59 protein-coding genes (1 of these 59 only partly in view) are annotated in these 54,132 nt (G+C 68.9%); 39 read left to right on the forward strand and 20 right to left on the reverse strand.

All coding sequences use genetic code 11. The features are described 5' to 3' along the window. From AB4Z48_RS20810 to AB4Z48_RS20915, 22 genes are all read left to right on the forward strand, one after another. On the forward strand, positions 1–154 hold a 154-nt coding region (locus AB4Z48_RS20810), incomplete at its 5' end, for an acyl-CoA dehydrogenase family protein (protein WP_441617652.1). A gap of 131 nt (positions 155–285) precedes the next feature. Next, positions 286–2,139, forward strand: a complete 1,854-nt coding sequence (aceK, locus tag AB4Z48_RS20815; protein WP_441617390.1) for a bifunctional isocitrate dehydrogenase kinase/phosphatase — start codon at positions 286–288, stop codon at positions 2,137–2,139. Next, positions 2,136–2,807, forward strand: a complete 672-nt coding sequence (gene can, locus AB4Z48_RS20820) for a carbonate dehydratase (protein WP_441617392.1) — start codon at positions 2,136–2,138, stop codon at positions 2,805–2,807. Before aceK ends, can begins: the two co-directional genes overlap by 4 nt. A gap of 84 nt (positions 2,808–2,891) precedes the next feature. Beyond that, entirely contained in the window at positions 2,892–4,088 is a 1,197-nt protein-coding gene (locus AB4Z48_RS20825) for an acetyl-CoA C-acetyltransferase (RefSeq protein WP_441617394.1), read from the forward strand. 83 nt (positions 4,089–4,171) lie between these two features. After that, positions 4,172–4,852: an SDR family oxidoreductase gene (locus AB4Z48_RS20830; protein WP_441617396.1), complete on the forward strand. Its 681-nt coding sequence runs from the start codon at positions 4,172–4,174 to the stop codon at positions 4,850–4,852. Between the two features lie 75 nt (positions 4,853–4,927). After that, positions 4,928–6,058, forward strand: coding sequence for an acyl-CoA dehydrogenase family protein (locus AB4Z48_RS20835; RefSeq protein ID WP_441617398.1), 1,131 nt, complete (start codon positions 4,928–4,930; stop codon positions 6,056–6,058). A gap of 124 nt (positions 6,059–6,182) precedes the next feature. Then, positions 6,183–6,866 carry a 2-hydroxychromene-2-carboxylate isomerase gene (locus AB4Z48_RS20840; protein WP_441617399.1) on the forward strand — a complete coding sequence of 228 codons (684 nt, stop codon included), beginning with the start codon at positions 6,183–6,185 and terminating at the stop codon, positions 6,864–6,866. After that, positions 6,863–7,552 carry an HAD family hydrolase gene (locus tag AB4Z48_RS20845; RefSeq protein WP_441617401.1) on the forward strand — a complete coding sequence of 230 codons (690 nt, stop codon included), beginning with the start codon at positions 6,863–6,865 and terminating at the stop codon, positions 7,550–7,552. Before AB4Z48_RS20840 ends, AB4Z48_RS20845 begins: the two co-directional genes overlap by 4 nt. Then, positions 7,549–7,968 carry a YchJ family metal-binding protein gene (locus tag AB4Z48_RS20850; RefSeq protein WP_441617403.1) on the forward strand — a complete coding sequence of 140 codons (420 nt, stop codon included), beginning with the start codon at positions 7,549–7,551 and terminating at the stop codon, positions 7,966–7,968. The genes AB4Z48_RS20845 and AB4Z48_RS20850 overlap by 4 nt, the downstream gene beginning before the upstream one ends. After that, positions 7,965–8,687, forward strand: coding sequence for a glutathione S-transferase family protein (locus tag AB4Z48_RS20855; protein WP_441617405.1), 723 nt, complete (start codon positions 7,965–7,967; stop codon positions 8,685–8,687). Before AB4Z48_RS20850 ends, AB4Z48_RS20855 begins: the two co-directional genes overlap by 4 nt. A gap of 310 nt (positions 8,688–8,997) precedes the next feature. Then, complete coding sequence (gene bioA, locus AB4Z48_RS20860; protein WP_441617407.1) at positions 8,998–10,476, forward strand: adenosylmethionine--8-amino-7-oxononanoate transaminase; 1,479 nt, start codon at positions 8,998–9,000, stop codon at positions 10,474–10,476. Then, entirely contained in the window at positions 10,466–11,683 is a 1,218-nt protein-coding gene (gene bioF, locus AB4Z48_RS20865; RefSeq protein ID WP_441617409.1) for an 8-amino-7-oxononanoate synthase, read from the forward strand. The genes bioA and bioF overlap by 11 nt, the downstream gene beginning before the upstream one ends. Further along, positions 11,680–12,381 (forward strand): dethiobiotin synthase, encoded by a 702-nt coding sequence (gene bioD / locus AB4Z48_RS20870; protein WP_441617411.1) that lies wholly within the window; start codon positions 11,680–11,682, stop codon positions 12,379–12,381. Before bioF ends, bioD begins: the two co-directional genes overlap by 4 nt. A gap of 52 nt (positions 12,382–12,433) precedes the next feature. Further along, a complete protein-coding gene (gene bioB, locus AB4Z48_RS20875; protein ID WP_441617412.1) occupies positions 12,434–13,477 on the forward strand; it encodes a biotin synthase BioB in 1,044 nt (347 codons plus the stop codon). A gap of 177 nt (positions 13,478–13,654) precedes the next feature. Further along, on the forward strand, positions 13,655–14,596 hold the full coding sequence (locus tag AB4Z48_RS20880) for a 2-hydroxyacid dehydrogenase (protein WP_441617414.1): 942 nt from the start codon (positions 13,655–13,657) through the stop codon (positions 14,594–14,596). Positions 14,597–14,657: 61 nt separating this feature from the next. Further along, positions 14,658–15,602, forward strand: a complete 945-nt coding sequence (locus AB4Z48_RS20885) for a hydroxymethylglutaryl-CoA lyase (protein ID WP_441617416.1) — start codon at positions 14,658–14,660, stop codon at positions 15,600–15,602. Between the two features lie 21 nt (positions 15,603–15,623). Beyond that, positions 15,624–16,157, forward strand: coding sequence for a YbaK/EbsC family protein (locus AB4Z48_RS20890; RefSeq protein ID WP_441617418.1), 534 nt, complete (start codon positions 15,624–15,626; stop codon positions 16,155–16,157). 36 nt (positions 16,158–16,193) lie between these two features. Continuing rightward, positions 16,194–16,466: a DUF1289 domain-containing protein gene (locus AB4Z48_RS20895; RefSeq protein WP_441617419.1), complete on the forward strand. Its 273-nt coding sequence runs from the start codon at positions 16,194–16,196 to the stop codon at positions 16,464–16,466. Between the two features lie 50 nt (positions 16,467–16,516). Then, positions 16,517–17,209, forward strand: a complete 693-nt coding sequence (locus AB4Z48_RS20900) for a 2-hydroxychromene-2-carboxylate isomerase (RefSeq protein WP_441617421.1) — start codon at positions 16,517–16,519, stop codon at positions 17,207–17,209. A gap of 82 nt (positions 17,210–17,291) precedes the next feature. Beyond that, on the forward strand, positions 17,292–18,224 hold the full coding sequence (locus tag AB4Z48_RS20905) for an MBL fold metallo-hydrolase (RefSeq protein WP_441617423.1): 933 nt from the start codon (positions 17,292–17,294) through the stop codon (positions 18,222–18,224). 93 nt (positions 18,225–18,317) lie between these two features. Next, positions 18,318–18,929 (forward strand): hypothetical protein, encoded by a 612-nt coding sequence (locus AB4Z48_RS20910; protein ID WP_441617424.1) that lies wholly within the window; start codon positions 18,318–18,320, stop codon positions 18,927–18,929. Between the two features lie 27 nt (positions 18,930–18,956). Continuing rightward, positions 18,957–19,541: a GNAT family N-acetyltransferase gene (locus AB4Z48_RS20915; protein ID WP_441617425.1), complete on the forward strand. Its 585-nt coding sequence runs from the start codon at positions 18,957–18,959 to the stop codon at positions 19,539–19,541. Positions 19,542–19,545: 4 nt separating this feature from the next. Here the strand turns inward: AB4Z48_RS20915 and AB4Z48_RS20920 are convergent, their stop codons facing one another. Then, positions 19,546–21,126 (reverse strand): ABC transporter substrate-binding protein, encoded by a 1,581-nt coding sequence (locus tag AB4Z48_RS20920; protein WP_441617426.1) that lies wholly within the window; start codon positions 21,124–21,126, stop codon positions 19,546–19,548. Positions 21,127–21,423: 297 nt separating this feature from the next. On the opposite strand from AB4Z48_RS20920, the gene AB4Z48_RS20925 reads away from it, so the two are divergent. Continuing rightward, positions 21,424–22,047: a glutathione S-transferase family protein gene (locus AB4Z48_RS20925; protein WP_441617428.1), complete on the forward strand. Its 624-nt coding sequence runs from the start codon at positions 21,424–21,426 to the stop codon at positions 22,045–22,047. A 22-nt stretch (positions 22,048–22,069) separates the two neighbouring features. Here the strand turns inward: AB4Z48_RS20925 and AB4Z48_RS20930 are convergent, their stop codons facing one another. From AB4Z48_RS20930 to AB4Z48_RS20955, 6 genes are all read right to left on the reverse strand, one after another. Continuing rightward, positions 22,070–24,247: a TonB-dependent receptor gene (locus AB4Z48_RS20930; RefSeq protein WP_441617429.1), complete on the reverse strand. Its 2,178-nt coding sequence runs from the start codon at positions 24,245–24,247 to the stop codon at positions 22,070–22,072. Between the two features lie 168 nt (positions 24,248–24,415). Then, positions 24,416–24,886, reverse strand: a complete 471-nt coding sequence (locus AB4Z48_RS20935; RefSeq protein WP_441617431.1) for a hypothetical protein — start codon at positions 24,884–24,886, stop codon at positions 24,416–24,418. Further along, positions 24,876–26,204, reverse strand: coding sequence for a zinc metallochaperone GTPase ZigA (zigA, locus tag AB4Z48_RS20940; RefSeq protein ID WP_441617433.1), 1,329 nt, complete (start codon positions 26,202–26,204; stop codon positions 24,876–24,878). The genes AB4Z48_RS20935 and zigA overlap by 11 nt, the downstream gene beginning before the upstream one ends. A 294-nt stretch (positions 26,205–26,498) precedes the next feature. Further along, positions 26,499–27,185: an RNA polymerase-binding protein DksA gene (gene dksA / locus AB4Z48_RS20945; protein ID WP_441617435.1), complete on the reverse strand. Its 687-nt coding sequence runs from the start codon at positions 27,183–27,185 to the stop codon at positions 26,499–26,501. A gap of 304 nt (positions 27,186–27,489) precedes the next feature. Then, entirely contained in the window at positions 27,490–28,569 is a 1,080-nt protein-coding gene (locus AB4Z48_RS20950; RefSeq protein WP_441617437.1) for a CobW family GTP-binding protein, read from the reverse strand. A 100-nt stretch (positions 28,570–28,669) separates the two neighbouring features. Then, positions 28,670–29,191 (reverse strand): Fur family transcriptional regulator, encoded by a 522-nt coding sequence (locus tag AB4Z48_RS20955; protein ID WP_441617439.1) that lies wholly within the window; start codon positions 29,189–29,191, stop codon positions 28,670–28,672. 237 nt (positions 29,192–29,428) lie between these two features. On the opposite strand from AB4Z48_RS20955, the gene AB4Z48_RS20960 reads away from it, so the two are divergent. The 4 genes from AB4Z48_RS20960 (at position 29,429) to hslU (ending at position 33,813) form a co-directional block, all read left to right on the forward strand. Then, positions 29,429–30,328 (forward strand): alpha/beta fold hydrolase, encoded by a 900-nt coding sequence (locus AB4Z48_RS20960; RefSeq protein WP_441617441.1) that lies wholly within the window; start codon positions 29,429–29,431, stop codon positions 30,326–30,328. A gap of 309 nt (positions 30,329–30,637) precedes the next feature. Beyond that, positions 30,638–31,624, forward strand: a complete 987-nt coding sequence (locus AB4Z48_RS20965) for a tripartite tricarboxylate transporter substrate-binding protein (protein ID WP_441617443.1) — start codon at positions 30,638–30,640, stop codon at positions 31,622–31,624. 259 nt (positions 31,625–31,883) lie between these two features. Beyond that, positions 31,884–32,420 (forward strand): ATP-dependent protease subunit HslV, encoded by a 537-nt coding sequence (gene hslV, locus AB4Z48_RS20970; RefSeq protein WP_441617445.1) that lies wholly within the window; start codon positions 31,884–31,886, stop codon positions 32,418–32,420. Positions 32,421–32,481: 61 nt separating this feature from the next. Then, on the forward strand, positions 32,482–33,813 hold the full coding sequence (gene hslU, locus AB4Z48_RS20975; RefSeq protein WP_441617447.1) for an ATP-dependent protease ATPase subunit HslU: 1,332 nt from the start codon (positions 32,482–32,484) through the stop codon (positions 33,811–33,813). Positions 33,814–33,890: 77 nt separating this feature from the next. Here the strand turns inward: hslU and AB4Z48_RS20980 are convergent, their stop codons facing one another. Beyond that, positions 33,891–34,445: a YcnI family copper-binding membrane protein gene (locus AB4Z48_RS20980; RefSeq protein WP_441617449.1), complete on the reverse strand. Its 555-nt coding sequence runs from the start codon at positions 34,443–34,445 to the stop codon at positions 33,891–33,893. Positions 34,446–34,703: 258 nt separating this feature from the next. Here AB4Z48_RS20980 and AB4Z48_RS20985 point away from each other — a divergent pair, with 258 nt between their 5' ends. The 3 genes from AB4Z48_RS20985 to AB4Z48_RS20995 all read left to right on the forward strand — a co-directional run bounded on the left by AB4Z48_RS20985 (position 34,704) and on the right by AB4Z48_RS20995 (position 36,211). Further along, positions 34,704–35,282: a hypothetical protein gene (locus AB4Z48_RS20985; protein WP_441617451.1), complete on the forward strand. Its 579-nt coding sequence runs from the start codon at positions 34,704–34,706 to the stop codon at positions 35,280–35,282. A 165-nt stretch (positions 35,283–35,447) separates the two neighbouring features. Next, positions 35,448–35,651, forward strand: a complete 204-nt coding sequence (locus AB4Z48_RS20990) for a CsbD family protein (protein ID WP_441617453.1) — start codon at positions 35,448–35,450, stop codon at positions 35,649–35,651. A 263-nt stretch (positions 35,652–35,914) separates the two neighbouring features. Continuing rightward, complete coding sequence (locus AB4Z48_RS20995; protein WP_441617455.1) at positions 35,915–36,211, forward strand: hypothetical protein; 297 nt, start codon at positions 35,915–35,917, stop codon at positions 36,209–36,211. Between the two features lie 49 nt (positions 36,212–36,260). Here AB4Z48_RS20995 and AB4Z48_RS21000 read toward each other — a convergent pair whose 3' ends face one another. Together AB4Z48_RS21000 and AB4Z48_RS21005 are read right to left on the reverse strand one after the other, a co-directional pair. After that, positions 36,261–36,881, reverse strand: a complete 621-nt coding sequence (locus AB4Z48_RS21000; protein ID WP_441617457.1) for a response regulator transcription factor — start codon at positions 36,879–36,881, stop codon at positions 36,261–36,263. Further along, positions 36,878–38,263, reverse strand: coding sequence for an ATP-binding protein (locus tag AB4Z48_RS21005; protein WP_441617459.1), 1,386 nt, complete (start codon positions 38,261–38,263; stop codon positions 36,878–36,880). Before AB4Z48_RS21005 ends, AB4Z48_RS21000 begins: the two co-directional genes overlap by 4 nt. A 201-nt stretch (positions 38,264–38,464) precedes the next feature. Between AB4Z48_RS21005 and AB4Z48_RS21010 the strand changes: the two genes are divergently transcribed. Next, positions 38,465–38,944 carry a copper chaperone PCu(A)C gene (locus AB4Z48_RS21010; protein WP_441617461.1) on the forward strand — a complete coding sequence of 160 codons (480 nt, stop codon included), beginning with the start codon at positions 38,465–38,467 and terminating at the stop codon, positions 38,942–38,944. 33 nt (positions 38,945–38,977) lie between these two features. Here AB4Z48_RS21010 and AB4Z48_RS21015 read toward each other — a convergent pair whose 3' ends face one another. Further along, complete coding sequence (locus tag AB4Z48_RS21015; protein WP_441617463.1) at positions 38,978–39,913, reverse strand: LysR family transcriptional regulator; 936 nt, start codon at positions 39,911–39,913, stop codon at positions 38,978–38,980. A gap of 93 nt (positions 39,914–40,006) precedes the next feature. Here AB4Z48_RS21015 and AB4Z48_RS21020 point away from each other — a divergent pair, with 93 nt between their 5' ends. Continuing rightward, positions 40,007–40,522, forward strand: coding sequence for a DMT family transporter (locus tag AB4Z48_RS21020; protein WP_441617465.1), 516 nt, complete (start codon positions 40,007–40,009; stop codon positions 40,520–40,522). Here AB4Z48_RS21020 and AB4Z48_RS21025 read toward each other — a convergent pair whose 3' ends face one another. The 3 genes from AB4Z48_RS21025 to AB4Z48_RS21035 are packed head-to-tail and all read right to left on the reverse strand — an operon-like array spanning position 40,523 to position 41,559. After that, on the reverse strand, positions 40,523–40,738 hold the full coding sequence (locus AB4Z48_RS21025; RefSeq protein WP_441617467.1) for a cysteine-rich CWC family protein: 216 nt from the start codon (positions 40,736–40,738) through the stop codon (positions 40,523–40,525). Continuing rightward, entirely contained in the window at positions 40,735–40,968 is a 234-nt protein-coding gene (locus tag AB4Z48_RS21030) for a zf-HC2 domain-containing protein (RefSeq protein ID WP_441617469.1), read from the reverse strand. The genes AB4Z48_RS21025 and AB4Z48_RS21030 overlap by 4 nt, the downstream gene beginning before the upstream one ends. 15 nt (positions 40,969–40,983) lie before the next feature. Beyond that, positions 40,984–41,559, reverse strand: coding sequence for a sigma-70 family RNA polymerase sigma factor (locus AB4Z48_RS21035; RefSeq protein ID WP_441617471.1), 576 nt, complete (start codon positions 41,557–41,559; stop codon positions 40,984–40,986). Between the two features lie 271 nt (positions 41,560–41,830). Between AB4Z48_RS21035 and argB the strand changes: the two genes are divergently transcribed. The 3 genes from argB to slmA all read left to right on the forward strand — a co-directional run bounded on the left by argB (position 41,831) and on the right by slmA (position 44,473). Next, the gene (gene argB, locus AB4Z48_RS21040) at positions 41,831–42,748 is read left to right on the forward strand and encodes an acetylglutamate kinase (protein WP_441617473.1); all 918 of its coding nucleotides are present in this window, start codon (positions 41,831–41,833) and stop codon (positions 42,746–42,748) included. 61 nt (positions 42,749–42,809) lie between these two features. Next, entirely contained in the window at positions 42,810–43,793 is a 984-nt protein-coding gene (locus AB4Z48_RS21045; protein WP_441617475.1) for a pyrimidine 5'-nucleotidase, read from the forward strand. Beyond that, the gene (gene slmA, locus AB4Z48_RS21050; RefSeq protein ID WP_441617477.1) at positions 43,790–44,473 is read left to right on the forward strand and encodes a nucleoid occlusion factor SlmA; all 684 of its coding nucleotides are present in this window, start codon (positions 43,790–43,792) and stop codon (positions 44,471–44,473) included. The genes AB4Z48_RS21045 and slmA overlap by 4 nt, the downstream gene beginning before the upstream one ends. Positions 44,474–44,549: 76 nt before the next feature. Here the strand turns inward: slmA and AB4Z48_RS21055 are convergent, their stop codons facing one another. The 4 genes from AB4Z48_RS21055 to creB form a co-directional block, all read right to left on the reverse strand. Continuing rightward, entirely contained in the window at positions 44,550–45,101 is a 552-nt protein-coding gene (locus AB4Z48_RS21055; protein ID WP_441617479.1) for a metal-dependent hydrolase, read from the reverse strand. 16 nt (positions 45,102–45,117) lie between these two features. Then, positions 45,118–46,557, reverse strand: a complete 1,440-nt coding sequence (creD, locus tag AB4Z48_RS21060; protein ID WP_441617481.1) for a cell envelope integrity protein CreD — start codon at positions 46,555–46,557, stop codon at positions 45,118–45,120. 120 nt (positions 46,558–46,677) lie between these two features. Beyond that, positions 46,678–48,108 (reverse strand): two-component system sensor histidine kinase CreC, encoded by a 1,431-nt coding sequence (creC, locus tag AB4Z48_RS21065; RefSeq protein ID WP_441617483.1) that lies wholly within the window; start codon positions 48,106–48,108, stop codon positions 46,678–46,680. A gap of 38 nt (positions 48,109–48,146) precedes the next feature. Continuing rightward, positions 48,147–48,854 carry a two-component system response regulator CreB gene (gene creB / locus AB4Z48_RS21070; protein ID WP_441617485.1) on the reverse strand — a complete coding sequence of 236 codons (708 nt, stop codon included), beginning with the start codon at positions 48,852–48,854 and terminating at the stop codon, positions 48,147–48,149. Positions 48,855–49,190: 336 nt separating this feature from the next. Between creB and metX the strand changes: the two genes are divergently transcribed. Both metX and metW read left to right on the forward strand, forming a co-directional pair. Beyond that, entirely contained in the window at positions 49,191–50,363 is a 1,173-nt protein-coding gene (gene metX, locus AB4Z48_RS21075; RefSeq protein WP_441617487.1) for a homoserine O-succinyltransferase MetX, read from the forward strand. Next, the gene (gene metW / locus AB4Z48_RS21080) at positions 50,360–50,971 is read left to right on the forward strand and encodes a methionine biosynthesis protein MetW (RefSeq protein ID WP_441617489.1); all 612 of its coding nucleotides are present in this window, start codon (positions 50,360–50,362) and stop codon (positions 50,969–50,971) included. Before metX ends, metW begins: the two co-directional genes overlap by 4 nt. Before the next feature lie 18 nt (positions 50,972–50,989). Here the strand turns inward: metW and AB4Z48_RS21085 are convergent, their stop codons facing one another. Further along, entirely contained in the window at positions 50,990–51,913 is a 924-nt protein-coding gene (locus AB4Z48_RS21085; RefSeq protein ID WP_441617491.1) for a LysR family transcriptional regulator, read from the reverse strand. 207 nt (positions 51,914–52,120) lie between these two features. Here AB4Z48_RS21085 and AB4Z48_RS21090 point away from each other — a divergent pair, with 207 nt between their 5' ends. After that, a complete protein-coding gene (locus tag AB4Z48_RS21090; RefSeq protein ID WP_441617654.1) occupies positions 52,121–52,969 on the forward strand; it encodes a DMT family transporter in 849 nt (282 codons plus the stop codon). A 125-nt stretch (positions 52,970–53,094) separates the two neighbouring features. Further along, a complete protein-coding gene (locus AB4Z48_RS21095) occupies positions 53,095–53,928 on the forward strand; it encodes an acyl-CoA thioesterase (protein ID WP_441617493.1) in 834 nt (277 codons plus the stop codon). A 19-nt stretch (positions 53,929–53,947) separates the two neighbouring features. Here AB4Z48_RS21095 and AB4Z48_RS21100 read toward each other — a convergent pair whose 3' ends face one another. Further along, positions 53,948–54,132: the end of a muropeptide transporter gene (locus tag AB4Z48_RS21100; protein ID WP_441617495.1), read on the reverse strand. The gene runs 1,075 nt beyond the window's last position; the window shows 185 of its 1,260 coding nt (coding positions 1,076–1,260); the start codon falls outside the window, past its right edge; its stop codon occupies positions 53,948–53,950.

A 54,132-nucleotide genomic window follows, 5' to 3' on the forward strand; every position in this document is an offset into this window, starting at 1 on the left:
ATCGGTGGTGCAGATCCTGGGCGGCAACGGTTATATCAACGAATACCCGGTGGGCCGCCTGTGGCGCGACGCCAAGCTGTACGAGATCGGCGCCGGCACCTCGGAGATCCGCCGCATGCTGATCGGGCGCGAACTGTACGCCGAGACCATGTGATGCCGGCGTGACACCTGGCCGGGGGCCGRCATTACGCCGGCCATCGCACCAAACAGCCAGCGCCGGTTTCCCGAACCAATTTACAATCTCCGGAACTTGTCGTCGTCTCTTCCTCGCCACCGGCCCGTGCCATGTCTCACTTCCCCAAGCTGCTGTCCTCGCAGATCGCGTACGACGTGGCCCGCACCATGCTGGACGGGTTCGACAAGCACTACCGCCTGTTCCGCGAAGTCAGCCACCAGGCCAAGCTGAGCTTCGAGGCGGCGGACTGGCACGGCCTGCAGCAGCTCCAGCGCGACCGCATCGCCTTCTATAACGAACGCGTGCGCGAGACCAGCCTGATCCTGGAGGACGAATACGATGCGGAAAACATCGAAGACGAGATCTGGCAGCAGATCAAGCTGCACTACATCGGCCTGCTGACCAACCATCACCAGCCCGAGCTGGCCGAGACCTTCTTCAACTCGGTGTGCACGCGCATCCTGCACCGCTCGTACTTCAACAACGACTTCATCTTCGTGCGCCCGGCCATCTCGACCGAGTACATCGAGAACGAGGAGTCGCCGACGCGGCCCACGTTCCGCGCCTATTACCCGGGCAGCCGCATCGGCATGGCGGCCTGCTTCGAGCGCATCGTCCACAATTTCCAGCTCGAACTGCCGTTCGAGGATCTGCGGCGCGACATCGACTACGTGGTGCGCGCGCTCAGCGATTACTTCGGCGACTTCCGCATCGCGCCGAATTTCCAGGTCCATGTGCTGTCGTCGCTGTTCTTCCGCAACAAATCGGCCTTCATCATCGGCCGCGTGCTCAACGCCGACCGTACTTATCCGCTGGCCATTCCCATCGTGCACACGCCCGAGGGCAAGCTCTCGCTCGACACGGTGCTGCTCAAGAAGGAACAGCTGCTGATCCTGTTTTCCTTCACGCATTCGTACTTCATGGTCGACATGGAGATTCCCTCGGCCTACGTCACCTTCCTGCGCGACATCATGCCGCGCAAGCCGCGCGCGGAAATCTATACCTCGCTGGGGCTGCAGAAGCAGGGCAAGAACCTGTTCTACCGGGACTTCCTGCACCACCTGCAGCATTCGTCGGACAAGTTCATCAGCGCGCCGGGCATCAAGGGCCTGGTGATGCTGGTGTTTACGCTGCCTTCGTATCCCTATGTGTTCAAGGTGATCAAGGACTACTACCCGGCACCCAAGGAAACCACGCGCGAGCTGGTCAAGTCGAAGTACCAGCTGGTCAAGCGGCATGACCGCGTGGGCCGCATGGCCGACACGCTCGAGTATTCCAACGTGGCCTTCCCGCTGTCGCGCTTCGACGATGCGCTGGTGGCCGAGCTCACGCTGCATGCGCCGTCGATGATCGAATACCAGCGCGGCAAGGACGGCGGCGAGGAGATCGTGGTGCGCCACGTCTACATCGAGCGCCGCATGACGCCGCTCAATATCTGGCTGCAGGAGGGCACGGAGGCGCAGGTGGAGCATGGCATCGTCGAATACGGCAATGCCATCAAGGAACTGATCGCCGCCAATATCTTCCCCGGCGACATGCTCTACAAGAACTTCGGCGTCACGCGCCACGGCCGCGTGGTGTTCTACGACTACGACGAGATCGAGTACCTGACGGATATCAATATCCGTCGCGTGCCGCAGCCGCGCAACGAAGAAGAAGAGATGTCCGGCGAGCCCTGGTACAGCGTGGGCCGCCACGACATCTTCCCGGAGACATACGGTACCTTCCTGCTGGGCGACCCGCGCGTGCGCGCCGCCTTCCTGCGTCACCACGAAGATTTCTTCGATCCTGCCATGTGGCAGGCTCACAAGGACCGGCTGCTGGCCGGTCAAATCCATGATTTCTATGCCTATGATGTCAAAGAGCGTTTTATCAACCGCTACGGCACGGCCGACGCTAGCGCCTTGCCTGGCGACGTGCCGCCCGCCACTGGCGAACCCGTTCCCGCAAGGAGAGTCGCATGAGTGATGCCATCGCCCAGCTGTTCCGCAACAACCGCGAGTGGGTCGACCGCGTCAACGCCGAGGATCCCAGTTTCTTCATGCGCCTGGCCAACCAGCAGGCGCCCGAGTACCTGTGGATCGGCTGCTCGGACTCGCGCGTGCCGGCCAACCAGATCCTGGGCCTGGCGCCCGGCGAAGTGTTCGTCCACCGCAATATCGCCAACGTGATTGCCCACAGCGACCTCAACGCGCTGTCGGTGATCCAGTTCGCGGTGGAAGTGCTCAAGGTTCGCCATATCACCGTGGTGGGCCACTACGGCTGCGGCGGCGTGAAGGTCGCGCTCAAGCGCCAGCGCATCGGCCTGGCCGACAACTGGCTGCGCCATGTGCGCGACGTGGCCGACAAGCACGGCGCCTACCTCGGCACCATCACCCGCGAGGAAGATGCCCACACGCGGCTGTGCGAGCTCAACGTGATCGAGCAGGTCAGCAACGTGTGCCAGACCACGGTGCTGCAGGACGCCTGGAGCCGCGGTCAGGAAGTCACCGTGCACGGCTGGGTCTACGGCGTGTCCGACGGCCTGCTGCGCGACCTCGGCATGGCCGCCAGCAACAACGACGAACTGCACGAGCAGCTCGACGCAGCCTACCGCCAGTTCGGCGATCCGCCGCAGGCTTCGATCCGCTGACGCTAGCGACGCGGCGCAGCACCAGCGAATAACAGACAGGGCGGCCCTGCCGCCCGCCATTGCCAATATCACTGGAGACATTCCATGCAAGATCCCGTTGTCATCGTATCCGTGGCTCGCACGCCAATGGCAGCCTTCCAGGGCGAGTTCGCCGCGCTGACCGCGCCGCAACTCGGCTCGGCCGCCATCCGCGCCGCGGTGGAGCGCGCCGGCCTGGCGCCGGAGCAGATCGAGGAAGTGGTGTTCGGCTGCGTGCTGCCCGCCGGGCAGGGCCAGGCGCCGGCGCGCCAGGCGGCCCTCGGCGCGGGCCTGACGATGGGCGTGGGCTGCACCACGGTCAACAAGATGTGCGGCTCCGGCATGCGCGCCGCCATGACCGTGCATGACGCGCTGGTGGCGGGCGCCTTCGAGATCGCGGTGGCGGGCGGCATGGAAAGCATGACCAATGCGCCTTACCTGGTGCCCAAGGGCCGCAGTGGCTACCGCATCGGCCACGGCATGATCTTCGACCACATGATGCTGGACGGCCTGGAAGACGCCTATATCCGCGACGAGAAGGGGGGCGGGCGCTCGATGGGTACCTTCGGCGAGGACTGCGCGGCCAAGTACGGCTTCACCCGTGCGGCGCAGGACGAATTCGCCATGGAAAGCGTGCGGCGCGCGCAGCAGGCCACCGAGCGCGGCGATTTCCGCTGGGAGATCGCCGCGGTGACGGTGCCGGGCCGCGGTGGCGACACCGTGATCGACACCGACGAAGGCCCGCGCCGCATCAAGCTCGACAAGATCCCTTCGCTCAAGCCCGCCTTTGCCAAGAACGGCACCATTACCGCCGCCTCGTCCTCGTCGATCAACGACGGCGCCGCGGCGATGGTGATGATGCGCGAATCCACCGCGAAGCGCCTCGGCTTGGAACCGCTGGCACGCCTGCTCGGTCACACCACGCATGCGCAGGAACCGGGCTGGTTTACCACCGCGCCGGTGGAGGCCATCGGCAAGCTCTACCGCAAGCTCGGCTGGACCACCGACAGTGTCGACCTGTTCGAGATCAACGAAGCGTTCGCGGTGGTGCCGATGGCCGCCATGCACGACCTCAAGATCCCGCACGACAGGGTCAATATCCACGGTGGCGCCTGTGCGCTCGGTCACCCCATCGGTGCTTCGGGCGCCCGCATCATGGCCACGCTGATCGGCGCGCTGCGCAAGACCGGCGGCAAGCGTGGCGTGGCCAGCCTGTGCATCGGCGGCGGCGAAGCCACCGCCGTGGGCCTGGAAATCGTCTGAGCGCCGCCGCACCGGCGGCAACGTGGCGGCCCGCCGCTGCGTGGCCGCCTGCCTGAAACCCGACAAACAAGAAGGAGTACGCCTTGCCTACCGCTCTCATCCTTGGTGCCTCGCGCGGCATCGGTCTCGAATTCGTGCGGCAGTACCGCGCCGACGGCTGGCGCGTGCTGGCCGTGGCGCGCAGCGACGATGGCATCGCGGCCATCGAAGCGCTCGGTGCCGAGGCGCTGCGCGCCGACCTGACCGATGCGGGCCAGGTTGCCGGACTGGGCTGGAAGCTCGACGGCGAATCCTTCGACGTGGCGGTCTACAACGCCGGCGTGATCGGCCCGCGCACCGAAGGCGCGCAGCCGGTCTCGCGCGAGGATTTCGACGCGGTGATGCATGTGAACGTGCTGGGACCGATGATGGCGTTGCCCCTGCTGTTGCCGATGGTCGAGACCGGCCGCTCGGGGCAGGGCGGCGTGCTGGCGGTGCTGGCCTCGCGCATGGGCAGCATCGGCGCCATGGACAGCAACCGCAGTTGGCTCTACCGCGTCAGCAAGGCGGCGGCCAACGCGGCGCTCAAGGCCGCCTCGCTCGACGCGCGCCATGCTACCTGCCTGGCCTTCCACCCGGGCTGGGTGCAGACCGACATGGGCGGCAAGGAAGCCGACATCACGCCCCAGCAGAGCGTTGCCGGCATGCGCCGCGTGATCGCCGGCGCAACCCGGCACGACAACGGCGGCTTCCGCAACTACGACGGCGGCGTGATCCCGTGGTAAGCGCCACGCCCGCCGCCCCGCAGGCGACCGCCTTTCTTACCGCAACCGCAACCACAACGCCATCAGTGACCTGACATGCTGCTCACGCCCGAACAGGAAATGATCCGCGACGCCGTGCGCCAGTTCGCACAGCAGGAAATCGCGCCGCACGCCGCCGCCTGGGACCGCGACAAGGTCTTTCCCAAGGCCGTGCACCGCGAGCTGGCCGCGCTCGGCGCCTACGGCGTGGCGGTGCCGGAGCAGTATGGCGGCGCCGGGCTGGACTATCTCTCGCTCGCGCTGATCCTGGAGGAGATCGCGGCCGGCGACGGCGGCACCTCCACCGTCATCAGCGTCAACAACTGCCCCGTGTGCAGCATGTTGATGGCCTTCGCCAGCGAAGCGCAGAAGCAGCAGTGGCTGGTGCCGCTGGCGCGCGGCGAGATGCTGGGCGCCTTCTGCCTGACCGAGCCGCACGTCGGCTCGGACGCCTCCGCGCTGCGTACCGTCGCCGTGCGCGACGGCGACCACTACGTGCTCAACGGCGTCAAGCAGTTCATCACCAGCGGCCAGAACGCCGACGTGGCGATCGTGCTGGCGGTGACCGACAAGGCGGCCGGCAAGCGCGGCATCAGCGCCTTCGTGGTGCCGACCACCACGCCCGGCTACGTGGTCGCGCGCATCGAGGACAAGCTCGGCCAGCATTCTTCCGACACCGCGCAGATCCTGTTCGAGGATTGCCGGGTGCCGGCGGCCAACCTGCTCGGCGAAGAGGGCGCCGGCTACAAGATGGCCCTGTCCGGGCTGGAGGGCGGCCGCATCGGCATTGCCTCGCAAAGCATCGGCATGGCGCGCGCCGCCTTCGAGGCGGCGCTGGCCTACGCCAAGGAACGCGAGAGCTTCGGCCAGCCGCTGTTCGCGCACCAGGCGGTGCAGTTCCGCCTGGCCGAGATGGCGACCAAGATCGAGGTGGCGCGCCAGATGGTCTGGCACGCCGCGTCGCTCAGGGATGCCGGGCGTGCGTGCCTGAAGGAGGCCGCCATGGCCAAGCTGTATGCCAGCGAGATGGCCGAGGCGGTATGCTCGGCCGCCATCCAGGTGTTCGGCGGCTATGGCTATGTCAGCGATTTCCCGGTCGAGCGCATCTACCGCGACGTGCGCGTCTGCCAGATCTACGAAGGCACCAGCGATATCCAGAAGATCCTGATCGCGCGCGCGCTATCCTGACGGCACTTGTCCCCCGCGGGCCCGCGGCAAGCCGGGGACAAGCCAACGCACCACCGAAGCACCGAAGCACCGGATCCGTCGCAGCATCGACCCCCGGCCAGACCCCAGGAGCCCCCCAGAGACCATGAGCGCCGCCATCGATTTCTACTTCGATTTCTCCTCGCCCTACGGCTACTTCGCCAGCACCCGCATCGACGAGCTGGCGCAGAAATACGGCCGCATCGTGGCCTGGCACCCGATCCTGCTCGGGGTGGTGTTCAAGACCACGGGCAGCGCGCCGCTGCCGCAGGTGCCGCTCAAGGGCGAATACTGCTGGCTGGATTTCGAACGCACGGCACGCTTCCACGACATCGAGTACCAGCGCCCGACGCATTTCCCGCTGCCCACCACGCAGGCCGCGCGCGCCATGCTGTGGCTGCAGAACCATCACGGCGACGACATCGCCACCGCGTTCGCCAAGGCGGTCTACCGCGCGCTGTTCGTGGACGATATCAATATCGCCGAGCCGGCCGAGCTGGTGAAGCTGGCCGAGCCGCTCGGCATCGATGCGCACGCCATGGGCGCCGGCGCCAGCAGCTTCCAGATCAAGGACCAGCTCAAGGCCGAGATCGAGGTCGCCATGGCCAAGGGCGTGTTCGGCTCGCCCTTCGTCATCATCGACGGCGCGCCGTTCTGGGGCTTCGACCGGTTCGACCAGATCGAGGCCCTCCTCAAGAGCCGGCGCCCGACGGAGCTGCGCGCGGTGGCCGCCAGCCCCGCAAGCTCACCCGGCAACACAGATAGCAGCAAGGAAAAGAAACCCGCATGAATGCCAGCATCAAGCCGATCCGCCATCCCCGCTTCGATTGCGTGATCTTCGATTGCGACGGCGTGCTCGTCGACAGCGAGCCCATCGTCAACCGCGTGCTCAACCAGATGCTCAACGAGCTTGGCATCGAGATCTCGCTCGAGGATTCCACCAGGTGGTTCCTGGGCCGCGCGGTGCGCGAGGAGCTGGACAATATCGCCCTCAGGCGCGGCGCGCCGCTGCCGGAGAACTGGCTGTCGCAATGGCTGGCGCGGCGCAATGCCGTGCTCGAGGCCGAGGTGCAGGCCGTGCCGCACGTGCGCGAGGCGGTCACCGCCATCGCCGCGGCCGGCCTGCCCATCTGCGTGGCCTCCGGCGCGGACCGCGTCAAGGTCAAGCTGCAGCTGAGCCGCACCGGACTGGTGGCGCTGTTCCAGCAGGATGAGCGCGAGCACATCTTCTCGTCCACCGAGGTCGAGCGCAGCAAGCCCGCGCCCGACGTGTACCTGCTCGCCGCGCGCACCATGAACGTGGAGCCGTCGCGCTGCGCGGTGATCGAGGACAGCCCGGCCGGCATCACCGCCGGCGTGGCGGCGGGCATGACGGTGTTCGGCTACGCCGCGCGCAACGATGCCGCCTCGCTGCTGGCGGCCGGCGCGCGCAGCACCTTCACGGATATGCGCGAGCTGCCGGGGCTGATCGGATGAAGGCGCGCGCGCCCGGCGCCGGCGCCTGTCCCTGCGGCGGCGGCGACTATGCCGCCTGCTGCGGGCGCTTTCACCGCGGCGAGGCCTTGCCGTCCAATGCCGAGCAGCTGATGCGCTCGCGCTACGCCGCCTATGTGCTGGGCGATGAGAACTGGCTGCGCCAGACCTGGCATCCGTCGACCTGCCCGGATGACCTGGCTGCCGATGCCGGCACGCGCTGGCTCGGCCTTGCGGTCAAGGCGCACGCGCAGCAGGACGAGACGCACGCGCAGGTGGAGTTCGTCGCGCGCTACAAGGTCGGCGGGCGCGCTTTCCGGCTGCACGAGCGCAGCCGCTTCGTACTGGAGCCGCGCGCCGCCGGCGAGGCGCCGCGCTGGCTCTACCTGGATGGCGACATGCTTGGGGAGACACCATGACATTGAAAGCCGCAGCAAGCAGCAAGAATGCAGCCGCGCATGAAAGCGCGCATGAGACCGCGCATGAGACCGAATACCTGCTGTACGGTTTCGCGCAATCCGGCAATGCCTACAAGGTGGCCCTGCTGCTGGAGACCATCGGCGTGCAGCGCCGGCGCCAGTTGTGGACGCCGCGCTTCGTCGACTACTTCAACGGCGAGACCCATACGCCGGAGTATCGTGCCATCAACGAGATGGGCGAGGTGCCCGTGCTCGAGTTCGACGGCCGCCGGCTGTCGCAGTCGGGCGCCATCCTCGACCTGCTGGCGCAGCGCCTCGATGCGTACGGTCCCGCCAGCGAGGTCGAGCGCTCCGAGGTATTGCGCTGGCTGCTGTTCGACAATCACAAGTTCACCGCCTACACCGCCACCTACCGCTTCCTGCGCACCTTTGCCAAGGCGCCGGATCCGGTGGTGCTGCAGTTCCTGCGCCAGCGCTGCGAAGGCGCCTGGAGCGTGCTCGACGCGCATCTGGCCGGGCGACCGTACGTGCTGGGAGAGCGTCTGACCATTGCCGATTTCTCGCTGGCCGGCTACGTATTCTTCGACGACGAGATCGGCGTGCACTGGCGCAAGGAGTATCCGCGCATCCATGCCTGGACCGAACGCCTGCGTGCGCTGCCGGGCTGGAAGCATCCGTACGATCTGCTGCCGGGGCACCCGCTGGACAGGCGGGGCTGAATCCGGCGCCCGGGCTGCCCTTCTAGCCGCATTCGTCGGCGCAGTCGATGCCCCGGTCAGCGGGGTTTGGGCATGCGAGGCCACACCGCATGTGGAGATGCGCGCATGCTGACGGCGAGATGCCGGGGGGCATGGTCTTCTTCGTGGTTCGTCGCTCAACACGCTGCTAACGTGTAAAGCCGGGAATGTTTGCCAAGGGACCGGGGAGCTCCCTACCATGACTCTCCCCAACGCGCACGCCAGTGCCGCCCGCCTGCCCCCCCGCGCAGGCAGTGCAGGCCGCAGGCGCGCTCAACAAAGGAGGGTTTCCTTGGAAAACCAGTCCCAATCCCTGCCGCCAGTGCCCGCCGCGCCTTCGCTCGGCGAGCGCAGCCTGCGCGCCGTGTGGCATCCCTGCACGCCGCTGCGCCCTGACGCCGGCGAGCCGCCGCTGGCGATTGCCCGCGGCGAGGGCCCGTGGCTCCATGGCGAAGACGGCCAGCGCTATTTCGATGCCACCAGCTCGTGGTGGGTCAACCTGTTCGGCCACGCCAATCCAGATATCAACGCCGCGCTGCGCGCGCAGCTCGATACGCTCGAGCATGTGATGCTGGCCGGCTGCACGCACGCGCCGGCAGTGGAGCTTGCCGAGCGCCTGTCGGCACTCACCGGCGGCGCGCTCGGCCATGTCTTCTATGCCAGCGACGGCGCGTCCGCCGTCGAGATCGCGCTCAAGATGAGCTTTCACTACTGGCGCAACACCGGGCTGCCGGGCAAGCGCGAGTTCGTGTGCCTGCGCCACGGCTACCACGGCGAGACCGTGGGCGCGCTGGCGGTGACCGACGTGGCGATCTTCCGCGACGCCTATGATCCGATGCTGATGCAGTCGCATGTGGTGATGTCGCCGGATGCGCGCCAGGCCGCGCCGGGCGAAAGCGCGGCACAGGTGGCGCAGCGTGCGCTGGATGAGCTCGAAGCGCTGCTGCAGGCGCGCGGCGGCCAGATCGCCGCGCTGATCGTCGAGCCGCTGATCCAGTGCGCAGCCGGCATGGCGATGCACGATCCGCTTTACCTGGCGGGCGTGCGCGCACTGTGCGACCGCTACCGCGTGCACCTGATCGCCGACGAGATCGCGGTGGGCTGCGGACGCACCGGCACCTTCTTCGCATGGGAGCAGGCGCGCACGCAGCCGGCGGGCGGCGCGGATGCAGGGCCGCTGCCGGCGCACCTGTGGCCCGATTTCCTGTGCCTGTCCAAGGGCATCAGCGGCGGCTACCTGCCGCTCTCGCTGGTGATGTCGCGCAGCGCGCTCCAGCATGCCTTCGTCTCGGCGCCGCACGAGCCGGACCGCGCCCGCAGCTTCCTGCACTCGCATTCCTATACCGGCAATCCGCTGGCCTGCCGCGCCGCGCTTGCCACGCTCGAGCTGTTTGCGCGGCACGACGTGGTGGCGCACAACCGGCTGCGCGCGCAATGGCTCGCGCAGGCCATGGCCGGGCTGGGCGCCGATGCGCGGCTCGAGCACGTGCGCCAGCGCGGGCTGATCTGGGCCGCCGACGTGCGCGAGGAATATGTGCCGGCGGGCGCCGGCGATTTCGCCGCGCGCTTCCACCACGCCGCGCGCGCGCACGGCGTGCTGATCCGCCCGATCGGCCGCACGCTCTATGTCATGCCGCCCTACGTGTTCGACATGGACATGGCGCAGTGGCTGGCGGACCGGCTGCAAGCCACACTCGACACGGTACTGCCCGGCGCCTCGGCGCCGCAGGCGGCACCGGCGCACCCCAAGGAGATACGCGATGCTGCTTGAACACCTGACGCTGGCCGCCGCCGAACGCGACGGCCAGGCCCTCACGCGGCGCCGCCGCACCGCGCACACCGCGTGCGCTCCGCACCAGGAAGTCAGCGACGCCTGCGGCGGCGAGCGCCATGCGCTGCTGACCTTCTGCAGCAACGACTACCTCGGCCTGGCCAATCATCCCGCGCTGATCGAAGCCCTGGGCGAAGGCGCGCGCCGGTACGGCGCGGGCAGCGGCGCGTCCCACCTGGTGAGTGGCCATTCGCAGGCCCACCACGTACTCGAGAGCGAGCTGGCGACCTGGTTCGCGCCGCATATCCCACATGCCGGGGCGCTTTACTTCTGCACCGGCTATATGGCCAACATGGGCGTGCTGAGCGCGCTCGGCAGCGCCGATGCCACGCTGTTCTGCGAGGAGCTGAACCATGCCTCGCTGATCGATGGCGCGCGCCTGGCCAGGGCCAAGGTGAGCCGCTATCCTCACCGCGACGTGGCCGCGCTGGACAAGCTGCTGGCCGAGTCCCCCACCCCGCTCAAGCTGATCGTCACCGACAGCGTGTTCAGCATGGATGGCGACCTGGCGCCGCTCGATACGCTGCTGGCGCTGGCCGAACGGCACGACGCCTGGATCATCGTGGACGATGCGCACGGCTTCGGCGTGCTGGGCGAGCAGGGCCGCGGCGTGCTCGAGCACTTCGCGCTGACCTCCCCGCGCATCATCTATATCGGCACGCTGGGCAAGGCCGCCGGCGTGGCGGGCGCCTTCGTGGCCGCGCATGGGACCATCATCGATCACCTCGTCAACACCGCGCGCCAGTACATCTACACCACGGCCGCGCCGCCCGCGGTGGCGCATGCGGTGTCGGCCAGCCTGGCGCTGATCGCCGGCGAGGAGGGGCACCAGCGCCGCGCCCACCTCGGCGAGCTGATCCGCACCCTGCGCGGCGGCCTGGCCGGCCTGAGCCGCGCCGCCGGCTGGCGCCTCGGCGAGAGCGCCACCGCGATCCAGCCCGTGATCGTGGGCGACAACGTGGCCGCACTGGCCTTGTCCGCGACGCTGGAAGCGGATGGCATCCGCGTCGGCGCGATCCGTCCGCCCACCGTGCCGGCGGGCACCGCGCGCCTGCGCATCACCTTGTCGGCTTCGCATGCGCAGGCCGATGTGGAGCGCCTGCTGGCCAGCCTGGGCAGCGTGGTGCCGCGCAAGGAGATGGCATGAGCGTGCAGCCGTTCGCCTGTTTCGTCACGGGCACCGATACCGGCGTGGGCAAGACCCACGCCAGCGCCACCTTGCTGCATGCGCTGCGCGCGGCCGGCCGGCGCGCCGTGGGCATGAAGCCGGTGGCCAGCGGCAGCGAATGGCGCGTCGACCACTGGCATAACGACGATGTCGCCCAGCTGCGCGCGGCCAGCGCGGTGGACGTGCCGCAGGCGCTGACCTGCCCCTTCTTGCTGCGCACGCCGGCATCCCCGCACCTGGCCGCCGCCGCGGAAGGCGTGCGCATCACCCGCGAGCCGATCCGCGCCGCCTTTGCCGGATTGCAGGCGCGCGCGGACGCCGTGGTGGTGGAGGGCGTGGGCGGCTTTCGCGTACCGCTCGACGGCGCGCCTCCCGAGGCGGGCGGCTGGGACACGGCCGCGCTCGCCGTGATGCTTGACCTGCCGGTGGTGCTGGTGGTGGGCATCCGCCTGGGCTGCCTCAACCATGCGCTGCTCACCGCCGAAGCCGTGCGCGCGCGCGGCCTGCACCTGGCCGGCTGGATCGCCAACCGCATCGATCCGGCCATGGACCTGAGCGACGAGAACATCGACACGCTGCGCCAGTCGCTGGATGCGCCCCTGCTCGGCACGCTGCCGTGGCAGGTGCCGCCGGCGGAAGCCGCCAGCCGGCTGGCGCTCGCGCCGCTGCTGGCCTGAGCCGGCGCCAGCCTCACGAATACCGCAAGACATCCTGGAAAAGACAACGATCATGACCAACACGAACTTTGCCGGCGAGACCGTCGCCACCATCTCCGCCGACAGCCTGCGCCAGACCGCGCGCCGCTTCACCGAAGCCGCTCCCGCCAAGCCTGGCGACTGGGCCGTGGCCGACGTCGCGGCGCTCTACGCGCTGCCCTTCAACGACCTGCTGTTCCGCGCCCAGCAGGTGCACCGCGAGCACTTCGATCCCAATGCCGTGCAGCTCTCCACCCTGTTGTCGATCAAGACCGGCGGCTGCGAGGAAGATTGCGGCTACTGCCCGCAGAGCGCGCACCACGATGCCGGCGTCACGGCCGGCAAGCTGATGGCGCTGGACGAGGTGCTGGAAGCCGCGCGTGCCGCCAAGGCCAGCGGCGCCGGGCGCTTCTGCATGGGCGCGGCATGGCGCAGCCCCAAGGAGCGCCACCTGGAGCCGGTGATCGAGATGGTCAAGGAGGTCAAGGCGATGGGCCTGGAGACCTGCGTCACGCTGGGCATGCTGGAGGCCGAGCAGGCGCGCCGCCTGAAGGATGCCGGCCTGGACTACTACAACCACAACCTCGACACTTCGCCCGAGTTCTACGGCGAGATCATCACGACCCGCACCTATCAGGACCGCCTGGACACCATTGGCCATGTGCGCGACGCCGGCATCAACGTCTGCTGCGGCGGCATCGTCGGCATGGGCGAATCGCGCGACGCGCGTGCCGGCCTGATCGCCCAGCTCGCCAACATGGACCCGTACCCGGAATCGGTGCCCATCAACAACCTGGTCGCCGTGGAGGGCACGCCGCTGGCCCACGCCGAGCCGATCGATCCGTTCGAGTTCGTGCGCACCATCGCGGTGGCCCGCATCACCATGCCGCGCGCCATGGTGCGCCTGTCGGCCGGGCGCGAGACCATGGACGACGCGCTGCAGGCACTGTGCTTCATGGCCGGCGCCAACTCCATCTTCTACGGCGACCGCCTGCTGACCACCGCCAACCCGCAGGCCGACCGCGACCGCGCGCTGCTGGCCCGCCTGGACATCCGGACCGAGGGCTACGCCGGCTGAACTTGCCGGCATGGCGGCACAGGTTGCGTGGCGGACGCAGCGCAAGGCCCCCGGTGCCTGCGCGAGGCGGTCCGCCACGCGCACTACGAAGCCGGCAGCCATCCCCATTCCCCCGCTCCTCTGCCATCTCTGCGAAAATACGACGAAACGCGACAAGAACCCCACCGTGGAGAAGAGATGAAGTTGCAGCTGTATGTGCCGGACGGCCGTTACCAGCCCTGGACCGACGGTTTTGCCGAAGCCCTGCCCGAGGCGCAATGCGTGACCTGGGAAGACAGCAAGAACGAGCGCGCCGACTACGCCGTGGTGTGGCGCCCGCCGCTGGAAATGCTGCGCGGGCGCACCGATCTCAAGGCTGTGTTCAACCTTGGCGCCGGCGTGGACGGCATCCTGCGGCTGCGCGACGCTGACCCGCAGGCGCTGCCGGACGGCGTGCCCATCGTGCGCCTGGACGATGCGGGCATGGCTGCCCAGATGATCGAATACGTGACGCACGCGGTACTGCGCTACTTCCGCCGCCTCGACGAGTATTCGCTGGCCCAGCAGGCCGGCAACTGGCGCTTCCTCAAGCCACATCGCCGCGCCGACTTCACCGTGGGCGTGATGGGCGTGGGCACGCTCGGCGCGCAGATCGCACAGGCGCTGGCCGGCTTCGGCTTCCCGGTGCGCGGCTGGAGCCGCACGGCACGCGAGATCGAGGGCGTGCAGGGCTTCTCCGGCGAGGCTGGCCAGGCCGGGTTCCTGGACGGCCTGCGCGTGCTGGTCAACGTGCTGCCGCTGACGCCGGAAACCGAGAACATCCTGGACGCCGGGCTGCTCGGCAAGCTGGCCAAGGGCGCCTACCTGGTCAACGTGGCGCGCGGCCCGCACCTGGTCGAGGAAGACCTGCTGGCGGCCGTGCAGTCCGGCCAGATCGCCGGCGCCATGCTCGACGTGTTCCGTACCGAGCCGCTGCCGGCCGAGCATCCGTTCTGGCGCGAGCCGCGCATCACCATCACCCCGCATATCGCCGCGCTGACCCTGCGCGAAGACAGCATCGCCCAGATCGCCGGCAAGATCCGCGCGCTCGGCGCGGGCCAGCCGATCGCCGGCGTGGTCGACCTGCAGCGCGGTTACTGAAGACACACACAGGAGCGCGGCGTGCGCGCCGCGGTCGAAGACAGCACAAGGAGGAGACGCCATGACCCTGCCCAACTATGTGAAGATCGTCGAGGTCGGCCCGCGCGACGGGCTGCAGAACGAAAAGGCGATGGTGCCGACCGAGGTCAAGGTCGACCTGATCAACCGGCTCAGCGATGCCGGCTTCGTCAATATCGAGGCGGCCTCGTTCGTCTCGCCCAAATGGGTGCCGCAGATGGCCGACGGCGCCGACGTGATGGCGCGCATCCAGCGCCGCCCGGGCACGCTGTATTCGGTGCTCACGCCCAACCTCAAGGGCTTCGAGGGCGCGGTGGCCGCCGGGGCGGACGAGGTGGTGATCTTCGGCGCCGCCAGCGAGGCCTTCTCGCAGAAGAACATCAACTGCTCGATCGCCGAGTCCATCGCGCGCTTCGAGCCGGTGGCCGCCGCCGCCAAGGATAAAGGCCTGCGCCTGCGCGCCAGCATCTCGTGCGCGCTGGGCTGCCCCTACCAGGGCGAAGTGCCGGTGCACGCGGTGGTGGACGTGGTGCGCCGCATGCGCGAGCTTGGCTGCGACGAGATCGACATCGCCGACACCATCGGCGTGGGCACGCCCGGCCGCGTGCAGGAAGTCATGCACGCGGCGGCGGCGGAGTTCCCCGCCGACCGCCTCTCGGGCCATTTCCACGATACCTACGGCCAGGCGCTGTCCAATATCCTGGCCAGCATGCAGGCCGGCATCTCGACCTTCCACGCCTCGGTCGCCGGTCTCGGCGGCTGCCCTTACGCCAAGGGCGCGACCGGCAATGTCGCCACCGAAGATGTGTTGTACATGCTGCACGGCATGGGCATCCACACCGGGATCGACCTGGAGCAGGTGGTGCGCGCCGGCGATTTCATCTCGCAGTCCATCGGCCGCGCCAACAGCTCGCGCGTGGGCCGCGCGCTGCTGTCCAAGTGGGCGGCAGCCGCCGATGCCGCTGGCGCCGCGCCTGCCTGCGTGTGAGACAGATACGGAACAGATGATATGAACGATCGCTCCCTGCATGGCTCCCTGGATAGCGCTGACGCGTCGGCGACGTTGCCCGAGGCGGCCCAGCGCGTGGCCGGCCTGCTGGCCGGCCTGGGCCACGCCAAGCCCGTGGTGATGCTGCCGGCCACCGGCAAGACCTCGGCCGAGGCCGCGGCCGGCCTCGGCTGCTCGGTGGCCGAGATCGCCAAGTCCATCATCTTCCGCCGCGTCGCCGACGATGCGCCGGTGCTGGTGATCGCCAGCGGCAGCAACCGCGTCGACGAGGCCAAGGTGGCCGCCGTGGTCGGGCCGCTCGGCAAGGCCGATGCGAAATTCGTGCGCGAGAAGACCGGCTATGCCATCGGCGGCGTCTGCCCGATCGGCCACGCGGTGGCGCCGGTGATGCTGCTCGACAGCGACCTGTTCCGCTACGACAGCCTGTGGGCTGCCGCCGGCCATCCGCACGCGGTGTTCAACCTCACCCCGCAGGAGCTGCAGCGCATGACCGGGGCCGCGGTGGCCGACGTGGCGCAGCGCGGGCTGGCATGATGCCGCGGCGTGCCCACCGCGGCTGGCACTGACGCCATGTCGCGGCTTTCCCGCCTGGTCGCCGAGCTGACGCGCGGCGCGCAAGCCGCGCAGCACGCGCAGCCGGTGCCGTCACCGTGCCGCAATGTCTGCCGCATGGATACGGCCAGCGGCTACTGCGAAGGCTGCCTGCGTACCATCGAGGAAATCGCCGCCTGGTCCGGCAGCGACGACGCCGGCAGGCGCGCGACCTGGGCGCGCCTGCCCGCCCGCGCCGCGCAACTGGCGGCGCAGGCCTGCGCGGGCCCGCGCGCCTGCGACACCGACTGAGGTTTCCCGACAGAAGTTTCCCGACAGAAGTTTCCCGACTGAGGTTGCCCATGACTGCTGTCCACGATCCTGCTGTCATCGATTGGTACTTCGACCCGATCTCGCCGTTCTCCTATCTCGCCTTCGAACGGCTGCCGCGCGTGCTGCCGGCCGGTGCGCGGGTACGCTACGTGCCGGTGCTGTTCGCGGGCCTGCTGCGGCACTGGGGCAATGTCGGCCCGGCCGAGATCGCGCCGAAGCGCCGCTTCACCTTCGAGCATGTGGCCTGGATCGCGCACCGCGACGAGACCCCGCTCGCCATGCCCGCCGTGCACCCCTTCAATCCGCTGCCCCTGTTGCGGCTGGCGGTGGCGCTGGAACTGGACGGCAGGCTGTCGCGCGAGACCCTGGCGCCGCTGTTCGGCTTCGTCTGGCAACAGGGACGCGTGCCGCAGCAACAGGCGGATTTCGACGCGCTGTGCGCCACGCTGGGCGTACCCGCCGCTGCGCTGGCGCAGGAGGCGGTGAAGGCGCGCCTGCGCGAGCACGGCGAAGAGGCGGTGTCGCGCGGCGTGTTCGGCGTGCCCACCGCCATCGTGCAGGGGGATGCCGCGGGGCAGCTGTTCTGGGGCCTGGACGCGCTCGACATGCTCGGCGCCCGGCTGCGGCAGGATCCGTTCTTTGCCTCCGCTGCATTTCGCGCCGCCGGCGCGCTGCCTGTCGGCGCGGGCCGCGCGGATGCGCCGAAGCCCGCCGGCCAGTAGCAGCGCAGCGGCACGACAAGCCGTACAAGAGCAAGAGCAAGAGCCGGAACAAGAGCAAGAACAAGAGACGAGACAACGCCAGATGCCCGAACCCTTCACGCCACCAGTCCTGCCGGCCACCCTGCGCGTGTTCGAGCGCGGCTGGCTGTCGGCCAATAACATCCTGTTCCTCGACGGCGACGACACCGCGCTGGTCGATTCGGGCTATGTCACGCATGCGCCGCAGACGCTGGCGCTGGTCGAGGCCGGCCTGCGCGGCCGGCCCCTGCGGCGCCTGGTGAACACCCACCTGCACTCCGACCATTGCGGCGGCAACGCCATCCTGCAGCGGCGCTGGCAGCCGCGCACGCTGATTCCGGCGGCGGAGGCCGCCGCCGTGCAAGGCTGGGATGACGACATGCTCAGTTATCGCGCCACCGGCCAGCAATGCGACCGTTTCGGCTTCGATGACGTGGTGCAGGACGGCGATGTGCTGCGCCTGGGCGGCATCGACTGGCAGGCGGTCGCCGCGCCCGGGCACGATCCGCACGCGGTGATGCTGTTCGCCCCGCAGGAGCGCATCCTGATCTCGGGCGACGCGCTGTGGGAGAACGGCTTCGGCGTGATCTTTCCCGAACTCGACGGCGAGAGCGGCTTCGCCGAGCAGGCTGCGGTGCTGGAGCGTATCGCCACGCTCGGTGCGCGCGTGGTGATACCCGGCCACGGCCGGCCCTTCACCAATCTGGCCGCCGCGCTCGACGTGGCCGGCGCCCGCCTGGCGTACCTGCGCGCCGACCCCGCGCGCAACGCCGCGCATGCGGTCAAGGTGCTGCTGAAGTTCAAGCTGCTCGAGCAGCAGCGCATGCCGTATGGCGCGCTGCTGGCATGGATGGAGCAGACGCCGCTGATGCAACGCATCCATGCCCGCTTCATGGACGGCGAGGATCTTGGCGGCATGCTCGGGCGCATGCTGGCGTCGCTGGTGAAGGCCGGTGCGCTGGCGATGGAAGGCGCGGACGTCTGCAATCGCGACTGAGCGGCGGCGGCGCCCTCGTTTTCCGTTTGATCGCGCCAGCCGGACGCCGTAGCATGTAGGCAAGCGCCCCGACCATTTGCGAGGAAGCCGCCGATGCCTGTCTTTCCCGTCGTATTGCTCCAGCCCCTGGTTGCCCATCTTTCGCCCTCTGCGATCCACGCGCACGGCGCCGACCTGCTGGTCGAACTGGCCCCCTTCCTGCTCGGCGGCGCACAGGTGCGCACCGCGCTGCGGCTCGACGGCCTGAGCCTGCCCAGCCGCAGCCTGGCAGAGCTGGCGGGCAGGCGCCTGCGTTTTCCGCTCAATCCCGAGCCGGGCTACATCGACGGCTCGCTCTATGTGGAAGGCCGTCACCACGCGGTCGACGTCAGCGAGCTGCGCTTCGGCGAGCTCGACGCGCAGGGTCTCGACGTGGCGATCGAAGGCCGCATTCATTTCGATGACGGCGCCGGTTTCGACGACACCGCGCTGAGCCTGGCGGCCCGCATCGCCGCGCCGCTGTCCGAGCCCGAGCTCGATGCCGCGATCGACCGCGCCGCGGCCGAGGCAGGCATCGCCAGCGCGCGCCAGGCCGGCAAGGCGATGGCGATCCTCAGCCGCGATCCGCGCCTGCGCCATGCCGACATGGCCCTGCTGCATGCGCGCGTGCAGGCCCGCCTGCTGATCGCCGGGGCAATGGCCCGCGGCGGCGGGTCCCGGCGCTGAACGGTGACAGGAACGCGAGGACACACCATGCAAGCGCTCCACGGCCAGGGCTTCCAGCTTCGTCCGTTTCGCTACACCGACGTGCCGCAGTTCGTCGCGGCCGTGCATGAATCGCTCGACACCGTGGGCAAGTGGATGCCCTGGTGCCACGCCAGCTACAGCGTGCGCGATGCCGAGAGCTGGTTCGACATGTGCACGGAAGCCATGGGCACCGGCGAAGCCTATGACATCGGCGTGTTCGCGCCGGACGGCAGGGAGCTGTACGGCGGCGTCTCCATCAACCAGATCAACCGCGACTACAACTTCGGCAACCTCGGCTACTGGATACGGCAGAGCCGCCAGCGCCAGGGGCTTGGCGCGCGCGCGGCCGACCTGATGGCCTGCTACGGATTCCACCGGCTCGGGCTGACGCGGCTCGAGGTGGTCGCCGCGGAGAACAATGTGCTCAGCCGCGCGGTGGCGGAGAAGATCGGCGCGCAGTTCGAATGCATCGCACGCAACCGGCTGGTGCTGCACGGGGTACCGTGCGCGGCGGCAATGTACTCGCTGGTACCGCCGTGGTACCAGGCTGCCGGCCAGGCCGGCAGCGCGCGGAAATCAGGCGCCGCGTGAGGCGCTACTTCGTGATGGCGAACGCGTAGGTCCGTTCATCCTGCCTTGGCACCACCTTGTAGCCCTTCCTGGCCGCCCAGACATTGATCTGGAAATACAGCGGGATCACGCCGTAGTCCTTGATCCCGACCTCGGTCGCCTCCTGCAGCAGCTTCTCGCGCGCGCGGTCGTCGATGGTGGTCAGCGCGGTGGTCAGCTTGGCATCGAGCGCGGCATTGCTGTAGCGCCCGCGGTTGGATGCGCCCCAGCCGCGGGCGGGATCGTAGGTGGCCAGCAATGACTTGAGCGAGGAGCCGGCTTCGCCGGTGTCGGCGCCCCAGCCGGCCAGCATGAAGGAGAAGTCGAGCTTGTTGGCGCGCGTGAAGAAGGTGGCGGACGGCATGGCTTCGACGCGCGTCTGGATGCCGACGCGCGCGAGCATCGAGGCGATGGCCTGCGCCACCTGCTCGTCGTTGACGTAGCGGTTGTTGGGCGCGTGCAGGGTAAGCTGGAAGCCGTCCGGGTAGCCGGCATCGGCCAGCAGCTTCCTGGCCGCGGTGGCGTCGAAGGTGTCTGGCTTGAGCGACGGCACGTAGCCGAACAGCGTGGAGTTGACCAGCTGGCCGGTGGGCTCGGCGGCGCCTTCCATCACGCGCTCGACGATGGCCTGGCGCGAGATGGCATGCGAGATGGCCGCGCGCACGCGCGGGTCCTTGAGCGGGTTCCTGGCGAGCGGCTTGCCGGCCTTGTCGGCGGCGAAGGGCGTGACGTCGCGGTTGCTGTCCAGGTGCAGGTACATCATGCGGAAGGTCGGCACCTTGAACACGCTCACGTTCGGATCCGAGGAGAGCTTGCGGATATCCGAGGTGGGCACGTTCTCGATGACCTGCACGTCGCCGGCCAGCAGCGCGGCCACGCGCGGGGCGTCGCTGGTGAGGATGCGCAGCGAGACGGTGTCCCACTCGGGCTTGTTGCCCCAGTAGCCGTCGTTGCGGGCCAGCTCGATGCGGTCGCCCTTGCGGAAGCTGACGAACTTGAAAGGCCCGGTGCCGACCATGGCGCGGCCGCTGTTGAAGTCGTCGCCGGTGGCATTCTCGGCGACCTTCTTCGACACCATGTAGATGGTGGAGAGGTCGTTGGGCACCAGCGGGTACGGCCCGTTGGTGGTGATGCGCACGGTCAGCTTGTCGACCGCGACGATGTCCTTGAAGCCCTTGGTGTAGATGGTGTACGGCGAGGGGCTGTTCTTGACGGTGGCGGGGCGGTTGAGCGAGTAGACCACGTCGGCCGAGGTGAATTCGCTGCCGTCGTGGAATTTCACGCCGGGGCGCAGCTTGATTTCCCAGGTGGTGTCGTCGACCGGCTTCCAGGACAGCGCCAGGGCCGGCTTGAAGCGCATCTTCTCGTCCTTGGCGATCAGCGCTTCGAACATGTGCTCGGCCACGTTCGCATTGGGCGTGACGTTGTGATAGTGCGGGTCGAGCGAGGTGATGTCGCCGGACAGGCCGATGGTCAGCCCGGCGGCCATGACGGACGGGGAGAGCGATGCGCAGGCGAGGCTTGTGGCGAGTGCTGCGGCGCCAAGGGCGCGGCGGATGATGGTCATCGGGTGGTCCCTGTTGGCTTGGAGCGGTGAGGCATTGTCGGGACTCGCCGGCGCGGGTGTCAAGGCGGGCCGACCCGCAGCGCCGGATGCACCGCGGCGAGGCGGCGATGCACGCAGCGCGTGCTTCTTTCCGCGTGCCTTGCCGCGCTTTCACCGCGGCCAGGCACGGGCGCGGTGCGACTGGCCCGCCGCGAATCGGCGCGACTGTCCCTGTGCGGCCTGGCAGCCTGGCCGTATATTGGATGCAGCGCGCGCAGCCGCGCTGTCCGCCAATGCAACTGCAAGCTCCTGACGACCATGCTGAAGATCCTGGGAAAGGCCTCCTCCATCAATGTGCGCAAGGTGCTGTGGTGCTGCGACGAACTTGGCCTGCCCTTTGAGCGCGAAGACTGGGGCTCGGGCTTTCGCGCCACTGATACGCCGGCGTTCCTGGCGCTCAATCCCAACGCGATGGTGCCCGTGCTCGACGACGGCGGCTTCGTGCTGTGGGAGTCGAACGCCATCATCCGCTACCTGGCGGCGCAATACGGCGGCGCGGCCATCTATCCCGCCGCCCCGCGCGTGCGCGCGCGCATCGACCAGTGGATCGACTGGCAGGCGTCGGAGCTGAACCCCGCCTGGCGGTACGCCTTCATGGCACTGGCGCGGCAGTCGCCAGCGCATCAGGACGCTGCGCTGGTCGAGGCGTCCGTCGCAGGCTGGTCGCGCTGCATGGGCATCCTCGAGCGGCAACTCGCCGCCACCGGCGGCTATGCCGCCGGCAGCAGTTTCTCGCTCGCCGATATCCCGCTCGGCCTCTCGGTCAACCGGTGGTACGCCACGCCGCTGGCGCACCCGGACTATCCCGCGGTGGCGGCGTACTTCGCACGCTTGCGTGGCCGCGCGGGGTTTGCCCGGCACGGTTGCAACGGCATTTCCTGAGGCGGGCGGCCTGCGCCGCCGCTCAGAACGAGGTGCGCAAGCCGATCTTGACGTTGCGTCCCGCCAGCGGCGCGATGTCGCGCAGGATCGAGGTCGAACTGCGGGCGTCCTGGTTGGTCAGGTTGTCGCCGCGCAGGTAGATCAGCGTCTGGGTGCCGGCCATCTTGAACTTGTAGGTGATGGACAGGCCGAGCAAGGTATAGCCGTCGGTGGGCGTGTCGTTGGCCGGCACGCGCGATTGCCGCGCGGCGTAGGTCACGTCCGCGCGCGCGCCCCAGGGCCCCGCGCCGTAGACGATCGCGCCGCCCAGGCGCAGCGGCGACAGGCGCGGCAGCGGCTCGCCGGTGGCGCGGTTCTCGCCGTGCACGTAGTCGGCGCGCGCTTCCAGGTCGACGGTGTCGCTGCCGGTCAGCAGCTTCTGCGCCACGCGCGCGCGGCCTTCGGCCTCGAATCCATACAGCGTGGCCGGCACGCCCATGTACTGCATCACCGGCAGCGCGCCGGCGCTGCCGGGCGTCACGAAATCGCCTTCCGCGTCGCGCGCGGTGCCGGTATTGGTCAGCGCCAGGTAGTTCGAGAAGCGGCTGTAGTAGCCAGAGATGCCGGCGCTGTGCGGGCCGGACTTGAAGCGCAGGCCCAGGTCCAGCGAGGTGGCGCGTTCCTTGGCGGCGTTGGGGTCGCCTTGCTCCCACGAGCCGGTGGCCACGTGGGGGCCGTTGGCGTAGAGCTCGTAGAAGGTGGGAGCGCGCTCGGTGTAGGCCAGGTTGCTGGTCAGCGACCAGGCCGGGGCCAGCTTGTAGAGCAGGCCGGCCGAGGCGCTGCCGGCGTTGAAGCTGCGGCTGGCGTCGGAAAAGCGGTCGTTGCCGTCGGCATGTGCCTTGACGCTGGTGTGGTCCATGCGGCCGCCCAGGTTGAGCTTGAGGTCGCCGTCGGCGGTCAGCGGCATTTCCTCGAAGATGAACAGGGCGGCGTTATCGGTGTCGGTGCTCGGCACGAAGGCTTCCTCGCCCAGCGCCGAAAAGCGTGTCGAGCCGAACTGGGTGCCGATCACGCCGGTCATGTTGCCGATGCGCGCATGCTTGGCTTCGAAGCGCGCGTCCCAGCCGTTGTTCTTGAAGATGGTGCCGGTCTGGCCGGACTCGATTTCCTTGTGCTCGTAGTCGGTATAGCTGAACTTGCCCTTGACCGACTCGATGAAGCCGCCGGTCTGGTTGGCCAGGTTGCGCGCTTCTCCCTCGAGCGCGAAGCGCTGCTGGCGCATCTGCAGGCGCACGTCGTCCTCGGCCGGGGTGCCGTACTCGTTGTGGTACTCGCTGTAGTTGGCGCCGACGAAGCCGTCGACCCAGGTGTAGGAGCCGCCCAGCGAGCCGCCTTGCTGCTGCGCGTTGCTGTTGGGCAGGCGGCCGTAGGCCTCGGATTCGCCTGCGGGCAGCGGCTGGCTGTTGCGCAGGCTGGCGCTGCGCGCATAGCCGGGGATGCGCAGGTCGCTGGTCTTGCGCACGAAGCCGTCGGCGTGGACGGCGAATTGCCCGTTGCCGGCCTCGACCAGCCCGCTGGTGCCGCGCGCGCCGTCGCCGCCGGCGGTCGCGCTGGCGTCCACCGTGCCGCTGACGCCCTCGATCGGCTCCTTGGGGATGCGGTTGTCGATCACGTTGACCACGCCGCCGATGGCGTTGCCGCCGTACATCAGCGCGGCCGGCCCGCGTACCACTTCGATGCGCTCGGCCACCAGCGGGTCCACCGGCACCGCGTGGTCGTTGGAAAGCGTGGAGGCGTCGATGGTGCTGCCGCCGTTCTGCAGCACCTTGATGCGGTCGCCGTCCAGGCCGCGGATGATCGGGCGGCTGGCGTTGGGGCCGAAATAACTGGAGGACACGCCCGGCAGCTTGTCCAGCGTCTCGCCCAGCGTGCTGGCCTGGCGTACGGCGAGGGCGTCGCCGCCGAGGCTGGAGACCGGCGCCACCAGGTCGGTGAGCTCGCTGCCGAGCGGATTGGCGGTGACCACCACTTCGCGCAGGGTGGCGGCTGCCGGGGTGGCGGCAGGGACAGGGGCGGCGGAGCTGGCGGAGGTGGCCGGCGCGGCGGGAGCGGCAGGCGTGCCCTGCGCCAGGGCGCAGGTGGAGGCCGAGGCGATCAGGGCCGCGACGGCGGCCAGCGGCGTGCGCCGCAGGAAATATTCTTGTTGGAGGCGGTAAGACATGGCTCGCGGTGCTCTTGGATGCTGTCGAGCGCGCGGCGCCGGCGCCCGCACGTGTGCCTCGGGCTGCCCGGCGCGGCAGGAAGGCGCGGGCGGCGGCGGGCACGGATTGCGGATCGTGGCGCGTTGCGTCAGGGAACGGGCGGCGGCATGGCTGCCGCGGCCCGGAAATCAGGCGAGAGCGGAGACGGCTGGAGGCGCGCGCGAGTGGAAGGGCCTGGCCGGCGGCAGGTCAGGCTTGCGCCAGCCCTTGGTGGGCGGCAGCGGGGATTGCAGGTGCGTCAGCGCCGGCAGGGCCGGCGTGCCGCAATGGCTTGCGGCGACGGTGGCGCCGTCGAACAGGACGCAGAAGTGTCCGGCCAGCTTGAGCGACAGCGGGGTGTCGGGTTCGGGCTGGGCCACGTGTCCGGACGCGCTGGCCGCGGCGGCGGCAACGGCGGCCGGGAATTCGTGCGTGGCGCTTTCGCGCTCGCCGGCCAGCGCCGGCGCATACAGCAGCCCGCCGTGATGGATGCGGTGGGTCAGCCCGGCATGCTGGGACAGCAGCAGGCATAGCGCCAGCCACAACGCCGGCCACAGGCCGAGGCCATGCGCGCGGCGGCGCTGCAGGCGCTGCCAGGGAGGCAGAGGCTTAGTGGCCATGCCCGCCGTGCCCGTCGTCGTGACCATGCGCGTGGCCGTGATGATGGCCATGGCCGTGGTCATCGCAGCCGCAGTCGTCGCCATGCACGTGATCGTCGTCCAGGCCGTCTTCCCAGGCCGGGAACGGGTCGGGGTAGCTCGCCCAGGCTTCGGGGCCGCCCGCCATCTCGGCATCGGTCAGCAGGCAGGCGTCGAGCAGCGCTTCCAGCGCGGGGCGGTCTAGGTCCTGGCCGATCAGCACCAGCTCCTGGCGGCGGTCGCCGAAGGGGGCGGGCTGGCCGTCCACGGTCATGTCGGCTTGGATCTCGGCGCGGCTGTCTTCTTCCTCGGGCCATTCGGACGCATCCAGCGCGGCCCACCAGGCGCCGGCGCCGCCGTGGCGGCACACGCCGCCGGCCTGGCCCCAGGTGCCCGCCGTGTCCATGCGGGTGGCCAGCCAGAAGAAGCCCTTGGAGCGCAGCACGCTGCCGTGCTCGCGCAGCCATTCGGTATGGATCAGGTCGGCGAAACGCTGCGGGTGCAAGGGACGGCGGCGCCGGTAGACGAAGCTGCCGATGCCGTAGGCCTCGCTTTCCGGCACATGCTCGCCACGCAGCTCGGCCAGCCAGCCGGGGGCGGCGGCGGCGGCGTCGAAGTCGAAGCGGCCGGTGTCGAGCACGCTGTCCAGCGCTACCTTGCCGAAGCTGGCCGGCACGATGGCCGCGCGCGGGTTGAGCGACTGCAGGATGCCGGTCAGGCGCGCGCGTTCGGTGTCGCTGACGAGGTCGAGCTTGTTGAGCACGATCACGTCGCAGAATTCCACCTGCTCGATCAGCAGGTCCACCACGGTGCGGTCGTCGTCCTCGTCGCGGGCCTGGCCGCGGTCCTGGAGGAAATCGGCTTCGTTGAAGTCCTGCAGGAAATGCGCGGCGTCGACCACCGTGACCATGGTGTCCAGGCGGGCGATGCTGTCCAGCGCCACGCCCTGCTCGTCCTCGAAGGTGAAGGTTTCGGCGACGGGCAGCGGTTCGGCCACGCCGGTGGATTCCACCAGCAGGTAATCGAAGCGGCCTTCGCGCGCCAGCTTGCCGATCTCGGCGAGCAGGTCCTCGCGCAGCGTACAGCAGATGCAGCCGTTGGACAGCTCGATCAGGCGCTCGCCAGCCTGTGCCACCAGGCCGTCGCCGACCAGCCGGGCGTCGATGTTCACGTCCGCCAGGTCGTTGACGATCACCGCCACCCGCTTGCCTTCGCGGTTGGCGAGGATGTGGTTGAGCAGGGTGGTCTTGCCGGCACCGAGAAATCCGGACAGCACGGTGACGGGCAGGCGATCGGCCATGGCGGGAAGGCACGCCGGGAGAAGGCGCGCGTGTTATTGCAACAAAGTTGCGACTGTATCAGAAAGCGGGAGGTTCCGGGCCTTCCGGGCGCGTGGGGCGCACGAATCCTGCCGTCCCTAATGATAGGTCCGTGACTGTGACACCACAACGGCGTGTCGGGAAGCTGGCGCCCGCCCGGGCAACATGGAAGGCGGCGGGCCGCAAGCAGGGCTCCTATCGGCGCCCCAATCGGCGCCCCAAGCAAAACGGCCCGGAAAACCGGGCCGTCTGGGAGCGCGGGGGGCGGGGCCGGCTCAGTCGCCGAACAGCTTCTGGCGCAGTTCCCTGCGCTGCTGGGCTTCCAGCGAGAGCGTGGCGGTGGGGCGCGCCAGCAGGCGCGGCACGCCGATCGGCTCGCCGGTTTCCTCGCACCAGCCATAGTCGCCGGACTCGATGCGGGCCAGCGATTGCTCGACCTTCTTGAGCAGCTTGCGCTCGCGGTCGCGCGTGCGCAGTTCGAGCGCGTGTTCTTCCTCGATGGTGGCGCGGTCAGCCGGATCCGGGACGATCACCGTTTCACGCAGGTGCTCGGTGGTCTGATCGGCGTTCTTCAGGATATCGTCGCGCAGCTGCTCAAGGCGATTCTTGAAAAAGGCGAGTTGCGCCTCGTTCATGTAATCCTTGTCGCCCATCTTCAGGATTTCAGCTTCAGTCAGAAGTTTATTGCTGCTCATGGTTGCTGCTGATTCTCTTGTTGATGCGACCGGCGGCGTCTTGGTCCGCTCGGGTGCAGTGTCCTGCCGCTTGCGCGGCTCGGACGTTTCGCTCTGGCTGGCTGCAGTCTTGCTGCTTTGCGTGCCTCCCTTGGCCTCGCCCGCACCGGCGTGCACCGTGCTGCCGCGGGGAGCAGGCGCAGCCTTGGTGGGCAGCGCCTTCAGCGTCTCGGCCGCAGCGCTACCGTTTTTGCTGCGGCTTTCTTTCGTTTTCGTTGCGGCTACCATGGGACACCTCTCTTTCTCGCGTCGGTCGATGTCGGCGCGGGAGGGGTACCCCGGGCGGAAGGCGGTCCCCGCACGAAGCACTGCGACCGCACCTGCCGGCAGCCCGCCTCATGCTGACGACGACCGCCGCCCTGCATTGCGCGGATGCCGCAACCGAGGCTGCGTAACCCGCACTAAATCCAGACTATTGTACTTGAACAAAAATTTTGGAGATATGGGGGAAAAGCGGGGGAGTTTTCCCTGAGTTCCCACCCCCCTCGCCGGAGGGGGATGGCAGGGCAGGCGTTGGGCGCCCGCCGCGGGGTCAGGCCAGGCAGGTCGCCAGGCCCTTCAGGATGGCGTCCTTGGGCAGGTCCACGCCGATGAACACCATCTTGGTGCCGGGGGTTTCGTCGCCCCATTTGGCGCCGATATCGCTGCCCATGAGCTGGTGCACGCCCTGGAACACCACCTTGCGGTCGACCGCGTCCATGTACAGCACGCCCTTGTAGCGCAGCAGGTGCTCGCCGTAGACCGACAGGATGCCGGACAGGAATTCCTCCAGCTTGCCATAGTTGAACGGCTTGTCGCTGCGGAAGACGAAGGAGCCGATGCGGTCGGTGTGATGGTGATGGTGGTGGTGGTCGTGCTGGTGACCGTGGCCATGATCGTGGCCGCAATCGTCCGCGCACTGGTCGCCGTGGGCGTGGTCGTGCCCATGGTCGTGCTCGTGCTCTTCCTCCTCGGCGCGCAGGAAATCGGGGTCGATCTCCAGCTTTTCGTTCAGGTTGAAGCCGCGCAGGTCGAAGATCGTGTCGATCGGCGCCTCGCCGAAATGCGCCGTGCGCACCGGCGCGCGCGGGTTCATGTGCAGCAGGCGGTGGCGCAGATCGGCCATGTCGGCTTCCGGCACCAGGTCCGCCTTGGTGATGAAGATGGCATCGGCAAAGCCCACCTGGCGCTGCGCTTCTTCCTGCTTGTCGAGCTGCAGGTGGGCGTGCTTGGCGTCTACCAGGGTGATCACGGCGTCCAGCAGGTAGCGCTGGGCGATCTCGTCGTCCATGAAGAAGGTCTGGGCCACCGGGCCGGGGTTGGCCACGCCGGTGGTCTCGATCACCACGCGGTCGAAATCGATCTCGCCGGCGTCGCGCCGGGTCACAAGCTGCGACAGCGCGGCCACCAGGTCGCCGCGGATGGTGCAGCAGATGCAGCCGTTGCTCATCTGCACGATCTGTTCGCGGCCATCCTGCACGAGGATTTCGTTGTCGATGTTTTCTTCGCCGAACTCGTTCTCGATCACGGCGATCTTCATGCCGTGCTGCTCGCTCAGGATGCGCTTGAGCAGGGTGGTCTTGCCGCTGCCGAGGAAGCCGGTCAGGATGGTGACCGGGATCAGTTTTGACATTGTTTTCTCCGGGAAGGGAATTCCGCCTGGCCTGGCGTGCGCGGGGCCGGTGTTGTTTGGGGTGATGCCGGGGGCATGTGCGGGCAAGCGGTGCGCAAGCTCATCCGGTGCGCCCGGGTGTGCGCGCGCCGCATTCGGCGCAGACGCCGTTGACGGTGAGCTCCACGTGCTCGACGGCGAATCCGCTCGGCACGCTGGGCGCCGACTGGGCCGGCACGCCGGCGCCATCCAGGCAGAAAGTGCGGTCGCAGCGGTTGCAGTGAAAGTGGCTGTGCTGCCGGTGCACCTGGGCGCGCGCGGCCTCGTGCTCGACCAGGCTGAAGCGGAATACGCGGTCGTGGCCGGCGCGCTTTTGCGCCAGGCCCTGCTCGACCAGCCAGTCCAGCACCCGGTAGACGGTGACGCGGTCGACCGCCTCGCCGTCGGCCGGCATGCGGTCGATCACTGCCTGGTGGGTGAGCGCTTCGTCGCTTTCCATCAGGCAGGCCAGGATGCCCAGGCGCGGCTGGGTGACGCGGGCGCCCAGTTCGCGCAGGCGCTCGTGGGCGGCTTCCAGGGTGGCCGCCGCCGGCGCCATGCTTGCGGCAGGCGTGGCCAGGTTGGGGATGGGGCTGCTGCTCATGGGCCGATTTAACCATAGCCCCCGTACTGATGCAATTCAGTTGCGTCAACTGCGCTTCGGCACAGGCCGCTTCCGGTGGCTGGCCGGTCTCGCGCCGGGCTTGCCCCGGCAGCGTCCCGGGAGCGGCTATCATCGGCAGCAGCAGGCCGCGCCGCGCATCCCGGGAGGGCTTCGCGCCCGGCGGCCCGCCGCATTGCCGCGCATGAATTGACGCAGATCCGCCAGGAGACTCCGAAGATGCAGAACGATGCCAGTGCCCTGCTGTTCCCCAATTTCGAGCCGTTCCGCATGCAGGTCGGCGAGGTGACCATCGCCGGCGTGCAGGGCGGCTCGGGCCCGCCCTTGCTGCTGTTGCACGGCCATCCGCAAAGCCACCTGATCTGGCACAAGGTGGCGCCAGCGCTGGCCGACCGCTTCACCGTCATCGCCACCGACCTGCGCGGCTACGGCGCCAGCGACGCGCCCCCGGGCAGCACCGGCCACGAGAACTACAGCAAGCGCACCATGGCGCAGGACCAGGTGGACCTGATGGCCCGCCTGGGCTTCGGCAGCTTCGCGCTGTGCGCGCACGACCGCGGCGCGCGCGTGGCGCACCGCCTGTGCATGGATCATCCGGGCGCCGTCACGCGCGCCATGCTGCTCGACATTGCGCCCACGCTGGCGATGTACGAGCGCACCAGCATGGCCTTTGCCGCAGCCTACTGGCACTGGTTCTTCCTGATCCAGCCGGCGCCGTTTCCCGAAACGCTGATCAATGCCGAGCCCGAGTTCTATCTCAAGAAGCTGATGGGCCTGCGCCAGGCCGGCCCCAGTCCCTTCGTCCCCGATGCAATGGCTGCCTACATTGCCGCCATGCGCGATCCGGCCCATGTGCACGCCATGTGCGAGGACTATCGCGCCGCGGCCACGGTCGACCTGGACCACGACCGCGCCGACCGGTCCGACGGCCGCCGCGTGGCAGGCCCGCTGCGCGTGCTGTGGGGCGAGCACGGCGTGGTGGCGCGCTGCTTCGAGCCGCTCTCGCTCTGGCAGGAGGTCGCCGCCGACGTCAGCGGCGGCGAGGTGCCGTGCGGTCACTACATTCCGGAGGAAGCGCCGGAGATCCTCCTGCGTGAGATGCTGGACTTCTTCTGCTGAAGGGAGGTTGCCGCGTAAATGCAGAAGCGGTGAAGAGAGAAGCGGTGAAGTTAAGATGTGATGAAAATGTATTCCCGGGTTTTTCCGGATATTTGACACTTTTCGACATTGATAGCATTGCGCTCCGGTTGCGCGGCGGTTGCCGCGGGCCGCATACGCTGTGCCTTGCGCCATGGTCGGCGCCGCCGTTCCGGACGGGGTCGGCGGCACAGGATCGGCGGCACAGGAGCGGCGGCGCCCGACAGGGCGCGCGCCGGTCCGGCCGGGACAGCGTGGAATGGGAATGAGCCGGGTATCCAGGAGAAAAGCATGAAACGAGTTGCACAGTTTGTAGCGGCCGCGCTGGCGGTTGGCGTGATGGGCGTAAATGCGGGCGCGCAGGCGCAGGAATTCCCGGGCAACAAGCCAGTGTCTGCCGTGGTGCCGTTCGCGGCGGGCGGTCCGACCGACAAGGTCGCGCGCGAGCTGGTCATGATCATGTCCAAGCACCTGGGCACCACGATGGTGATCGAGAACCTCGGCGGCGCCGGCGGCACCATCGGTGCCAAGAAGGTGGCGCAGTCCAAGAACGACGGCTACACCATCCTGATCCACCATATCGGCATGTCGACGGCGCCGGCGCTGTACCGCAACCTCGGTTTCGATCCCCTCAAGGATTTCGAAATGGTGGGCGAGATCGCCGACGTGCCGATGGTGATGGTCGGCAACAAGACCCTGCCGCCGAGCAACTTCAAGGACCTGCTGCCGTACATCAAGGCCAATTCGGCCAAGCTGTCGCTGGCCAACGCCGGCATCGGCTCGGCCTCGCACCTGTGCGGCCTGCTGTTCCAGAGCGCGATCCAGACCGAGCTGACCACGGTGCCCTACAAGGGCACGGCGCCGGCGCTGACCGACATCCTGGGTGGCCAGGTCAACCTGATGTGTGACCAGACCACCAATATCGCCGGCCAGCTCAAGGCAGGCGCGCTCAAGCCCTACGCCGCCATGCAGAGCCGCCGCGTGGAAGCCTTCAAGGACATCCCGACCGCGGCCGAGCAAGGCCTGCCGGGCGTGGAAGTGAAGATCTGGCACGCCATGTACGCGCCCAAGGGCACGCCCAAGCCTGTGGTGGACAAGCTGTCCGCCGCGCTGCAGAAGGCCGTGACCGACCCGACCTTCCGCGCCAAGATGGCCGAACTGGGTGCGGAAGCCGTGCCTGCCCCGCGCGCCACGCCGGATTCGCTGAAGACGTTCCTGACGGCCGAAATCAACAAGTGGACCCCGGTCATCAAGAAGGCCGGTGTCTATGCCGACTGATTTCGCGGCGCGATCCGGCGAGACCAGGCGCTGAATCCAGCGCCGGATGATGAAAAGGCCACGCGTGAGCGTGGCCTTTTTGCTTGCCGCTTCGCGCGGCCATCCGCCCGCTGCTTGGCGGCACCGCGGGTGTCTCGTCTATATTGGTCTGGTGCCCGTGCCCGGCAGGCGGCCCGGGTGGCACGGCCCGCACGGCGGCTCTTGAATTCGTGGGCACCCGTCGCCAAGTAGCCTCCAGGCATATTCACGCGAAGGCATCATGGAACAGTATCACGGCACTACCATCGTCAGCGTCCGGCGCGGCAACCAGGTTGCGCTGGGCGGTGACGGCCAGGTCACTCTGGGCAATATCGTGATGAAGGGCACCGCCCGCAAGGTGCGCCGCATCTACAACGGCAAGGTCCTGGTCGGCTTCGCCGGCAGCACCGCCGATGCGTTCTCGCTGCTCGACCGCTTCGAGGCCAAGCTGGAGAAATACCAGGGCAACCTGACCCGCGCCGCCGTCGATCTCGCCAAGGACTGGCGCTCGGACCGCGCGCTGCGCCGGCTCGAGGCCATGCTGATCACCGCCGACCGCGACACCACGCTGGTCATCACCGGCAACGGCGACGTGCTCGACCCCGAAGGCGGCATCGCCGCGATCGGCTCGGGCGGCGCCTATGCCCAGTCGGCCGCCAAGGCGCTGGTGGAGAACACCGAACTGGCCCCCAGGGATATCGTTGAAAAGTCGCTGGGCATCGCCGGCGAGCTCTGCATCTACACCAATACCAATTTCGTCATCGAGACGCTGGAATAAGCGTCGGCCGGCCGCGCTGCCCGCAGGCGCGCGCCGGTCCGTCCCTTCTTGAACGGATACCATGTCGCATACCATGACCCCGTCGGAAATCGTTTCCGAACTCGACAAGCACATCATCGGCCAGGACAAGGCCAAGAAGGCGGTGGCGGTCGCGCTGCGCAACCGCTGGCGCCGCCAGCAGGTGGAAGAGCCCCTGCGCCAGGAAATCACCCCGAAGAACATCCTCATGATCGGGCCGACCGGCGTGGGCAAGACCGAGATCGCGCGCCGCCTGGCCAAGCTGGCCGACGCGCCCTTCATCAAGATCGAGGCGACCAAGTTCACCGAGGTGGGCTATGTCGGCCGCGACGTCGACACCATCGTGCGCGATCTCGCCGAGATGGCAGTCAAGCAGGCGCGCGAATCCGAAATGAAGAAGGTGCGCACCAAGGCAGAGGAATCCGCCGAGGACCGCCTGCTCGACGTGCTGCTGCCGCCGCCGCGCGACATCGGCTTCAACCAGCCCGAGGAAAAGGATTCCAACACCCGCCAGGTGTTCCGCAAGAAGCTGCGCGAAGGCCAGCTCGACGACAAGGAAATCGAGCTCGAGGTTTCCGCCGGCGCCCCCAGCATGGACATCATGGGTCCTCCGGGCATGGAAGACATGACCGAGCAGATCCGCACGATGTTCGCCGGGCTCGGCCAGGGCAAGAAGGCGCGCCGCAAGATGAAGGTGCACGAAGCGTTCAAGCTGCTGATCGACGAGGAAGCGTCCAAGCTGCTCAACGACGAAGAGGTCAAGCACAAGGCGGTGGCCAACGTCGAGCAGAACGGCATCGTGTTCCTGGACGAGATCGACAAGATCGCCAGCCGCAGCGAAGTCGGCGGCGGCGAGGTCTCGCGGCAGGGCGTGCAGCGCGACCTGCTGCCGCTGGTCGAAGGCACGACGGTCAACACCAAGTACGGCATGATCAAGACCGATCACATCCTGTTCATTGCCTCCGGCGCCTTCCACCTCTCCAAGCCCAGCGACCTGATCCCTGAACTGCAGGGCCGCTTCCCGATCCGCGTCGAGCTGGAATCGCTGTCGGTATCCGATTTCGAAGCCATCCTGACGCAGACCGACGCCAGCCTGACCAAGCAATACCAGGCGCTGCTCGCCACCGAGCAGGTCCAGCTGGTGTTCGCGCCGGACGGCATCCGCCGCCTCGCGGAGATCGCCTTCTCGGTCAACGAAAAGGTCGAGAACATCGGTGCGCGCCGCCTCTACACGGTGATGGAGCGGCTGCTGGAAGATCTGTCCTTCCACGCCACCAGGTCGTCCGGCGAGACGGTCACCATCAACGCGGCCTACGTGGACGAGCGCCTCGGCGACCTGGCCGGCAACGAAGACCTGTCGCGCTACGTGCTGTAAGCCGTGGTTCCGGCCATCGAGGCCGGCGATCGCCCCGCGCGGGACCTGTGCCCGCGCGGGGCGATTTGCATTCGGGCCTAGTGCGCGTGCCCGGCATGCCCGGACGCGGCGGGGGCCACGACCTCGAGTTCCGCCGCCGGCGTCTTCAGCTCATGCAGGCTCTGCCCCTCGGCCGGCACCTGCGTCCACGCCGCGCTCCCGTCCTCGCATTCCTGCAGCACCGGGAAATACAGCTTGCCCGCCTGCTCGGGCAGCTTCATCAGCATCACGAACTCATCGAAATGCGCGTCGGCCAGCGAGCCGCCGAACCAGCGCACCGTGCGCACGTCCTCGGTCACGGTCTTGCCGTGGGAGCTGCGGGGCCTGGCCAGCGCGGCGCGCTTGATCTCTAGCTGCCAGCCTGCCTTGGGCTGCGGGTGCGCGCCCTGCACGCTCTCGGGAATGGTCACCGTGATGGCCCTTGTCGCGCTGCCGTTGCAGCCATGGCCCACCATCAGCGCGCCCTTGAAATAGCTGCCGGCGGCAGCGCTCTTCTGCTCGAACACGATATGGGCGAAGGCGGGGGAGGCCGCGCTCGCGGCGAGCGCGGCAAGCACGACGGCAGCTGCGGGCAACAGGCGGGATGCGGTCATCTGGTTCTCCTTGGAAGCGCAACAGTCTAGCGCCAATGGTACGCCCCGCCCCTGCGGCGCCGGGACGCAGGGCCCCGCGAGGCAGGTTGCACCATGTGTGGGAATTGTCTGACGAGGCTTTCGGAGCCGCACGCCTGCTTGCGGGCGGTGCCGCTGCGTAATCTTGTTCATACGGTGTGGGCAAGAGCGGACCGCCGGCGGCCAGAGCCAGCGGCAGGACGCCATCCACGATATCCCGCCACTGAAAAGGAGCATGACATGATGAAGAAATGGCTGATTGCAGTAGCGTGTTCGATGATGGTTGCAGCCCCGGCTGGCTACGCGCTGGCACAGGGTGCGCCGGGATCGAAGGCTGACTACGACGCCGCCGTGAAGACGGCAAATGCCAACTACAAGGCCGCGCGGGCCCAGTGCGACAGCCTCAGGGACAACGCCAAGGACGTGTGCGTGAAGGAAGCCAAGCGCGACCAGGACGTTGCCAAGGCCAACGCCGAAGCCACGCGCGACGGCACCGCCAAGGCGCGCGCCAAGGCCGAGAAGACCAAGGCCGACAGCGACTACGACGTCGCCAAGGAAAAGTGCGACGACCAGAAGGGCAACAACAAGGACGTATGCGTGAAGGAAGCCAAGGCCGCGCACGAGCAGGCCCTGGGCGTGGCCAAGGTCGACAAGGCCGCCGCCACCGGCACCAGCACCGACGTGGCCGAAGCGCGCCGCGATGCCAAGAAGGACACCGTGGACGCCTCCTACAAGGCCGACAAGGAAAAGTGCGATGCCATGTCGGGCGATGCCAAGGACAGGTGCCAGGCCAACGTGAAGACCAAGTACGCCAAGTAAGCGTGAATCAAGCGTGAATCAAGCGTGAAAGGTGACCGGCCCGCGCCCGCGGGCCGGTCACGCGGATCGGGCCTGTCCGGAGCGATCCGCGACGATGCGCAACGTACGCGGTATCCACGGCAGATCCCCTGCATCCACGACCACATCCACGACCAAGGAGCACACATGAACTGGGATCAGATCGAAGGCAAGTGGGACCAGGCCAAGGGCAAGATCAAGGAAAAGTGGGGCGAGCTCACCGACGACGACCTCACGCGGATCCACGGCAAGCGTGACCAGCTTGCCGGCCGCATCCAGGAACGGTACGGATATACCAAGGAACGTGTCGAGGAAGAAATGAAGGCATGGGAGCGTGACACGCGCTGGTAAGGACGGTAAGCATTGGTAAGCGCACTGGCACGCACTGCCATGTGATGCCAAAGTGGCGGCCGGCTCGATCGAACGATCGCAGCCGGCCGGTTGCCGCCCCCGCCGCACTCCCGCCCGGATATCCGCCGGCGGGCTTTCCCACGATGCGTGTGGCGATGCGGGCAGCGTCCATGGCCTCTGCGCCGGCCCGCCCAAGGGCCGCATGCCACTGCTGCAGGCCGGTCTTCATCAACCAGAGAAATCCACCAGGCAGGAGGACCGAAATGAAACGCGAGCTACTGTCCTACTTCGCAGTGCTGGGCGGCATCGCTGCCGCGACCCTGTTCCTGTGCGCACGTCCCGATGCCGCGCCGGCCCCCCGCGCGGCGGCGCAGCCCGCGGCGCTGCGGCACGCCGTCATGGCACGCGCCGAGGCAACGCCGCCGGCCGCCGAACTGGCGGTGCAGGCCGGGGACCTCGGCTCGCGCGCCGACCGCCATGCCAGCGACGCGCTGCGCCTGGCGCAGCAGCCGGCGCGGGAAGAAGACCTCGAGTGGGATTACGTGCAGCTGCGCCTGTGAGCGCAGCGGGCGTACCGCCAGGGATTCCCGGCGGCGCGCCCGCGCCACGCTAGCGCGAGACGGGCCGCTTGCCCAGCTTGCGCTGCAAGGTGCGCCGGTGCATGTTGAGCGCGCGCGCGGTGGCCGAGATATTGCCGTCGTGCTCGGCCAGCACGCGCTGGATATGCTCCCACTCCAGGCGCGCCACCGATAGCGGCACGGGCTCTTCCATGGCGGCTTCGGCCGCGTCCTCCGATACCCCCGCCATCAGCGCGGTCAGGATCGAATCCACATTGGCCGGCTTGGCCAGGTACTCATCGGCGCCATGCTTGACCGCCGCCACCGCGGTGGCGATGCTGGCGTAGCCCGTCAGCACCAGGATCCGCGCATCGGGCAGCGCAGCCCGCAGCGGGCCGACCAGGTGCAGGCCCGATTCCGCCGGCGCGGTGCTGCCGGCCTCGGGCGGCGCGCTCAGGTGCAGGTCCAGGGTGATGTAGGCGAACGGCGTCTGCGCGGCCAGCGCCAGCGCCTGCTCGCGGTTGTGCGCGATCTGCACCGCATAGCCGCGGCGGGTCAGCGCGCGCGCCAGCGCGCCGGCGAACACGGCATCGTCGTCGACGACCAGGAAGGGCGCGGCATTGCCGGGACCGGTCGGCTCGGCGGCGGCGGAATCGTGGGAAGCGTCGGTCATGGCTGGGTCGTTGTCATGGGTGAGGCAATCGGAGGGACATCCTGCGGCGCGGCGGCGGCCGGCTCGGGCAAGTGCAGCTCGGCCACGGTGCCGCCCTGGTGATGGTCGTGCCAGGCCAGCCAGCCGCCCATCTGCATCGCTGCGCTCTGCGCCAGGTAGGCGCCGATGCCCTGGCCGCCGTGCATGCTGGTCATCGGTGCTTCGCCCAGCCGCGCGCGCTGCGCGGGCGGGATGCCGAGGCCACGGTCGGTGACGCGGAAGGTCAGCGTGGGCTGCTCGCCCTCGTCTTCCAGCGCAATGGCCAGCCGCAGCGGCACCTGCTCGTGGCCGGCGGCCAGCTGGCTGCGCGCGGCGTTGTCCAGCAGGATGGTCAGGATCTGGCCGACGCGGGCGGCTTCCACCGGCTGCGCGGCAGCCTCGCCGACGACGCTGGCCTCCAGGCGCGCGTGCGGGTGGCGCAGCTGCCAGCGCTCCACGAAGCCGTCCAGCCATGCGTCCACGCGCTGGGGCGCGGCGGTCTCGTGGTCGTCGCGCAGGCGCGCCAGGATCGACTTGCACAGCTCGAGCTGCTGCTCCATGGTCTGCAGGTCGGGCAGGTAGGCGCCGATCCGGGTGACGCCGAGCCGGGCGTCCGCGGCATCGGCGCGCAGCTCGCCGGCGATCACGGCCAGCGTGGCCAGCGGCGTGCCGATCTCGTGGGCCACCGCCGCGGCCTGGTCGTTGAGCGCCTCGATGCGCGCGTCACGCAGCAACTGCTCGCGCGCGAGGTTCAGCTCGGCATCGCGCTGGCGCAGCACGTTGGACAGGCGCGCCACGAACACCGCGATCATGGTCGCGCTGACCACGAAATTGAGCCACATTCCGGCCAGGTGATAGTTGATGGCGTTGTCCGGGTTGTACAGGTTCAGCGGCACGTACTCGACCAGCATCAGGCTGTAGCAGGCCATCGCGTAGAAGGCCAGCACCACCACGTGGCGCCACGGCAGGATGGCCGCGGCGATGGCCAGTCCGGGCAGGTAGAAGGAGACGAAGGGGTTGGTCGCGCCACCGGTGAAGAACAGCGCGGCCGACAGCGCGGTCAGGTCGACCAGCAACTGCCCCATCAGCTCGGCGTCGCCGGGCCGCGCGCCGCGCCCGCGCTGCTGGCGCAGGCGCAGGCCGGTCAGCAGGTTGAACAGCGTCTGCAGCGTGAGAATGGCCAGCAGCGGGCTGTAGGGCAGGATCACGCCTGCCACCGCCTCGCACGACACCAGCAGCAGGGCCTGGCCGCCCAGCAGGGCCCAGCGCAGCCAGAACAGGCGGCGCAGGCTCACCAGGTTGTGGCGCAGGGGGCCGGGTCGGGGAGTGGCCGGGCCGGTCGGCACGGCGGCAGTGGATTCCATGCCGCGAGTTTAACAACGACGCAGGGCCGGCCTGCGCTGTGCGACACCTTGCCGCATTGGCCCGCTGCGGGCCCGCTGCCAGACTGCCCGGTTACGTGCCGCCATCGTCGCCATCGCCATCGCCATCGCCATCGCCATCGCCGCGGGCATGGTCTAATGATCCGTTTGCAGTCCAATACCCGTTCAGTGGAGATGATTCCCATGCAAGCCAGATTCCTCGCGGCCGTGCCCGCCGCCCTGCTCGCCGCGCTGTGCTCGGGCGCGGCCTTCGCGCAGGTCGATGTCAGCAACGCCTGGGCGCGCGGCACGGTGCCCGCGCAAACCGCCACCGGCGTCTTCATGACGCTGCATGCGCACGAGCCGGCCAAGCTGGTCGGCGTGAGCACGCCGGCCGCGGCCACCGCCGAAGTCCATGAGATGAAGATGGACGGCAATGTGATGCGCATGCGCGCGGTGGGGGCGCTGGACCTGCCCCGCATGCAGGACGTGGAACTCAAGCCGGGTGGCTACCACGTGATGCTGATGGGCCTCAAGGCGCCGCTGAAGAAGGGCGATACCGTGCCGCTGACGCTCAAGATCGAGCAGGGCGGCAAGGTGATCGAGCAGAAGGTCGACGCCGAAGTGCGCGACCTGGCTGCAGGCGCCCCCGCCGCCGGGGCGCACGCCGAGCACAAGCACTGAGGCCTGGCGCCCGGGGGGCCGGGCGCCGCGGCGTCAGCGCCGCAGGCTGATGGCGTCGCCAGGCTCATCGCCGGCCGCGACCGCCGTCACCCGCTCGCGCAGCCAGGTATGGCCGGGATCGGCCTCGGTGCGGTCATGCCAGATCAGGGTAAAGGCAAAGCCCGGGAGCGCGAAGGGCGGCTCGAACACCGCGAAGCGCGCATCTTCCTCGAAGGCGGCCAGGCTGCGGCGCGCCGTGGTCAGGACCAGGTTGGTGCCGGCAATCAGCGCCGGCGCCACGCTCCAGTGAGGCAGCACGCAAGCGATCTTGCGCCGCCCGCCGATCTTGGCCACGGCGGCGTCGATGGCGTCCACGCGCTCGCTGTGGGCTGCCACCAGCACATGCGAGCGGGCCAGGTAAGCCACCTGGTCCAGCTTGCCCGGGCCGCGCACTGTCGCCGCATCCACCATGCAGGCATAGGACTCATCGAACAGCGCCGCGTCGCGCACGCCTTCGGGCAGTTGCTCGAACACGCCCAGCGCCAGGTCGATCTCGCCGTCCGCCACCTTGGCCACCATGCTTTCGCGGCTGGCCTGGGTGACGACCAGGTCGATGCCGGGCGCGGCCTTGCGCACCGCGCGCAGCAGCCCGGGCAGCAGCGCCATCGCACCGTAGTCGGACATCGCCAGGCGGAAGCTGCGGCGCGCCGTGGCCGGCTGGAAACCCGACGGCCCCAGCAGGATGCGCACCTGCGCCAGCGCTTCGGCCAGCGGCCCGGCCAGTTCGTGGGCGCGCGCGCTGGGCACCAGCCCGCCCTGGCCGCGCACCAGCAGCGGATCGTCCAGCAACTGGCGCAGGCGGCCCAGCGCATGGCTGACGGCCGGCTGGCTCAGGTGCAGCCGCAGGGCGGCGCGGGAAATATGTCGTTCGGCCAGCAGGGCTTCCAGCACCACCAGCAGGTTCAGGTCGATTGCACGTAGATCATTCATGGGGCGAATATTAACCGTATGAATCGAGAATTGGAAATTCGCCGTGCAATATTTCACACTGAGACATCGAATCGAAGCCGAGGGAGAGATGCGATGTCCAGTCTCAATGCCGTGCCGCCGCTAGCCGCCGGCCTGTTTCCTGTCCTGGTGGCCGTGGCCGCCGGGGCGGTCATCCCGTTCCAGGCCGGCGCCAATGCGATGCTGGGCCGCAGCCTCGGACATCCGCTGTGGGCGACCGTGGCTTCGCTGATGGTCAGCCTGGCGGTGGTGCTGCCAGTGCTGGCCTTGCTCAAGGCGCCCTTGCCGGCGCTGGCGCCCGTCGCGCGCGGCCCGGCCTGGATGTGGGCCGGCGGCGTGGCGGGGGTGTTCTATATCACGGCGGCGCTGATCCTGGCGCCGCGCCTGGGCGCGGGGGGCTTTCTCGCCGCCGTGGTGGCGGGGCAGATGATGGCGGCGCTGGTGATGGACCAGTTCGGGCTGGCCGGCTTCGCCGTGCGCGCGCTCACGCCGGGGCGGGCCGCCGGCGCGCTGCTGGTGGTGCTGGGGATGGCGCTGATGCAGTATGCGGGCAGCCCGGCCGCCGACCGCGTGACGCAGCCGGCTGGCTGATCAGCCGGCGTCGGCGGCTTTGCGGCGCCGGGCCAGGCAATCCGGGCACAGGCAATGCTGGCCGGGCACGATGCGCCGTGCCGGCAGCAGTGGCTCGCTGGCGCACCAGCACTGCGGCAGGCCGGCCGCGTAGCCGCACACGAAGCCCGCACCGCAGGCGCTGCAGTGCTCGACCGGGCGCAACTGGCCGGTGAGCACGGTGGCGGGGTCGCTCATGGCCGGGAGCCCGGCTCGTCGGGCTCGTCCTCGCGGCCCAGCCGGCTCATGGCGGTGCGCATCAGGCGCATCTGTGCCGAAAAATTGGTGCAGGCGTCGCAAATGGCAAGGTGAGCCCGCATGCGCACGCGCTCGATCCAGCTCAGCGGGCGGTCCATGCCTTCCATCGTCAGGCGGTGGATTTCGCGGCAGTTCGGCAGCAGGGGATCGCGGGGTGGCGTATCTGGCATCTCAGTCTCGGTCGGTCAGGCCTTGTGCCCGAACCAGTTCAGCTCCAGGCATTCGCGCAGGCGCATGCGGGCACGGTAGAGCATGACCCAGGCATTGGTCGTGGTGATGCCCAGTTCCTGACAGATTTCCTCGGTTTCCAGCTCCAGCCATTCCCGCATCATGAAGATGCGGCCGATCTTGGCCGGCAGCTTGTCGACGCACAGCTGCAGGATCTCGAAGAACTCGCGCCGCTCCAGTGTGCGGTCCGGGTTGCCCCAGTCGGAGGGCGGCGTGTGATAGTGGCCATTCTTGGTGAACAGGGCGTCCATGGCGTCGACGTCCGACTGCGCTTCGCCATCGTCGTCGCCGCCAAGCGCCAGGCGCACCTCGCGCCGGCCGCTGCGCAGGGTGTCGATGATCTTGTGCTTGAGGATGCCGATCAGGTAGGTCTTGAGCGCCGACTGGCCGGAAAAGCGCTCGGGGTGCTCGAGCGCGGCCACCAGGGTGTCGGACACGGTATCCTCGGCCAGTGCCTCGTCGCGCAGCTGCAGGCGCGCGAAGCGCAGCAGGTGGGGACGCAGGGCATTGAGTTCGTCCGGGTGCAGGCTCATGGTTGTCTTGCCGCTGTTCTTGTGTGGCGTGGTGCTCGCGCGGCCGTCGGACTGTTGCGCAGAGGGAACGCCATGGTGCACCGCAGGACGCATGCACCGGCCTTGCACCCCCGCAGTGCCCCCGTTGGTTCGCGTGCGCCCCGGTTTCTTGTAAAATCGGCGCCTGCCGCGGCCGGAGGTGGCTTGTTCGGGGCAAAAAGCCCGGAAACACTTGCCTGCCGCAGGTCAGAATCGCCATGATACCTGTTGAATCTCACGGATGTCCCTTGCCATGAACGCCGACACCCCTGGGCCTGCCGCAACCGCGGTGGCCGCCATTGCCCCAGCCCTCAAGGCCGAAATCCTCGCCGAGGCGCTGCCCTATATCCGTAAGTTTCACGGCAAGACCATCGTGGTCAAGTACGGCGGCAACGCCATGACCGAGGAAAAGCTCAAGCACGGCTTCGCGCGCGACGTGATCCTGCTCAAGCTGGTCGGCATGAACCCCGTGGTGGTCCACGGCGGAGGCCCGCAGATCGACGAGGCCCTGAAGAAGGTCGGCAAGGTCGGCACATTCATCCAGGGCATGCGCGTCACCGACGAAGAGACCATGGAAGTGGTCGAATGGGTGCTGGGCGGCGAAGTCCAGCAGGACATCGTCATGCTGATCAACCAGTACGGCGGCCAGGCCGTGGGCCTGACCGGCAAGGACGGTGGCCTGATCCGCGCCAAGCGCCTGAAGATGCCGGACCGCGAGAACCCGGGTGCCTTCATCGACATCGGCTACGTGGGCGATATCGAGGCCATCAACCCGGCCGTGGTCAAGGCGCTGCAGGATGACGCCTTCATCCCGGTGATCTCGCCGATCGGTTTCTCCGACGACGGCCAGGCCTACAACATCAACGCCGACGTGGTGGCTGGCAAGATGGCCGAGATCCTCAAGGCCGAGAAGCTGGTCATGATGACCAACATCCCGGGCGTGATGGACAAGGCCGGCAACCTGCTGACCGACCTGTCGGCGCGCGAGATCGAGGAACTGTTCGCGGACGGCACCATCTCCGGCGGCATGCTGCCGAAGATCTCGTCGGCGCTGGACGCGGCCAAGAGCGGCGTCAATTCGGTGCACATCGTCGACGGCCGCATCGAACACTCGCTGCTGCTCGAAATCCTGACCGAACAGGCGTTCGGCACCATGATCCGCTCGCACTAGAGTGGCATCCCCAGGCAGCGCGCGCCGCGCGCTGCCAACCCGGTCTCTCTCTCCTTCCCGCGTGCCAACACCAACACCGCCCCCGCGCCGAAGCCTGCGCGGTGCGCGCCGACGCCGCCCCGCGGGCGACAATTCCGGCCGCACCGTCTGGTTGTTCGACCTCGACAACACGCTGCACGACGCCTCGCACGCGATCTTCCCCGCCATCAACCAGTTAATGACGGCGTACGTGGCGCGCGTGATCGGCTGCGACGAGGCCACCGCCAGCGAGGTGCGCGTAAAGTACTGGCAGCGCTACGGTGCCACGCTGCTCGGCATGATCCGCCACCACGGCGTGGACCCGGCCGACTTCCTGCGCGCCGCGCACGACTTCCCGGAACTGGCGCAGATGGTGCGCGTGCGGCGCGGCCTGGTCGCGCACCTGCGCCGGCTGCCCGGGCGCAAGATCCTGGTGACCAATGCACCTGCCGAATACGCGCGCGCGGTGATGCGCGTGGCCGGCATCCGGCACTGCTTCGAGCGCGTGGTCGCGGTCGAGGACATGTGGGTGCACGGCCACCTGCGGCCCAAGCCGGACCGCCGCATGCTGCGCCGGCTGCTGGCCCAGGAGGGCGTGGCGCCGCACCGCGCGGTGCTGGTGGAAGACACGCTGTCCCATCTCAAGCGCTACGCCGGCACGGGCATCCGCACCGCATGGGTGACGGGCTACCTGCGCACGCTGGCGCCGTCGCGCCCCCATGATGTGCCGCTGCCGGCGGGCGCCGCGGTGGCGGGCGCGAGCGGCGATGCCGTGCTGCGCAGCACGCTGGATGCCGAGGACCGCCGGCACGCCGGCCATGCCGCGCAGGAGCGCAGCGTGACGCTGGTGGCGGCCGAGACGCAGGACCCGCCGGCCGCCTCCGTGGCGGGCACGAGCGCCCCGCAGGCGCAGCCGGCTTCGCTGCCGCGCGTGCGCGCGCGCATCGTAAATCGTCCCGGCTATGTGAACGTAAAAGTACAATCCATGCATCAACTCAAACAAAGAATGCGGGGAATCGGGTCATGATGCAGAGCAACGGGCGCCCGTCGGGCGCCGCTTCGAGCGCCGCTCCGGGCGCCTCCGCAGTCGCCGGCGGGCCAGGCGCGGGCGCCGACGGGGCGCCGGCACGCAAGCGCCCGCGTCCGGGCGAGCGGCGGGTGCAGATCCTGCAGACACTGGCCGGCATGCTGGAAGTGCCGCGCGGCGAGAAGATCACCACCGCGGCGCTGGCCGCCAAGCTCAGCGTCTCCGAGGCGGCGCTGTACCGCCACTTCGCCAGCAAGGCGCAGATGTTCGAAGGCCTGATCGGCTTTATCGAGCAGACCGTGTTCGGCCTGATCAACCAGATCACCACGCAGGAAGAGCACGGCCTGCGCCAGGCGCACGCCATCGTGCGCATGCTGCTTTCCTTCGCCGAGAAGAATCCCGGCATGACGCGCGTGCTGACCGGCGAGGCCCTGGTTGGCGAGCACGATCGCCTGCAGGAACGCATCAACCAGGTGGTCGACCGCATCGAAGCCTCGCTGCGGCAGTGCCTGAAGGTCGCCATCAGCCAGGGCGCCTTCCCGGCGGACGCCGACGTATCGGTGCGCGCCGCGCTGATCATGGCCGCCGTGCAGGGCCACTGGCACCGCTACGCCAAGAGCGGCTTCCGCAAGCTGCCGAGCGAGAACGCCGAAGCGCAGCTGCGCGTGCTGCTGGGCTGAGCCGCCTGCGGCTTCCCGTTTTTCCCGCCGCATCTTCCTGCATCTTCCCGCACCTGGGCGCCTGGATGTCCCGCACTCATTCCACGAGTGCGGGCGCGCCATGCCGCGCGCGCCCGGCCCGCTCCAGCCAGCGCCGCAGGCTGGCGCCGAGCGTACCGGCGGCGAGCAGCGGCAGGCCGATCCACAGGCATTCGAGCCAGAAGCGCGCCGCGCCGAACAGACCCGGCGGCGACAGCGGCAGCGGCCGCCAGGGCAGAGTCACGCGCTGGCTCGTGAGCGGGAAGAGCAGCGCGGCGCCGATGCCGCGGTCCATGAGCAGGTCCAGCATGGGGTGCGACACGGCGCTTGCCGCCACGAACAGGAATGAGATTCCGCGCCGCCAGCCGCAGCGCCGCGCCGCCAGCGCGGCCAGCAGGCCGAGCGCCAGCGCGAAACCGATCGAGTGCGTCAGGCCGCGGTGGCCGAACACCGTGTCGTAGCGCACGCCGGCATACCAGACGTTGAGCATGTCCAGGTCCGGCAGCACGCTCGCGGCGACGCCCGCGAGCAGCAGGCCGGCCGGCACGCGGCGCGTGCCGAGGGCGGCCGCCAGGGCCAGCGGCGGGGCGCAATGCAGATAGGTGGGCATGGCATGGTCTCCTTGCTCAGGCTTGCCCGGCGGGTGCTTCGGCGGGGGCCTCGGGCTTGTCGCGCAACGGCTGCCAGGCCGCGCCGGCCGCGTACCAGTCGATGCGGCGGGTCAGCACCATGATGGCCGCCAGGATCACGAACAGCAGCAGCGAACCGAGCATCAGCGCATTGTCCTCCGACAGCAGCAGCCCGTAGAGCGCGCCGTACAGCACGGTCAGGAGCACCGCGAACGCCAGCCCGCGCCGCCAGCTCTGCAGCACGAAGGACAGGTAGAAACCGAGCAGCCCGATGCAGGCGGTGCTGGCGGCCAGGTAGGCCAGCGCGAAGGCGATATGCTCGGACAGGCTCAGCAGCAGCAGGAAGAACACCGCCAGCGCCAGGCCCACCAGCAGGTACTGGATCGGATGGATGCGCAGGCGCTTGACCAGCTCGAACATGAAGAAGCCGGCAAAGGTCAGCAGCACGAACAGCGAGCCGTACTTTACCGCGCGCTCGACTTGCAGGTAGACGTTGACCGGCTCGATCAGCGTCACCGAGACCGTCTCCAGCATGCCGTCGCCGGAGCCGGCGAGCTGGTTGCGCACGCGCGTGTTGTACGCGGTCACGCTCCAGTTGCTGCGAAAGCCCCCGGCGTCCACGCTGCGCGTGCGCGGCAGGAAGGTGCCGTCGAAGCTCGGGTGCGGCCACGCCGACGCCAGCGAGATATCGTTCTGGTCGGCCACCGGCGCGAAGGCCAGCGACTGCGCGCCCAGCAGCGGCAGCGTCAGCGAGAACGGGACCACGCGCCGCGTGCCGGTCGCGCCGGTTGCGCCGTCGAGGCTGGAGGCGGTCCTGGCTGCGATCTCCGGCGCAGGCTTGGGCGCGGGCAGGTCGATATCGGCGTGCAGGCCCTGCGGCAGGCTCTTCAGCCCCGCGCCTTGTTCGAGCTTGAGGCGCTTGCCGTCGAGTTCGAGCGTGGGCGTCGCCATCAGCCCGCGGGTGTCGCCGAGGCCGATCGCCACGAACGGCTGTCCCGGCTCGAAGCTCACATGCCCCGCCGAGCGCGGCAGCTCGCCGGCATCGGGCAGGGCGATGGTGCCTTGCCAGCGGCTCTGCAGCTCGTACACCAGCACCTTGTGGATGCCGCGGTAGCGCTCGTTCGGCGTGATGTCGCCGCTCACGCGCAGCGTGGCGGGGAACACCAGCATCTGCTTGTCCTCCGCCTGCAGCACGGTGGCATTGGGCTGCTTGGGGTCGGTACGGTCCGCCACGCGCGTGACTTCCTTGTACGGCAGCACCAGCACCGGGCCGGTCAGGGTTTGCGGGCCGGCGTAGCTCTGCCAGACGCTGCGCACCGCCTGGTCGCGGTATTGCCTGCGGTCCTGCACGGTGTTGTCGACCAGGTGCAGGGGAATCAGGATCAGCAGCACCAGCAGGGCGGTGATGGCGGACTTGAAGAACAGGATGCGGTTCATGGCGGCAAGCGCGGGAGTCAGGATGACGCCGAGCTTAGGACCGCCGTGTGAGGTGCCGAGGAAGCCTGTGTGAAGCGAGTGTGTGGCGAATGTGCCGGTGCCGCGGGCGCGCCCGCCGTGCTATGCCGCCGGCAAGGTCAGCGTGGCACAGGCCCCGCCTTGCGCGCGGTTGGCCAGTGCGATGCCGCCGTGGTGCAGCGTGGCGATCTCGCGCACGAAGCACAGGCCCAGCCCGGTGCTCTTGTCCTGCCCGCCGGGGCGCGGCAGCGAGTAGAAACGCTCGAACAGGCGCGGCAGCGCATAGTCCGGTATGCCCGGGCCCTGGTCGGCCACGTGCACGGCGACGGTGTCGCCGGTCTGTTCCACCGACACGGCCACGGTGCTCTGCGCGGGGGCGAAGTCGAGTGCGTTCTCCAGCAGGTTGGCCAGTGCCTGGTGCAGCAGGAACGGATCGCCCTCCACGACCGCATCGGACTGCGCGGGCAGCAGGTGTAGCGACAGTTCGCGCTGGCGCGCGCGCGGCTCCAGCTCCAGCAGCAGTTGCCCGATCAGCGGCAGCAGCGCCACGCGCTCGCGCGTCTCCAGGCGCTGGCGTTGTTCCAGCGCGGCCAGCGCCAGCAGTTTGCGGATCATCTGCTCGAGGCGCTGGGCCTGGCGGCGGATATTGGCGACGAAGCGGCCGCGGTCCGCCGCGCTCATGTCCTCCTGCAACAATTCGGCCGCGCCGCTGATGGCCGCCAGCGGGCTCTTCATCTCATGCGTGAGGGTGTGGATGTAGTGCTCGACGTACTGCTTGTCCTCCAGCCGCAGGCGCATGCTTTCCACCGAGCGGCCGAGCTCGGCCAGCTCGCTGGCGCCGCGCAGCGGCATCTCGGCGCGCTCGCCCGCGGCCACCGAACGCGCGTATCGCTGCAGGCGGCGCAGGCCGTGCACCAGCCACAGCGTGCAGGCCAGGCCGATGACGAAGGCGCCGCCCATCAGCAACAGGCCGTTGAGCAGGATCTTGCGCTGGCTGCGCTCGATGAACGGCGCCATGGTGACGTTCGGCTTGGCCACCGTCAGCACGCCGATGATCTTGTCGCCGTCGCGGATCGGCGCGGCCACGTGCATGACCGTGCTGGCGTCGTCGTCCGGGTTGGCGCGCGTGCTGCGCGCGCCGTATTCGCCGCGCAAGGTGCGGTAGACATCGTTCCAGCGCGAGTAGTCCGCGCCCACGGCGGCATCGCCGGAATCGAAACGCACGATGCCGCCGGCGTCCGTGATGTAGATGCGGTAGCCCACCGCGTCCTTGTGCATGCCCCACACGTTGGCGTCGACCTTGTCCTCGCGCAGGCGCGCCATGCGCCGCGCGAAGGCCCCGTCGGCGATGTGGCCGCTTTTCATGTCGTCGGCGGCCAGCACCGCGAGCACGTGCGCGGTATCGACCAGCGTGTCCTCCATGGCCTGCCGCACGCCCGGCTTGACCTCCTGCACGAACACGCGCAGCGTGAGAAAGGCCGCCAGCCCGACGATCAGGAAGAAGCCGAAGAAGATGCGAAGGCCGATATGCATGCGTGGCGGTCAGTGCGGGGTGAACGGGCGGGAGGCGCTCAGCCTTCGAGCGAATAGCCCATGCCGCGATGTGTGCGGATCGGGTCGCAGCCGGGGTCGAGCGCGCGCAGCTTGGCGCGCACGGTCTTGACGTGGGTGTCGACGGTGCGGTCGCTGGTGTCGGCGGCGTCATGCCAGACCAGCTCCATGAGCTGCGCGCGCGAATAGATGCGGCCCGGGTGTCCGAGCATCAGTGCCAGCAGCCGGTATTCGTAACGCGTCAGGTCCAGCCACTGGCCGCGCCAGGCCAGGCGCGCGCCGTCGGCGTCGAGCGTGAAGCCATCGGGCCGGGCGTTGGCGGGCGGCAGTGGCGCGACGGGTTGCGCCGACAAGCGCGTGCCGGCGCGGCGCAGGATCACCCGCACCCGTGCGGCCAGCTCGCGCGGCGAGAAGGGCTTCACCACGTAGTCGTCGGCGCCGATCTCCAGGCCGACGATGCGGTCGATTTCCTCGTTGCGCGCGGTCAGGAAGATCACCGGCACGTCGGAGAAGGTGCGCAGCGTGCGGCAGACCTCGAAGCCGTTGATGTCCGGCAGGCCCACGTCCAGGATCACCAGGTCGGGCACCTGCGCGCGCAGCCGCTCCAGCGCGGCGCCGCCGAGCGCGCAGTGGGCGACCGTCATGCCGTCGGTGGACAGCGCATAGAGGATGGTGTCCGCGATCGCGGCTTCGTCTTCGATGACCAGGATACTGGGCGGGTTCGTCAAGGCAAGGCTCGTTGGCAGTAGGGGCAGGCAGCGGTGCGGCCGGTTTGCTCTATAATAAGCGGGTCGCGCCGATTTGATGACTGGCTTGCGGGCGCGCGGCAGCCTCGGGCTCCATTGCACATGCGTGCGGGAGCGTCGCGGCGGCCAATATAAATGCGGCTAAAGAGGTTGGGTCGGTACCCTGCCACGCAAGGCACCGACGCGCGGGAAACAAGACCCGCGCAAAACCCGATTGGCTGCGCCGCCGTTCATGCAAAGAGCAATTCAAGCTGCATGCAACGGCCACGCAAATGCCGGTCGGGTTTTTTTATGCCCGTTCGCTGACGGGCCGATTCCATGACAGACGTAGCTACGCCTCCTGCCACGCTGGCCTTGCCCGCCGATTCGGTCGGCATCGTCACGCCGCAGCGCATGCATTTCCCCGAGCCGCTGAAGCTGCGCAACGGCACCTCGATCACCGACTACGACCTGATGGTCGAGACCTACGGCACGCTCAACGCAGCCCGCTCCAACGCCGTGCTGGTGTGCCACGCGCTCAATGCCTCGCACCACGTGGCGGGCGTGTACGCGCACGATCCGCGCGACGTTGGCTGGTGGGACAATATGGTCGGCCCGGGCAAGCCGCTCGACACCAACCGCTTCTTCGTCATCGGCGTCAACAACCTCGGCTCGTGCTTCGGCTCGACCGGGCCGATGAGCCCGAACCCCGCCACCGGCAATCCCTACGGCGCGATGTTCCCGGTGGTGACGGTGGAAGACTGGGTCAACGCGCAGGCGCGCGTGGCCGACCAGTTCGGCATCGCGCAGTTCGCCGCGGTGATGGGCGGCAGCCTGGGCGGCATGCAGGCGCTGGCCTGGAGCCTGATGTATCCGGAGCGGCTGCGCCACTGCATCGTGGTGGCCTCCACGCCCAAGCTGTCGGCGCAGAACATCGCCTTCAACGAGGTGGCGCGCAGCGCCATCCTGTCGGACCCCGACTTCCACGGCGGCAACTACTACGCGCACAACGTCAAGCCCAAGCGCGGCCTGCGCGTGGCGCGCATGATCGGCCATATCACCTACCTGTCCGATGAGGACATGGCCGAGAAATTCGGCCGCGAGCTCAAGACCGACGACATCCGCTTCTCGTTCGACGTCGAGTTCCAGGTGGAGAGCTACCTGCGCTACCAGGGCGACAAGTTCGCCGAGTATTTCGATGCCAATACCTACTTGCTGATCACGCGCGCGCTGGACTACTTCGATCCGGCGCTGGCGTTCGGCGGGGACCTGAAGCGCGCGGTGGCGCAGACCCAGGCCAGCTTCCTGGTGGCCAGCTTCACCACCGACTGGCGCTTCGCGCCCAACCGCAGCCGCGAGCTGGTCAAGGCGCTGCTCGACAACAAGCGCCCGGTCAGCTACGCCGAGATCGACGCGCCGCATGGCCACGACGCCTTCCTGCTGGACGACCCGCGCTATCACGACCTGATGCGCGCCTACTACGAACGCATCGCCGAGGAGATTGGCGCATGAATGCCGCTGCCAACCCCAATATCCTGGCGCTGCGCCCGGACTTCCGCGCCATCGCGCGCTGGATCGAGCCCAATTCCACCGTGCTCGACCTGGGCTGCGGCGACGGCAGCCTGCTGCGCGTGCTGCAGGACGAGCTGGACGTGCAGGCCTACGGCATCGAGATCCAGGACCAGGGCGTGCTGGCCTGCGCGCAGAAGGGCGTGCACGTGATCCAGCAGAACCTGGAAGGCGGGCTGGCGCTGTTCGAGGACAAGAGCTTCGATACGGTGATCCTGTCGCAGACGCTGCAGACGATCCACAACACGGCGCAGGTCCTGCGCGAGACGCTGCGGGTGGGGCGCGAATGCATCGTGTCCTTCCCCAACTTCGGCTACTGGCCGCACCGCCTGTCGGTGTTCCGCGGCCGCATGCCGGTGTCGGAGGCGCTGCCCTACCAGTGGTACAACACGCCCAACGTGCGCGTGCTGACCATCAGCGACTTCGAGGCGCTGGCGCCCAAGGTCGGGCTGCGCATCGTGGACCGCGTGGTGATGCACGAGGGCGTGACCGTGAACTGGGGCGGGAACTGGCGCGGCAGCCTGGCGGTGTACCGCGTTTGCGCGACCTGAGCGCCAACTGAGCGCAGGCTAGCCGCTCGCGCCGTCTCCCGCACCGGCCTGCGCCACCAGGTGGTCGACGAAGGCGCGGACCTTGGGCGCCAGGTGGCGCGTCGGCGTATAGACCGCATAGGCGGTGCCCACATAGGGTTCCAGGATCTCCCAGCCGTCCAGCACGGCCGCCAGCCTGCCGGAGGCCAGTGCCGCCGCAGCCGAGAAATCGGGCACCAGTCCGATGCCGCCGCCGGCCTCGGCCATGGCCACGATCGCCATGCTGTTGTTGAGCGTGACCCGTGGCGGGATCCGCAGCGACACGGCCTGGCCGTCGTCCTTGCGCCGCAGGCTCCAGCGCTCGCCGAAGGCGCCATAGCCGAGGTAGATGCAGCGGTGCGTGGCGAGCGCGGCCGGCTCCTGCGGCGTGCCGTGCCGCGCCAGCCAGCCGGGTGCGGCCACCAGCCGGTAGCGCACCGGGCGCAGCGGCCGGGCCGCCAGGCCCGGCGCCAGTTCGCGCGCGATGCGGATGGCGACGTCGACGCCTTCCTCCACCAGGTCCACCAGCCGGTCGGCCAGCGTGAGCTGCAGGTCCAGCTGCGGGTAGCGGTCCAGCAAGGCCGGCAGCAGGGGCGCCAGCCACGCCTGGCCGAACACCACCGGTGCCGTCACGCGCAGCAGCCCTTGCGGCGCGGCGCCGTAGGCTCCGGCCAGCGTGTCGACTTCCTGCGCCGCCGCCACCATGCGCGCGCAGGCGGCATGCACGGCCTGGCCCAGTTCGGTGAGCGCGAAGGCGCGGGTGGTCCGCTGCAGCAGGCTGCCGCCGATGGCCGCCTCCAGCCGCGTGACATGGCGGCTCACCGCCGACGGCGTCATGCCCAGCTGGCGCGCGGCGGCGGAGAAGCTGCCGCATTCCACCACCCGGGCAAACACGGCCATGGCATTGAGTTGCGCGACGGGCATGGATGATCTCCTGCATTTGTGACCGCAGGTCAAATAGTAATTGCATTGCTGATGGATTGTTGACCTGTGTGCATGGTGAAACAATGCATCCATGCAAAGCACAATCCGCAGGAGAACGACATGAGCAGCAATCAATCCACTGCCGCCGCCGGGGCGCATGGCGCGGCGCCTGCCGCCGGCTCCGGGCAGCGTGGCGGCGCCTGGCGCATGGTGGCGGCCATGGCGCTCTCGGGGACCATCGGCTGGTTCGTGGTCACCAGCGGGCAGCCGCCGGTGGACGTGGTGTTTTTCCGCTGCCTGTTCGGCGGCGCCGCGCTGCTCGGCACGCTGGCGCTGCGGCGCGGCTGGCAGCCCATGCGCCGCGCCGAATGGGGCTGGCTGGCGCTGGGTGGCGTCACGCTGATCCTCAACTGGCTGTGCCTGTTCTCGGCCTATGCCTATAGCGGCATCTCGGTTTCCACGGTGGTCTATCACACCCAGCCGTTCTTCCTGCTGCTGCTGGCGGCGCTGTTCCAGCGCGAAGCCATCGCGCCCGGGCGGCTGGCCTGGCTGGTGCTGGCCTTCGGCGGGGTGGTGCTGATCACCGGCATCGAGCATGGCGGCGCCGGCCGCGGCATGCTGGCCGGCGTCGGGCTGGCGATGCTGGCGGCCCTGCTGTACGCCATCACCACCATGGCCACGCGCCGCCTGAAGGGGATTCCTGCCGGGCAGATCGCCGGGCTGCAGATGGTGCTGGGCGTGCTCATGCTGTCGCCGCTGGCGCATCCGGCGGTGGCCAGCTTCGACGGCCGTACCTGGGGCGCGCTGCTGGCGCTGGGCCTGGTGCATACCGGCGTGATGTACACGCTGCTCTACGGCGCTTTCCAGCGGCTCAATGTGCTGTCGATCGCCACGCTGTCGTTCGTCTATCCGCTGGTGGCCATCGTGATCGACGTGCTGGTGTTCGGCGTGGTGCTCACGGCGCTGCAACTGGCGGGCATGGCGATGATCCTGCTGGCGGTGGTAGGCAACCAGCTTGGCTGGGCGCCCTGGCAGCGCAGGCGGGCAGGGGACTGACGGCGAACTGGCCGGTTCAGCGGACCAGGGCGGTTTTGGCGTATTATCGAACGGTCGTACTTTTTTGTAGACCGATCATCCGGTCCCGATTGCAGAACCACAAGACGCCGAGACGCCGAGACATCATGACCGCCACGCAAGTCGCCAGCCAGCCCGTCCATTCCTTCGACCACGCGATCGCGCTGGAGCCGGCGGGCGGCAACCTCTTCCACGGCCGCACCACGCCCGCATACTGGAACATGATCGGCCCGTTCGGCGGCATCACCGCGGCCACCCTGCTGCAGGCCGTGCTCCAGCATCCGGCCCGGCTCGGCGATCCGTCCGCGCTGACCGTCAACTTCGCCGGCCCGATCGTGGAAGGACCGTTCGTGATCGAGGCGCGTCCGGTGCGCACCAACCGCAATACGCAGCATTGGTCGATCGAACTGCGCCAGGGTGACGAGGTGGCCACTACCGCCACGGCCTTTTTTGCGGTGCGCCGCGAGACCTGGGACTGCACCGAGGCGGCGTTCCCGCAGGTGCCGGCCGCCGACGCCGTGCCATCCATGGCGGGCTTCGCCCCGGTGCGCTGGCTCAAGGCCTACGATCTGCGTCCGGTGCGCGGCGCCAGGCCCGATGCCGAGCCTGGCACCGAGAATCCCGACAGCCTGACCCAGTTCTGGCTGCGCGACGCGCCGGCGCGCACGCCGGACTTCGCCGCCATGGCGGCGTGGTGCGACACCTTCTACCCGCGCATCTTCCTCAAGCGCGCCGGCTTCGTGCCGGCCGGCACGGTGTCATTGACCACGTACTTCCATGCCGATGCCGCCACCCTGGCCGGCCTGGGCGACAGCCATGTGCTGGGCAGTGCGCAGGCGCAGGTGTTCCGCCAGGGCTTCTTCGACCAGAGCGCCCAGATCTGGAGCCCGCGCGGCGAGCTGCTGGCCACTTCGCACCAGATCGTCTACTACAAGCAGTAAGGACGCCGCGGCCGCCGGCTCAGGCGGTCACGGCGCGCGCGCTGGCCTCGTAGCGGTGCACGGTGTTGCGCATCGCCCAGAGCAGCGCCACGCCCGGCAGCGCCACCACCACGGTGCTGAGGTAGAACGCCGGCCAGCCGAAGGCCTCGACCAGGTAGCCCGAGCTGGGGCCCACGTAGACGCGCCCGACCGAGGCCAGCGCCG

Origin of the sequence: Cupriavidus sp. 2TAF22, from assembly GCF_052115045.1 — a bacterium.
Classification (GTDB): domain Bacteria; phylum Pseudomonadota; class Gammaproteobacteria; order Burkholderiales; family Burkholderiaceae; genus Cupriavidus.

Excerpts from the sequence above, each read along its gene's own strand:
- argB (WP_441617473.1), top strand. The coding sequence starts at position 41,831 with ATGAACGCCGACACCCCTGGGCCTGCCGCAACCGCGGTGGCCGCCATT.
- AB4Z48_RS20955 (WP_441617439.1), bottom strand. The coding sequence starts at position 29,191 with ATGAGCAGCAGCCCCATCCCCAACCTGGCCACGCCTGCCGCAAGCATG.
- AB4Z48_RS20995 (WP_441617455.1), top strand. The coding sequence starts at position 35,915 with ATGAAACGCGAGCTACTGTCCTACTTCGCAGTGCTGGGCGGCATCGCT.
- AB4Z48_RS20880 (WP_441617414.1), top strand. The coding sequence starts at position 13,655 with ATGAAGTTGCAGCTGTATGTGCCGGACGGCCGTTACCAGCCCTGGACC.
- bioF (WP_441617409.1), top strand. The coding sequence starts at position 10,466 with ATGCTGCTTGAACACCTGACGCTGGCCGCCGCCGAACGCGACGGCCAG.
- AB4Z48_RS21015 (WP_441617463.1), bottom strand. The coding sequence starts at position 39,913 with ATGAATGATCTACGTGCAATCGACCTGAACCTGCTGGTGGTGCTGGAA.
- creC (WP_441617483.1), bottom strand. The coding sequence starts at position 48,108 with ATGCATATCGGCCTTCGCATCTTCTTCGGCTTCTTCCTGATCGTCGGG.
- AB4Z48_RS21005 (WP_441617459.1), bottom strand. The coding sequence starts at position 38,263 with ATGGAATCCACTGCCGCCGTGCCGACCGGCCCGGCCACTCCCCGACCC.
- bioD (WP_441617411.1), top strand. The coding sequence starts at position 11,680 with ATGAGCGTGCAGCCGTTCGCCTGTTTCGTCACGGGCACCGATACCGGC.
- hslV (WP_441617445.1), top strand. The coding sequence starts at position 31,884 with ATGGAACAGTATCACGGCACTACCATCGTCAGCGTCCGGCGCGGCAAC.
- AB4Z48_RS21035 (WP_441617471.1), bottom strand. The coding sequence starts at position 41,559 with ATGAGCCTGCACCCGGACGAACTCAATGCCCTGCGTCCCCACCTGCTG.
- AB4Z48_RS21090 (WP_441617654.1), top strand. The coding sequence starts at position 52,121 with ATGGTGGCGGCCATGGCGCTCTCGGGGACCATCGGCTGGTTCGTGGTC.
- AB4Z48_RS21010 (WP_441617461.1), top strand. The coding sequence starts at position 38,465 with ATGCAAGCCAGATTCCTCGCGGCCGTGCCCGCCGCCCTGCTCGCCGCG.
- AB4Z48_RS21030 (WP_441617469.1), bottom strand. The coding sequence starts at position 40,968 with ATGCCAGATACGCCACCCCGCGATCCCCTGCTGCCGAACTGCCGCGAA.
- metX (WP_441617487.1), top strand. The coding sequence starts at position 49,191 with ATGACAGACGTAGCTACGCCTCCTGCCACGCTGGCCTTGCCCGCCGAT.
- dksA (WP_441617435.1), bottom strand. The coding sequence starts at position 27,185 with ATGGTAGCCGCAACGAAAACGAAAGAAAGCCGCAGCAAAAACGGTAGC.
- AB4Z48_RS20980 (WP_441617449.1), bottom strand. The coding sequence starts at position 34,445 with ATGACCGCATCCCGCCTGTTGCCCGCAGCTGCCGTCGTGCTTGCCGCG.
- AB4Z48_RS20895 (WP_441617419.1), top strand. The coding sequence starts at position 16,194 with ATGTCGCGGCTTTCCCGCCTGGTCGCCGAGCTGACGCGCGGCGCGCAA.
- can (WP_441617392.1), top strand. The coding sequence starts at position 2,136 with ATGAGTGATGCCATCGCCCAGCTGTTCCGCAACAACCGCGAGTGGGTC.
- AB4Z48_RS20915 (WP_441617425.1), top strand. The coding sequence starts at position 18,957 with ATGCAAGCGCTCCACGGCCAGGGCTTCCAGCTTCGTCCGTTTCGCTAC.
- creD (WP_441617481.1), bottom strand. The coding sequence starts at position 46,557 with ATGAACCGCATCCTGTTCTTCAAGTCCGCCATCACCGCCCTGCTGGTG.
- AB4Z48_RS20990 (WP_441617453.1), top strand. The coding sequence starts at position 35,448 with ATGAACTGGGATCAGATCGAAGGCAAGTGGGACCAGGCCAAGGGCAAG.
- slmA (WP_441617477.1), top strand. The coding sequence starts at position 43,790 with ATGATGCAGAGCAACGGGCGCCCGTCGGGCGCCGCTTCGAGCGCCGCT.
- AB4Z48_RS20835 (WP_441617398.1), top strand. The coding sequence starts at position 4,928 with ATGCTGCTCACGCCCGAACAGGAAATGATCCGCGACGCCGTGCGCCAG.
- AB4Z48_RS20960 (WP_441617441.1), top strand. The coding sequence starts at position 29,429 with ATGCAGAACGATGCCAGTGCCCTGCTGTTCCCCAATTTCGAGCCGTTC.
- AB4Z48_RS20905 (WP_441617423.1), top strand. The coding sequence starts at position 17,292 with ATGCCCGAACCCTTCACGCCACCAGTCCTGCCGGCCACCCTGCGCGTG.
- AB4Z48_RS21095 (WP_441617493.1), top strand. The coding sequence starts at position 53,095 with ATGACCGCCACGCAAGTCGCCAGCCAGCCCGTCCATTCCTTCGACCAC.
- AB4Z48_RS20890 (WP_441617418.1), top strand. The coding sequence starts at position 15,624 with ATGAACGATCGCTCCCTGCATGGCTCCCTGGATAGCGCTGACGCGTCG.
- AB4Z48_RS20825 (WP_441617394.1), top strand. The coding sequence starts at position 2,892 with ATGCAAGATCCCGTTGTCATCGTATCCGTGGCTCGCACGCCAATGGCA.
- AB4Z48_RS20845 (WP_441617401.1), top strand. The coding sequence starts at position 6,863 with ATGAATGCCAGCATCAAGCCGATCCGCCATCCCCGCTTCGATTGCGTG.
- metW (WP_441617489.1), top strand. The coding sequence starts at position 50,360 with ATGAATGCCGCTGCCAACCCCAATATCCTGGCGCTGCGCCCGGACTTC.
- AB4Z48_RS20985 (WP_441617451.1), top strand. The coding sequence starts at position 34,704 with ATGATGAAGAAATGGCTGATTGCAGTAGCGTGTTCGATGATGGTTGCA.
- AB4Z48_RS20910 (WP_441617424.1), top strand. The coding sequence starts at position 18,318 with ATGCCTGTCTTTCCCGTCGTATTGCTCCAGCCCCTGGTTGCCCATCTT.
- AB4Z48_RS21085 (WP_441617491.1), bottom strand. The coding sequence starts at position 51,913 with ATGCCCGTCGCGCAACTCAATGCCATGGCCGTGTTTGCCCGGGTGGTG.
- AB4Z48_RS20840 (WP_441617399.1), top strand. The coding sequence starts at position 6,183 with ATGAGCGCCGCCATCGATTTCTACTTCGATTTCTCCTCGCCCTACGGC.
- AB4Z48_RS20925 (WP_441617428.1), top strand. The coding sequence starts at position 21,424 with ATGCTGAAGATCCTGGGAAAGGCCTCCTCCATCAATGTGCGCAAGGTG.
- AB4Z48_RS20965 (WP_441617443.1), top strand. The coding sequence starts at position 30,638 with ATGAAACGAGTTGCACAGTTTGTAGCGGCCGCGCTGGCGGTTGGCGTG.
- AB4Z48_RS20855 (WP_441617405.1), top strand. The coding sequence starts at position 7,965 with ATGACATTGAAAGCCGCAGCAAGCAGCAAGAATGCAGCCGCGCATGAA.
- AB4Z48_RS20935 (WP_441617431.1), bottom strand. The coding sequence starts at position 24,886 with ATGGCCACTAAGCCTCTGCCTCCCTGGCAGCGCCTGCAGCGCCGCCGC.
- AB4Z48_RS20950 (WP_441617437.1), bottom strand. The coding sequence starts at position 28,569 with ATGTCAAAACTGATCCCGGTCACCATCCTGACCGGCTTCCTCGGCAGC.
- AB4Z48_RS20850 (WP_441617403.1), top strand. The coding sequence starts at position 7,549 with ATGAAGGCGCGCGCGCCCGGCGCCGGCGCCTGTCCCTGCGGCGGCGGC.
- hslU (WP_441617447.1), top strand. The coding sequence starts at position 32,482 with ATGTCGCATACCATGACCCCGTCGGAAATCGTTTCCGAACTCGACAAG.
- AB4Z48_RS21055 (WP_441617479.1), bottom strand. The coding sequence starts at position 45,101 with ATGCCCACCTATCTGCATTGCGCCCCGCCGCTGGCCCTGGCGGCCGCC.
- AB4Z48_RS20930 (WP_441617429.1), bottom strand. The coding sequence starts at position 24,247 with ATGTCTTACCGCCTCCAACAAGAATATTTCCTGCGGCGCACGCCGCTG.
- AB4Z48_RS21020 (WP_441617465.1), top strand. The coding sequence starts at position 40,007 with ATGTCCAGTCTCAATGCCGTGCCGCCGCTAGCCGCCGGCCTGTTTCCT.
- AB4Z48_RS21000 (WP_441617457.1), bottom strand. The coding sequence starts at position 36,881 with ATGACCGACGCTTCCCACGATTCCGCCGCCGCCGAGCCGACCGGTCCC.
- AB4Z48_RS20920 (WP_441617426.1), bottom strand. The coding sequence starts at position 21,126 with ATGACCATCATCCGCCGCGCCCTTGGCGCCGCAGCACTCGCCACAAGC.
- AB4Z48_RS20900 (WP_441617421.1), top strand. The coding sequence starts at position 16,517 with ATGACTGCTGTCCACGATCCTGCTGTCATCGATTGGTACTTCGACCCG.
- AB4Z48_RS21025 (WP_441617467.1), bottom strand. The coding sequence starts at position 40,738 with ATGAGCGACCCCGCCACCGTGCTCACCGGCCAGTTGCGCCCGGTCGAG.
- zigA (WP_441617433.1), bottom strand. The coding sequence starts at position 26,204 with ATGGCCGATCGCCTGCCCGTCACCGTGCTGTCCGGATTTCTCGGTGCC.
- AB4Z48_RS20885 (WP_441617416.1), top strand. The coding sequence starts at position 14,658 with ATGACCCTGCCCAACTATGTGAAGATCGTCGAGGTCGGCCCGCGCGAC.
- aceK (WP_441617390.1), top strand. The coding sequence starts at position 286 with ATGTCTCACTTCCCCAAGCTGCTGTCCTCGCAGATCGCGTACGACGTG.
- bioB (WP_441617412.1), top strand. The coding sequence starts at position 12,434 with ATGACCAACACGAACTTTGCCGGCGAGACCGTCGCCACCATCTCCGCC.